This window comes from Sporosarcina sp. ACRSL (genome assembly GCF_022346605.1).
Classification (GTDB): Bacteria; Bacillota; Bacilli; order Bacillales_A; family Planococcaceae; genus Sporosarcina.
Genome location: NZ_JAKRNT010000013.1, coordinates 57,672 through 113,594, shown reverse-complemented (window position 1 = coordinate 113,594; position 55,923 = coordinate 57,672). Strand labels below are relative to the sequence as shown.

Genomic DNA, 55,923 nt, shown 5'->3' with positions numbered 1-55,923 from the left:
TGTAAAAAAAAGGGAACTGAATCGTCTTTACAGCCCTGTTCCTTTTTAAAATTTTCATAAGTAATTAAACTGTAAAAATATATAAGTTAATACTGTTTATGGGATGTATGCAACGCTAGTGACCGGTGCCTGTGCAAGAAACAATTCAGTTTATACACTACAATTGCATAAGTGAAAAAAAGGAAGCCAATCAAATCAAACTTTGATTGGCTTCCTATCGTATTTCTATCCAACATAATGAATTGTCATAAATGCGCCTTGCACAGGCACCGACACAATTAGTCCATTTCTCTTGCTTTTTGGGTGTCACGGACGTTTTTCTGAACGGTGATGGCTGCAAATACACTTAGTACAAACGCCATTGCATAAAACCCTTTTTCACTTAACACGATACTGCCTGCATTGTATAAACCGATGCCCATTAAAAGAATGGCTACAATAAGTGCGAACCAGCTAATTCCGTAATAAATATTTGTCACGGGAACTCCTTCATCCTTATCGCGTACCGCTTTTTGAAGAGAAACAGAGGCATATAGTCCAAATACTAAAATAGCGAAGTAATATCCTTTTTCATTCAATTCCATCGTAGCATTAAACAAACCGATGAGATAAGCCGACACCCCGATTAACAGAGCAGCGATCGAAGCCCCTTTAAAGGCGGCCGTCGGTTCTCCGTTTTTTCGTTCCACTCTTACTCTAGGTTCACTCTGTTTTTCCTTTTCGAACAAATCTTCCTTGTTATCCAGCATACAATAATCCCCCTTTTCGACCATCATATCCAAATGAATCCAAATCGGCAACGTATAATTTATAGATATGCTAAAAAAATTATGGCTAGAATCAAGTGCATAAGCATCAAACCAACTCACGTGAAAGTTTAGGAGAACAATAGCAGGGAAAAGGGGTTATGGAGCCAGAATCCAATAGAAAAGGAGGACGATCCAATGGCACAAGATATGGAGAAGACGGCCGCAGAACAGGCGCCTGGCGAAGCGCGCCTGGAATTGGCGGCAACTGCCATGGTTGCAAATGAAAAATTACATGCCAACGGTCCCGAAGAAATAGAGAGGACTGCTGTGATTGACGAAGATTCGGTGAAAGGCATCATCGAGGATTGGCCCGCTACCGCAAAGATGGCTGCCGAAAATACGATGAAATTCTATGGGCCACCGAATGAAGCTACCCCGAGTTGCCTGATCTGGTATAATAACGGGCCTTGGAAACGGACGGTCGCATTCCGTGATGAAGTGCCGCACGATTTCCCGGAGCCACACTCTGATGTGCTCGAACAATTCATTGATTACCATGTACCTGCAGACAAGGTTGGCCTTGTAGCCCAGTTGGAAGGCAGCTTGGTGATCGATCGGACGAAAGGCGAAGTGTCCGTCCATTGCGATAATGAAGGGGCGAATACGCTCTCTATTAACATGATGCATGAAGTCGTGACGGGCAAACGGACACCGGAGGAAGCGAGGGAATTCATCAAAAAGGAAATCGTTGAGTATATGATGAACCGTCCCGCTCCGTACGCGGAGAGATTCCAGTTTGAGTTGCCGCAGGGTGAACAATGGGATCCGGATGTCCCGGTTGTGAAAGACGAAGAACTATTGCAAGCAGTCGAGGAAAAGAAGAAAGAGCTCGGATTGTAGTAAACATAAGCGCTCGGTGAAAAAATAAAAGAAGAATAGAGGAGAACAAGACCTTTCCAAATCCATCTGGACATGGAAGGGTCTTGTTTTACTTAACATTCAAGGTTACTCGTCTATCAGGATATAAGCAACCATGAGGAAAACTTCTTCGTGTGCTGCTTTTCGTGGTTTATCAAATGCTTATTGTGGGATCTTCACTTTAAAAGACTCAAACTCAACCGGCTGTATAGAATTCCCTTTAAATTCCAACTCTATTTCATTGCCATTTTCGTCAAATTCCACTCCTCCGCCTTCTGATGGAATGACTACATAAGGAGTAATTGTCAATTCAGTAACGGTAGAATCAATGGGATCAAATTGTTTACTGCTCTTGAACAAGATTCTATCTTTAACCAATTCGCCTCTTGCTCCACCCGAGCGGCCTGTTATTTCATTCCCATCTTGATCCACTACTAAAAATTCGATATTTCCTCCGCGACTTAACTGGAAATCTGTTTCCTCTTCAGAACTCTCATACGCTATACTTACACCTGTTTCACTCAATGAAATTTCTGTTACCGTTAGGTTCACACCATCAACCGTCTGTACATGTTGTACAGGGATTTTATGAATATCTGTAATTTTTTCAACTGATGTTGAGAAGTACCATGTCTCGCCATTATTGCCGTGTAACATTAAACCAAGTTCAAACTTGTCCGGCATCTCTTCGGTCACATTAATTTCTTGAATGGCAGTCAGAGTTGTTGCGGAAAGGATATCTTCACCGTAACTCCCACTCGATCTAGAAGGGAATTTCCCATTAATCGTATAATCCATCCCTGCACCAAAATAGAATTCGCCAAGTTCCTTTTCAGATTCAATGAAAAGACCGATTGTAATATTATTTTGATCATATAAAATTTCATTGAGTGTAACGGAAATTCCATTGACCGTCTGTGTCTCTCCGATTTCTTTCGTTAACCCATGTTTTTGAGCTTGCTGCAAACTAATCAGATCAGAATTCCCGAAAATAGAACCGATAATCGGTATTTGAGACAAACTGCTCGCCAACGCAGGAGAATAGTAAGAGGAACCGACCAATATTCCGAAAACAGCTGCGGCAGAGCATAAAGCATAGAGGACTTTTCTTTTCCCATTGTTCTTTCGTACAATAGGCGTATCTAGCTGTTCCTTAGCTTGAACGATTCCCGAACGAATAGCTGAACGAACTTGATCTTGGGGAAACTCCTTGAAAGGATCATGTGACTTTTTCATGTAATTGATAACTCCTTTCCAATTCAGTTTTCAATTTTTTTCTCGCTCTACGCAAATTCGTTTTCACTGTACCGATCGGCTTCTCCATTACCTCGGAAATGTCCTCAATTGACAGGTCATGATAGTAAAATAAAATAATTGATGTTTGGTAAGATGATTTTAGTCTCGTTAATGCCTCACTTAAATGAAAGGAATCAATTTCTTCGTCCTGCTTCTGATCTAATTTCTTCAATAATTCGCTTTCTTCGTAAGGAATCATTTGATCTCGTTCTCTTAACAGCCGATAACATTCACGTATTAAAATTCTAAACAGCCAAGTGGAAAAATACTCCGGATTTCGCAATTGTCCTATCGCAAGGAATGCATTATACGCTGTTTCCTGAATAGCATCCAAAGCATCTTCTTTATTCCCAACGTAAGAAAGCGCTTTGTAATAGAGCATTTTTTCTTCTTTAAAGAGCAACTCTTCGAAAGCTTCAGCGTCTCCATGAATCGCCCTTTTTACAGCTTGTAAATCATGTTTCATCTGTCATTCCTCCCTCCTCTCACTACTTAGAGTGATTTAGGCATACAAGAAGTTTCAAATTGTTTCTTTTTCTTAATTTAATTCTACTAATTATATAACAGAGCTCGAAAGTGCTTGTCCCCATTGTTTTGCGATTGCACCGTATATTTATCTAGGTAGGGAAGAGACTAATCATATCTTTTTACAACCTAGATGAGGTGAAATATGACGATTGTGCGAATGGGGTATGTGGCGATGAGCATGGAACTGAAGAATGCGTCTCCGTCTAAAACGATGACGTTTGCGCAGTTCCAAAAACAAGAGGATCGTGAAGCCGCAATCCGCAAATTGGAACGAATTGCATTGGAGAACTTGGAGAATACACATAGATTACTTAAAAATAACCTCTTTAATGATGTTCACTTTTATCGCTTCAGCTCTAAGCTCATCCCTTTAGCCACGCATGACGAACTTTCCGGTTGGGATTATATGCGGCCGTTGAAAGGGAAGCTGGCTGAAATCGGGAGCTTTGTAAAAGAGCACAAGATGAGAGTCGATTTTCATCCTGACCATTTCGTTGTGTTGAATTCGCCGAATAATGATGTATTGATTAATTCGGTGAAAAACTTGAAGATGCATTATTTATTACTAAAAGGAATGAAGCTCGATCCGAACCACCGATGCGTTCTCCATGTCGGCGGCAACTACAAGGATACGGAGAAATCGCTAGAACGTTTTGTCACGAATTGGAGTGATGTCCCGCGGCCAATCCAACAAATGATTATGCTGGAAAATGATGATACCTCTTTTACATTAGACGATACGCTTTATCTTTGCTTGAAGCTGGGGATCCCGCTTGTGTTTGATTATCATCATCACTTGGCATTCCATCGTGAGGAGCAATGGGAAGATAAATGGGATCAGGTCGTGTCGACATGGAAGACCTCGCCACTGCCGGTTAAAATGCATATATCAAGTCCGAAGAGTGAAGACAAATTCCGTCACCATGCGGACTATGTGGACGTGGATATGTTTTTCAGGTTTCTAAATGAAATCAAAGGTTCCGTCCCACAAATTGACTGCATGATTGAGGCAAAACAGAAGGACAAGTCTCTATTTACATTAATGAATGAAATCAAAGGAAGAGAGAACGTTGAAATGATTGACGGTTCAACGTTTACGTTGTTGTAATTTATAGGGAGGCGAGGATATCGTTCATTTCCCGGAAGTTATCGTTCATTTCCCATGAGTTATCGATCATCTTCCGCAAGTTATCGATCATTTCCTAAGAGATATCGATCATTTCCAGAAAGATATTGTCATTTTGTGACCTTTATCCTAGTCGTAGGCTAAAGCAAAAGGGAAGCCAGCTCCCTCTCTGGCTTCCCTTACACAGGTTATACGCGCTCATCTTACCAATTGAGCGCCATTCGCAGCGTACAGCAACTATGCTCGGCATCTCTGTTTGTGAAATCGATTCGTAGACCGTCGGGCGTATAATTGATTTGATATTTAATGGTAACACCAGTTGAGCGGACGAGCCGTTCGACTTCCCGTTGGTTCGATTGCTGAGCCGCATCCATGAGCCTTCGGGCGAAGTCGTCTGAAGCGATGAGCGCACCGATGAATCGATTGGCTTGATCCATCACTTCCTTGAACCGGTGTGCCGAAACATCAAATTTTCGGATGTTCACAGGGGGAAATTGAGTTCCTCTGTTTTGCGGCGCAGGTGTAGGCATCGCGATATATCCTGGTTGAACCGGTATGAAAGCTTGTTGTGGGTAAGTAAAGCCATACGGAAAAGAAGAGTAATACATAGGCAACCTCCGAATTCCATCGATGTTTCAGTATATGCTTTTTGCAGAGGAGTCGTGTGTAAAGTCTAGCTACGGGAAAGGCTACTATAAAATGATCTTTCATTTCCGGAAGGGAGAATCACATAACTTGCCGAAGTAAGTGAATAAGATAGATTATGAAGGAGTTGAGATGCGTGTTTTTCAATAAAAAGAAGAATCCTTACAACACACAAATGGACAATGTAGAATTCAGTGATGATACATATGCCGTCATTCTCCATTTTACGCCGACTGCGGTCTATGTGTATGAAGACAAATTAGGTTACAGTGTCATTGAGGGGAACAACATTGAAATGTGGGATGACGATGGGACGATTCTTACGGGAACACTGATTGTAACGAATGTCACTTCCACTCAGGAGGCGCTTGAGAAATATAAAGTGAAGGACTTGGGACTCCTTGTGATTCCAGTCGAACTTTCTTATGATAGCTGACGAGGGCTTGTCCATTTCAATTTAATCGTAAAAAGTAAGAAATGTAGTACCATTTTTACGTGGGTTACATATACATAGATAGAACAACTAAAGAAGTTACTTTCGCCTTGCAGTTGTTCGAGTGCTTTTCTAAACATGAGTATGTATTTGTTTGTCTTACATTGTCAGATGGGTCCGTCAATCTTAACTATCGTACACGGGATACAGACTACACTTCGATGATTACTATTCCTTCACTCAGACCTTTAGGATCCATATTATAAATGTCTTTCTACTCCCTTACGTTCTCTTATGGGGAAAAGGATGTTTTTAATAATGGATTCTTTTATTTTGAAGTAGAGAAGACAGGAAATACTATAATAGTAGTTGAAATACTGATTTCTTTTGCGTCTGTTGCGGCGATCGGGATTCCGTCCGCCATAAGCCAAGCAGACATGCATAGTCTTATGGTTTTGTTGTCCCTGTTAAGGCACCTAGATCAGCTACTATGAATAGTCAGTAGTGTAATTGGAATTGTGAAAATATTCCCTGCGAGTTGCTTCCGTTTTAGAAGTCTAAGACATTACTTGAAATGATTAAGCAAACACTAATTGTACCCAGAAAAATAACAGTGTCAACGTTACGATTGTGGTGAGCGGTATGACAATCAATGATACACTCAGGTAATCTTTCCAAGTGACTTTAATTTTATTATTTCGTAGAATACTCATCCAAATAAGAGAAGCCAGCGTCCCGATCGGCAGCAGCAATGATCCCATATCACTTCCGATAATATTTGCGAGGTAGATCGTCTTTAAGGTGATTGGATCTAGCCCCATTTCAGTCAATGTAATCGTTCCAATCATCAAGGCCGGGTGATTATTGAAAAGGTTGGAAAGGATCGACACCAATCCACCCATGATGAAACTCGCTTGAAATAGCCCTTGACTGACTATCGGCTCACACCACTGTACGAGTAACGCTGTAAGTCCGACATTATGCAAACCATAGATGATCACGTACATAGAGAATGCAAAAATAAGAATGTGCCAAGGAGTCTTTTTCAGGATGTCCACCGGATTTGTCCGTAAATGGTACCATCTCCACATAAGCAGGATGACTGATCCGAGTACAGCAACAATTTCAATGGGAACGTTGACATAGGATGCGACAAATAGGAGACAACGCATCGTGAAGACGAATAGCAAAATCTTCATCATAAATCGTGTTCGTTTGCGTTTTGTTTCAACAGATATTTTTGTTTTCAGTGGATGAAAGTTTTTAATGAAAAACGATTCTTCAATATCCATAATGGAATCAGGTAATCTTTCTGGTAATTGCTTTTTTACGACGATATACATCAAGAATGCCATAAACAACAACCCTATCGTTGCCGGGACGAACATCATTGCTGTATGCATCCAGAGAGACATATCGATAATATTCAATGCGATCAGATTCACGATATTACTCACACCTATCGGGGCACTTGAAGCAGTTGCAATGAGTGCGCCACTTAACAGATACGGGATTTGCTGACGAGGTTTTAGTTGAATGTTTTTGAGTAGAAGAATTAAGATTGGTGTCGTGATTAGGATGCTTCCATCATTATTAAATAGGAGTGTCATTAAAAAACAGAGTAACATGATATACCAAAAGAGGCGATGGCCCGATCCCTTTGAAAGTCTGGCCAATCTCGCTGCTGCCCAGTGGAAGAATCCGAAACTCTCCAATATAACAGCCATTACGATCGTTGCAATAATGGTAATGGATGCACCGCCAATTTTACTGATGATATCTAGTATGTCTTCCCATGAGACAATTCCCGCTATGAGGATGATTCCTGCTCCTACCGATGCAGGCCATACCTCGTTCAATCCTCTAGGCCTCCAAAATATGACTAGCATTGTGAGTAGGAAAACCATTCCGGTTATTCCAATTTGTAAACTCATGCATCTATCCAATTCCCTTCTTCTTAATTTTTACCGCAAGTAAATTCTTTATCCGTTTCCTTGTATGTATATTCACATTTCACTATTGGGAACGAGATGTCTGTCCATTCACACTTGAAAAATAGTACAACCTTTTTCATGGTAGCGACTAGGACAAGCAATGGATCTAGTTAAATTGTCCCTAAAAGCAAGACGAAAAAAATGAGCTGTCGATACGTGCTCGACAGCCTAATATAAAGGATTTAGCCTGAACTTGAACCGAAATTACACTTCATGCAGCGTTTTTATATGTCGCAAGTTTAGATAAAACGGAGATGTTCTTGCTGCTTGAAATTCGGTGATATGTTCTTCGACATTAATTATTTTTCCTATAAAACTTTCACGCTCGCTTATATTCATCACAACAAGTTTATTTACTAACTTCTCAACTTGTTTTTCAAATGAACTGGCAAACGTTTCATTGGGTGATTCTGTTGAGGAGAAATCGATTTCCGATCCGTACAATTTATGGTCTTGAGCTAAGGGGATCAGCCATTTAATATGTGCTAACGGAATATACAATGTCTTGTATATGGGGGATTGGAATACAAGGTAGTCTTTCAGTATGGCGGTGATCGTACCATGCAAAGATTGGTTGCCTGACACGAAAATCTCAATTAGTCTTCCTTTCGCTTGCGTAAGAACGTACTCAAACGATAGATCTTCCTGACTTTCTTCAGCAACGATGCTCGGCAGCTCTGTAGGTGCCTGAACATTGTTTTCATTATCAATATCCCTCACGAAATTCCGTATATGATCTAAAGGTATATAAACAAAGTCCATACCGTTGAAAAGCACAATCATATCGCTTCCTACATCAATCAGTGTACCATTCACCATTTTCTTTCCGGTAATCTCTATGCGAACAACTTCCTGAACAAGACTTTGAATAATTTTATTCATGTCTATATCTCCTTCTTTACTTATCTAGTAATTGCTGATACATCTTTGTTGCATGATTCATCAAAGAAATGTATTGTTCATTGAAAGTTTCGTTAGATTTAGGTAAACTGTCCATTGGATGTTTTCTTTTCTTACTTTGTAAATAACTAGATGCATGCTTCGCTAAAGAAAAGAACTGCTTCTCTAACATCGCTTTTTCATCTTTCAAATTCATTTTGATAGACGTTATCGATGCTTGAGTCGTAGTAGAAGGCCGAAATTCTTCATCTAAAAATCCAGCTTGATCATCATTCTTCAACTTATTCGTTGAGTGATGTTTAACCATAGGAGGATTCAATAATTCAACCGGATTAGGGTTGTCATGTAACTGAATTGAATGCTCGTCAAGTGTAAAGAATTCCTCTTCCTTGGCATTGTTGTCAAGATTTATTACTGTTTGTTGAACCTCTATAGATTTCCAAAAGGAGAGAGGAAAATCTTTTTCATAAGCTAGAGGCTCAGTAAAGGAAAAAGGCTCTACTTTACGTGCGTTAAACCTGGATTGCAATTCTCCCCAAACATCTAATTCACCAAAATATTCCTCATCATAATCGACTAACTGCGGTGCAAATCCTTCTAGTAGTTCAGGATCTATTTCGTTCAATGGGTCTTCCATATGAAGTTCCATTACATCCACAGTCTGTTCTACTTCTTGAATCGGCGGCCTTTCTTCCAAAATAATCAGTACCTGGTCTTGAGTTTCCTTACTTTCCTCCGATACTACAATTTGTTCGTCGTGTTGAATCACTTGGCTTTCTTCCAATACAACAATCGGAACCTCTTCTTGGATCTCCTTACTCTCCTCCGATACGACAATTGATTCCTCTTCTTGACTCACCGGACTTTGCTCCAATACGACAATCAGTTCTTCGTCTTGAATCTCTTTACTGTCTTCCAATACAACAATCGGAACCTCTTCTTGGATCTCCTTACTTTCCTCCAATCCTACAATCGATTCCTCTTCTTGAATCTCCTTACTTTGCTCCATTACGACAATCAGTTCCTCGTCTTGGGCATCTTTACTTTCTTCTAATTCTACAATCGGTAGCTCGTCTTGACTCTCCGGATTTTGATCTACTACCACAATTAGTTCCTCTTCTTGACTCTCCGGACTTTGGTCCAGTATTTCAACCAGTTCCTCGACTTGGATTTCCTTACTTTCTTCCAATATAACGTTGGATAATTCCTTTGTTTCCTCTTCTTTTTTGGGATTGTTGACTGCTTGTAATTCATTTTCTTCGTCTTTATTGATTAACCCATAGATTCCTAACACTTCGGGCTGTTGGGTAATTTCCAACAAAAGGAGTTCAAGCGATTTTGGTTTATGATCCAACTGAATATTGGCGTCTTGAATGACTTCTGGTAGATGGATCTCTATTTCTTCAACCTCTTCATGGATAGGGGCAGATAGCCTCTTTTGGTTCGTTAGTTGTTCCTTTTGATTTGCTAAGTGAATTTGATGTTCGGATACTAGGCCATGAATGTTTGATATACAAGATATAGGAATGTAAAATAATTCCGCATGATTAATTAAGATGATGTAATTTTCAGCTATTCTGTTTAATACGCCAAAATGTCCATCGTTCTCCGTACCATTAATGGTGACCCAGGTGTATTTCATAGCATTTAATATGTCTGAAAAATGCTGAATGTCGAGAAAAGGGACAGTAGCAGACGTTAAATTATAGTCTTTTGTGTTCTTCGATAGAGCTTTAATATGGTGAAGGGCAATATAATGAACGTTCTGATTTGCTTCTATCACTAAATGGTCTTGTTTTACGGCTAACAGATCACCTTCCACTAAATGATGATTACTCAGAAACAAACCGATCTTCGTATTTTCAAGGTCGCGTAATGCTTTTACAAATTGTAGCTCTCGCAATTTCTGAGCGCCTCCTTCATAGAATATCGTCGCTCCAAACTACTGGAAGCGACGAATTTTTCGGACCGATATTTGCAACCTTTTGAGTGATTGCTTTACTTCTTCTCTTTATTTTCTTCTTTTTTGTCTTCTTTTTTCTCTTCTTTTCTCTCTTTTTTTCCATCAGCTTTCGACTTTTCAAGTTTGACGCCGTAGCTGATATTGCGGATGTGGAATAGGGCAACCCGGATGATCTCTTCATTTGAAACAACGGTTACAAAATCGTCAGTAACGACATCCAAAACGCCTTCTAGTGTTTCCGGTCCTCCGCGGTTGATCTTCACCCAATGAAGTGTTAACTTCTGAAGAATTCCTTTAAAATCTGGGGCATGAACGTACTTGAAATTCCTTGGAAGATCATAGTCAAATTCCGCTTGACCCTTCGCATTGTACGTTACGCTCTTTATGTGTTGCGTATTATAATAGATGATACCCTCATCATCATGTAACAAAATAAAGTAGTCGTTCTCCGCAGCCAACAATCTACCAATACGGGATTCGGGTCCACCTCTATCGACTTTAATTACTTTATCGACTAAAGATACGATCATTTCCTTGTTCAATTGTCTACCTCCTTTATTAGTATCTCCCTATCTATATGTGTCTTGGGTTACGTGCTAATGGTCATACGCCTAATTCGGTCAAGTCCTTATGTTTTTTCGTTGGTAAACGAAAGGATCCATGACAGCATTCATTGGAGTGGACTTTTCAATTAGCTAAAAGAAACTTTGAAAGAGAATTGTATCTGTTAGATCGATAGGCTACACTTTACAAAATTAATGTGTATGCTCCTGGAATATTGAGCGGAATAAGTTGTTTTCGGAAATGACATACACAGTTTGTAAAGTGTTGAATACAATGATATTAAATTCAATAAAAAGGTGGGATTTAAATGCCGAAAGGAAAAAAACCTAAACATCTAGAGGCTGCTACTGCTGTTGCCGCTGCAGCTGCCGCCGGTGCAGCCGCCGCTGCAGCTGCAATTTCTGAAAGTGATTCCTCTGCTGCTGCATCTGCCGCAGCGACTGCCGCTGCAGCCGCTGTCGCTGCTGTCCTTGCTGCTGAAACCGAAGCTAAGGAAGCTGCTGCTGAGACTACTGAAGGTACTGAAGGTACTGAAACGGCTGACAATATAGTTGATGCTAAGAAAAAAGATGAGAAGAAAAAAGAAAAGAAAGATGACAAGAAAAAAGAGCCTAAGAAAAAAGACAACAAATAAGCGGATCGGATCTATCAATCTTAGTTGAAATGTCGGGGACATCTATTATCATGAAAGTCTTGTCCATTAGGCAATGAAACTTATGAAGATACTCGCTTTAATGGGACACGGAGAAGTTGAATTAATAATTGGCTACTATTTTTGGACCACCTAATGTATTGCATTGGGTGGTTTTTTAGTTTATGGGGGAGAGGGAGGGTTGCAGGCGATCGGTATGTTGCCGCGTGATAAGGAGCATAGTTGTCGCATATAGTAGATTAGGCTAAGTGTTTAAATGGAGGGATCACATGCCAAAAAAGGTAGTTGTACTTTTGTTGCTTGGAATTTGCCTGTTAGCCGCTTGCTCATACGATAGTGAAAAAGCGGTGAAAAATGGGGATGTCATTAATATGCATGGACCCATTTTCAATTTTGACCGATTTGACCGATTTTTAGATAGCGTCGAAGCGGGGAACGCAGCCTCCGTCCGGATAACGAACTACACGCTTGATGGTAATCCGACTTTGTACAATTTAGCCTTCGATGGCTCCGATTTCGATTTGGTCATCGATCGATCCAAACATAAGGAAAGAGGGGACAACCCCAAAAAAGAGAGCAAAACCTGTTCAGATCTCGTGGTAACTGAAGGGGAGCAATTATACATGTATACACTGGAAGGGTGTAAGCAAGGTACCTCAGTCGAAAGCGTCGCCCTTCTCAACATAAACAAAGAGCAATTGATCGACCACGTTCACTAACTTTGAACGGTGCCTGTGCAACACACAATTCTGACTATACACTACAATTGTATAAGTTTTTCCTAGTAAGTTGAATTAGTAAGGCTGCGGTGAAATATAGTGTATGAATATTAGTTTTGTTGAATTGTCATAAATGCACCATGCACAGGCACCCACACAATTTGTGCACAATAGCATCTTGTTATCTTTTCTGAATTTTGGTATTCTGGAGTAAATCCGAGTAGTTCACTAGGGTTAGGGGACTGCCGTGAAAAGGAGCGATTGACATGTCGACGAAAGATAAAAAGATGAATGTCGAAAGTTTTAATTTGGATCATACGAAAGTGAAAGCGCCGTTTGTGCGTCTTGCAGGGGTGAAAGAAGGGATGAACGGTGACGTTATTCGGAAGTATGACATCCGTTTTTGTCAGCCGAATAAGGAGCATCTTGAAATGCCTGCGATTCATTCATTGGAGCATATGATGGCGGAATTCAGTCGGAACCATTCGGACAAGATTGTCGACATTAGCCCAATGGGGTGCCAGACAGGTTATTATATGGCGCTCATCAACCACGACGATTATGACGACGTGCTCGATATTTTGGAAAAGACGTTGAATGATGTGTTAGTAGCGGATGAGGTGCCTGCATGCAATGAAGTCCAATGCGGATGGGCGGCGAGCCATAGTCTTGAAGGTGCGAAACAAGCAGCGAAAGACATGTTGGCGAAGCGGGACGAGTGGACGACTGTATTTTAATAGAGCTTATTTTAGAAACGAGGCATCCGCGTAACGGGTGCCTTTCTTTTTAGGGGGAATATAAATGCGTCTTGAGCGGCCGTCTTTGAATTGGGAAGCTGAGCATCTTGCATATATGAAGGAATGGGATGAAGACCGGATAAAACCGAGCAGTTTTCATTGGCCTGACGGCATTCCTTACGAAGCCTATTTGGAGCATCTGGCGACACGGGAAGTAGGGCAAGGCGGCCGGATGCCTAACACGAATTATTTCCTTGTCGATGACGACGAGCGAATCATAGGGATGGTCAATATACGGCATGGCTTGAATGACTATTTACGAATGGTCGATGGCCATATCGGCTATAGCATTCGACCTTCAGAACAGCGAAAAGGGTATGCGACGTATTTGCTTTCCGAAGCATTGAAAGTGACGGACCAGTTAGGTATACGGTCTGTTTTAGTCACATGCAATGAAGATAATATCGGTTCAGCCGCTGTCATTCTAAAGAATGGCGGTGTGGAGGACGAGAGTTTTACCGAACCACATGGCAACATCGTTCGGAGGTTTTGGATAAAGCGATGAATTTTTACAAAAGGAAAGAGGAAAAGAAAGTTTATGGAGAACCCATTTCACTTTCTTTTCCTCTTTTTTGATTAATTCACTTTTATTCCGAATGCGATCCATCTTCCGTCAATGTCTTCCATCACGAATTCTTTATTGTGATAATCTGTATTCGCTATAGACCGAACTATCTTTACACCCGACTCGATAAGCTCCTTTTGAAGCTCCTCCTGATCCTTCGTAATAAAATAAGCATCGTACCCATATCCATATAACTCTCGATTCGGCACGACTTTTTGTCCTCTAGACTCGGTTAAGATAATCTCCGTTGAATCACGATACAAACAAATATGAGGTTCAGTCGCATTCAAATAATGAACAGCTGTAAACCCCATTTTCTGTTCATAAAAATTAGCCGTTTGTATTATATCTGGCGTCGGAAATACACAATGCGACAGCAATAATAGATTTTTCATTTTTATTTCTCCTTAACAAACTAGATCACTTTTTTATTCAATTAACATTTAGTAACTCAAGTCTTTTTCGGATCTCCTTGACTAACAATTGCTTCTCTTCATCACTAATCGCGTCAGCAGTCAGTTTGCGGGCCGCGATGGGTACAATCCAAGGTTCAATCTCTTCATACGTAGTTCCGGTAAAAAGTGTATATTCCTCCATAAAAACTTCAATAATCTTAGCTCTCATCGAATCAAAGGCCTTTACGATCACTTGTGGTGTTTCCGGAGGAAGAATCGCAAATTTGATTATGACGATATATTCGGCAACATCAGATTCCGGATTGCCACACGTCGCATCGTTCCAGTCAATAACTATTGGGTCACCATTGCTGATCATAATATTATTCGGATTTGGATCGCCATGACAAATTTGATTTTTTTCCGGCAACTGATCTAAAAGACGGATAATATCCTCTTTCTCATCTTCCTGTAAATGAACAACACTCCGTATCTGTCTTTTTAAAAAATCTCGTTGTGGTCGTATATCGTCTGTTGAGAGCTGATGTAATTCACTAAGCAATCGAGCGGTCATTCGAACACCGTTCCAATCAAATTCTGGTTGAGCGCTGCTTGTCGCGGCGTTAAACAATCGTTCTGTAATCGACTCTCCATCCACACGTTCAAATACAATCCCGGGCCGATGTTTGACCTCGAGCATTTCAAATGGCTGGGGAACGGGTACCCCCATCCTCCAGACGGTAAGCGTATTGTGAAATTCCCTTTGCAAATCCGTTAAATCGGTATTGGGCTTTGCTAGCTTAATCACTTTGTCTCCCCACTCGAATACCTCTGAGTTGCCGCCTTCACCTAGTTTTCTACCAAGCTTCATAACGAGCTTCCCCCTCCAAACTAGCTCTCTTTTGCCCCCGAAAAACATCGGTATACAGTTTAAATTAAACTTTAAATGTTTGTATGAGACATAGCTCATCATCAATGAGATCCTGTCTTTCTTGAACTTCAATATGTAATTCACTAAAGACTTTTTTCCAAAATGCAACCGCACGCTTATTTTCAACAACTTGCATGACAAAATATTGACCTGGTTTCTCTCTAAATAATGTCTCTGCAGCCTTCATAGCCAGTCCTTTACCTTTGTACTTATTCAGAATGAAAAGATCGTTTATTCCATAGTCATTGCTCTTTTTCAAAAATGGGCGTTCGAGTAGTAATAGAAAGCCGATAATTGCATCATCCAACTTAATAAAATAGGGCGATAATCCATCTACATCCCAAAATGTTTCTAATTCCTCAAAATGAAAGATACCATCTTCTCCAATATCTAGATTTGGTGTGAAGTTCGAAAGCTCGTGAAGGTACAGGGAATAAAAATTCCGCAAGATCGATTTTTCAGATTCCAAAACTTCTTTAAGTATAATCGTCATCGTTTAAACCTCTTTTTTCCTAATTATAGCATAGGACTGACTTGAATTTTCAATCTACTTGGAACTTTCTAGATGATTGATGCGTCGGTTTATTACAAAGAATAGAAGGGAAGGGGGAAGAAATGATGAGTTGGCTTAACGCTGCCAGCCTTGTACTCGGGCTTATTGCTTGGATACTACCGGTTATTGCGTTCATGCAAATGAACCGTAAGTATAAGAATTGGTTCACGTTATCCATAATAAGTTTGAGTGCTTGTGCGATTTCGATCTGTTTCCAGATGTATTATAACTATCATCTCGTCAAGATTGAGGATTGGGCTGCTCTTCTGGACACAACGTGGGCAGTAGTGTTCTTATCAACCGTTTTACTGATCGTCACGATTCTATTAAATGTAAGTATGCTCATCGTGTATCGAAGCAGAACAGCAACATAGGAGGGACAAGGGATGGATTTTCTGAAACTTAAATTTTATATTGAGCTAATGTCCATTTCCTTTGGGGTAGTCGGTTTACTGTATATCGTACCTATGCAATTTATCGTTGAAGGCCAACCGAGAGTTCTGACGGTAGTTATTCTCATGTTCTTATGGTTTGTGATTATGAGAAGTAACCATACCTTTTATGAGTTGTGGGATAAATGGTTTACGAAAAAATAGGTACGCTAAAAATAACCCATCCTTGAGTAACGACTCAATAGATGGGTTATTCGACTTATGGATTTATACTCTTTTTCGTATCGTGAAATTATCTCCAAGCAATAGCCAATTTTGCGGGAAAGGATAGCCAAGCACCCAATAGCTTATGCCACGAAGATTATATTGTTTTACCATGTCAAACTTCGCTTGTGCACTGCGGGCGTCTTCAAACCACACTTCATGGGTGCGTCCTTCTGCATCGGTGTAACGGAAAAATGGAGATTGCGCAACCTCATCGTATTGAATGGCTACTTGATGTTGAATCGCTCTGCGGACTGCTTCCTGCTGGCTAAATGTTTCAGCTTCCGATCCCCGAACGAAAGGAAGCGTCCAGTCACGTGCATAGATTTGAAAACCGAAGAAAATCTTGTCTCTCGGGATGACTGTGACAGCATAGTCGAGTACCTCTTTTATCTTATTAATGGGTGAAATGGCTTGAGCGGGTCCTTTTCGATAACCCCATTCGTATGTCATCAAAATAACAAAATCAACGATTCTACCGTGTGCTTCATAATCATGCGCTTCAACGAGTAATCCTTTTTGTTCACTACTCGTTTTTGGGGCAAGAGCTGACGATACAGAATACCCCTGTGGATGGAGTCGATCAACTGCAAGCTGCAAAAATTGGTTGTAATGCTCTCGGTCAGCAGGATACACATTTTCAAAATCGATGTTTAACCCCTGATATCCTTTCTCTTTCATAACAGCCAGTACATTCGTAATGACTTTTTCCTGAAGTTCCTTACTTGAAAGAATGGTATGGGCAAGGTCTGATCCGGTTTCAGTAGCACTAAAATTTGTAATCGCCATTATGGGCACGACTCGTTCGGCGAAAGCAGATCTCAGCATTTCCGTATCATCGAGCGTCGTTAAGCTACCATCCTCTTTCATACTATACACAAATGGCATCCAATACGTTAAATAACGGCCAACTTCTTGAATTTCCCGAGCGCCTGTTTCGCCTGTATTGATTGTATAAGCGTTCACATCGATGACCGGCTTCTCACCGGTTCGTTGAGTAGTCGGTATGACAAGAGCTTGACCAACTACCAATGCATTCGGGTTTGCCAATTGGTTCGCTGTGACGATTTGATTGACTGTCACACCATATCGTTGAGCAATTGTCCACAAAGTATCTCCTTGTCGAACGACATGAATCTGCATTCACTTCTCTCCTTACTATTCATCTCCTTTATGTTATTCGACTAGGACTTGGGATATTATCACTTTCATTAAAAAGGTACCGGACACCCGATCAAAATTATCGGGATATCCGGCACCTCTATTAGGTTACTTATCTTTTAACACTCTAAACGCCGCTCTTATTTTTCTAGCAAATTGGAGCGGTGGTTCGATTGATTCGAAATGCATATACATTGCCCGAGGTTGATCAAATAACCAGTGATTATGGACAGCAGTGACAAGAATGTTTCGTTTCCGGAGTTCTGTTAGAAGAGGGTTGATTTCTTCTTGCAATAGAACAGTTTCTCCTAAATTTAACGCGTTTCCTTCTTCGTCTAAATCTTCAAAGCTGAAGAATTGAGGATTCACTAAAGGAGATCTTGTTGGACGTCCAAGAATGGTGAATTCAATGTCGCGGAATTTTTGTACGAGACAAACTCCATTGGTTACACTGCCCATTCCTCCGAGTATTCTAGCGAACTCTTGACAAAGTGTATTTTCGCAACTCATATTTATTCCCTCCCTTCAAAAAAATTAAAGAGCAAGTTTGCCCTTTGAAATACAATATGTATAATTTTTTCATGGTGCTTGGACAATCGTTGAAGGGAATTTGCGTAAGGGATTTTGCACCTGAACAGGATGTCCTGAGAACATAGCATTTCGAGATAGGATTGAATTAAAAAATAAAATGAATATAAAATCTCGAAACCATCGCAGGATTTTTGCCGTGACGGTTTTGTTGTTTGAAGGGCTATTGTAAGAATCACTTCATACCAACCCATGGGGTATAATGAAGAAAGTAAAAGAGAACTCATATGGAGTTGACGAGAATGAAAAAACAATGGAGTCATCAAGGCATTATCGAGAAGTTCGAAATGTGCAGGAATGAAGAGTTAGCAGGTCCCATGAAAGCATATATGAAACATCATTTTCCGTTTCTCGGCATCAAAAGTCCGCTGCGTAAGGAACTCTTGCGCGAGCAATTTCGGGAATATGAGCTACCGGATGTTAGCGAGATATTCGACGAGGCATGGAAATTATATGAATTACGCGAGCGGGAATATCAGTATTCCGCAATTGCTTTGCTCGATAAAATGAAGAAGCATTTCACGACTAATGATTTTCCTAAACTACTGAAATTTATTGAAATGAAATCATGGTGGGATAGTGTTGACGCAATCGCTCCGCATCTTGTCGGGCATGTCGTCAAATTGGACCGAGCGTATGGTAAAACAGTGATGCTTGAATGGTCGCAATCCGACAATATGTGGACAAACCGCTCCGCTATTTTGCATCAATTAAAATTCAAAAAAGAAACAGATACGGAACTGTTATTCGACATCATCCTACAGCATGCAGAGTCCAATGAGTTTTTCATTCAAAAAGCGATTGGTTGGGTATTGAGAGAGTATGCGAAAACGGATCCAATTATCGTGAAGCAATTTGTCCAAGAAAATATGCTGAAACCATTAAGCAGGCGAGAGGCTTTGAAGCATATCGGCGACTTGGAAAAATAGCCTAGTGTTACAGGTGGGGAGGGGGGGTAGCCGATTACTGCTGCTTCCCCCTGCTCCTCTCAACGAACCAAGCAATCCCGTGTCCCACTACAACAAATCCCCAAACGGCTGTGACATAATTCAATTGCTCGCTCGTGTATGGCTGAAATCGCTCGAAAAATGGATGGAGGGAATCTATCAGCTTCATTCCCAAATTGTTTGGGTTGAAGATACGCCATATCGAAGAGCCATCAAAAAGTATGAACATGATTTGGAAGGCGACAAATAGGAGGAGGTGGATCGGCCAACCCCTAAAAATATTCCTCCGAGCGTTTGACCGATTATCCTCCTGCTTCAATTCCCTATACATTAAGTGAGCTCCTTTGTCGATTAAATTTTAATACACAAACCCCTTTAAAATACTTTTCTACTATAAATACGTATCGAAAGCATCCAAGAAAACATGTAGAGAAGTACTGCTGCAAGTATCCCTCCTGCATATAACAGAGAATTATCAAATGATAGGATTGTTTGGACACCGGCACGTAATCTATCGCCCAAATCAGGTATGAACGTATTGACAAGTACTACATAAAGGACAAACAAAACCCCACAAGCCATCATCAAATACTGACTTTTAAATAGATAGGAGAATGGAAAAGCAAAGGAAATAAACACGACAATAACACTTGCTATAAACAGTAATTGATCCCATTGGGTTATTTCTCGATGAATAATTAAATTTCCAATTACAATCGTCAACAAAACAAGGAAAGTAAAAACACATGCACCTATATATTTGGAACTGACAATTTCTTTACGGGTATACGGTAAAGAATTCATTAACAGATTGGCGGAGGGTTTTTCATCCAACGCAAAACTTTGCATAATGATAGCGAAGCAAAATATAACACCTACCCAAATAACAGATCTTTCTAGAAATAAAAAGATAAATAATGCAGGTAATAGAATTAGTAATGAGTTTTTCTGTAACACAATATCTTTACGAATAAGATTTAACATAGTTATCATTTCCTTTCTTTGTATATAGCATAATATCTTCAAGTGTCGGTTTTTCCAAAATGACCATATCACCAAAGAGATTTGCTGTACGTTGTTTGTTTGTCGTTAATGCTTCAAATCCATGATTGGATTTTCGAATACCAATAAATTCTTGCTCTGTATCACGATCTAATAAATTCGTTTCGCCTTTCACAATCGCATAGTCTTCTTCGATTTTATAATGCTCTTTTGTGAAAATATGCTGTCCATTATGGATAAACGTTATATAGTCTGCGATTCGATCCAAGTCTGTTGTAATATGTGTAGAAAAGAAAATTGTTTTTTCGCCATCCTGCATTATGTCATGCAGGATGTCTAACAGTTCCCTGCGAAATATAGGATCTAATCCCGACGTTGGTTCATCCATAATAATTAACTCGGCGCGATGGGATAACGCAAAGGCTAATGAAGCCTTCATCATCATGCCTTTTGAAAACGTCTTAATGCTTTTCTTGAGTGGCAGTTCAAACAAATTTACATACTGATGAAATATCCCATCATCCCAGTTTTTGTAGGCAGGTTTTATTATTTTCTTCATGTCAGATAATGTAATATGCTCATAAAAAACATTGTGATCAAATACAAAGCCAATTCGTTGCTTAATTTCTTTTTCATGCTTTTTATAATTCAGACCAAATACCGAAACGTCTCCGCTATCCGGTTGCAACAAATTCAGAATCAACTTGATCGTTGTGGATTTTCCTACTCCATTCCCGCCAATAAATCCCGTCACAAAGCCTTTCTTGACTGAGATCGATAAGTCTTTCAGCTCAAATCCTTTGAATGCCTTATTTACATTTTGAAGCTCAATTACGTTTTCCATCATGTGTCCTCCTTATAGAGCATTGTTAGTAATTCAAGTAATTCCTCTAGTTCGACGCCTATTTCTTTACTGTTTTGAATTGCAGATAGTAACTGTTCTTCGATTACTTTCCTTTTTCGTTCAAGAATCATTTCATTATTTTGTTCAGACACAAATGATCCTTTTCCGACGATCGAGAAGATAAAACCGTTTTTCTCAAGCTCTTCATACGCCCGTTTTGTTGTGATCACACTAATATCTAGATCCTTGGCTAATTGCCGCATAGAGGGTAATGCCTCTCCTGCTTGTAATTCATTCGTCAAAATGTGTTTTTTAATTTGCACGTAAATTTGCTCATAAATGGGCTCCTTTGATGTGTTTGAAATGATGATTTGCATACTAAAACCTCTTCCTTGAAACATTGTATATATACGTTATATACACTATACACAGCGAGGAAATAATTTGCAATAGATATTTTTGAATATTTTTCCTAAGTATCTCGAACTATCCTTAAAAAACGATAGCTTTCCTCTCCTAAAAGGCGTACTATGTAAGTGATGCCGGGCAGCAATAAAACTGCTTGGAACTTGTTTAAAATATGCCTTTTTTGGGCGATTACATAATGAGAGGAAACGGTCAAATGAGTTTGCTATCAGGAAGAATCGAGAAGGATTTCTTAGGGGAGAAAGAAGTTCCCAATCATGCGTATTATGGGATTCAAACGATACGGGCGACCGAAAACTTCCCGATCACGAAAGAACGTATGCATCCGGAGCTAGTCCGCGCAATTGGTATTGTGAAAAAAGCTGCAGCCATTTCGAATGTGCTTGTGAATGACATGCCGAAAGATGTAGGAGTTGCTATTGTTGAAGCTGCTGAAGAAGTGATCGAAGGAAGATTGACAGATCATTTCATCGTCGATCCGATTCAAGGGGGAGCGGGTACTTCATTCAACATGAATGCGAATGAAGTGATTGCAAACCGCGCACTTGAGATTTTGGGGCGTGAAAAAGGTGACTATGCTTTCGTTAGCCCGAATAACCACGTGAACATGTCCCAGTCGACAAATGATGCATTCCCAACTGCGATTAAAATAGCAACACAACAATTGGTCAACCAGCTGCTCGAAACGATGGGGCAATTTGTAGATGAGTTGAAGGCAAAGGAACAGGAATTCGACGGGGTTATCAAGATGGGAAGAACACATTTGCAAGACGCTGTTCCGATTAGACTTGGACAAGAATTCAGCGCGTACCGCAGTGTCATCGAACGCGATATCGAACGAATCGGTCGGACAAGAGTTCCTCTATCTGAAGTGAATATAGGGGCTACTGCCATTGGAACCGGCCTCAATGCAAATGCTCAATACATTCAAGCAGTCGTAGAGAATCTTCGCGAAATCAGTGGCTTGCCACTTCAATCTGCTGCTAACCTAGTGGATTCAACACAGAACACCGATGTGTACACAGAACTGTCTTCCGCTATGAAGATTTGCGCGATCAATCTCTCAAAGATGTCTAACGATTTACGACTGATGGCGTCGGGCCCGCGAGCCGGTTTGAACGAAATCAACCTTCCTGCAAGGCAGCCAGGTTCATCCATCATGCCTGGGAAAGTGAATCCGGTCATGGCAGAAGTAATGAATCAAATCGCCTTCCAAGTAATCGGCAATGATCATACAATCAGCCTTGCTTCAGAAGCCGGACAATTCGAATTAAATGTCATGGAGCCAGTCCTAGTCTATAATTTATTGCAATCGTTAACCGTCTTGAACAATGGCATCGAAGTGTTCCGCAAATATTGTATTAGCGGCATAACGGCGAACGTTGAGCAAATGCAGGAATATGTGGAACGAAGCATCGGCACAATCACTGCGCTAACGCCATATATCGGCTATGAAATGTCATCGAAAATAGCTGTCGAATCTTTTGAAACAGGCGTACCGATTAAAGAGCTCTGCCTGCAGTACAAAGTATTGACTGATGACGAATTAAACACATTGCTGGACCCTTACCAAATGACTGAGATGAAAAGGGAAGGCGTCGCACATTATTAATTTTATTGCATAGGAAGCAAGAGAAAAGCCAATCTACGTTTGATTGGCTTTTTCATATTTTTAGAATCTTTACGGTGCCTGTGCAACGCTAGTAGTCTTGCGTGGGAACCAATTTCTGGGTATTGTAGAGGTGAATGATCGGGAATACGCAAGTTACCATTAGGGGGAGAGCATTGTGAGTAGGATAGATAAACGAAACCGATTAGGCGAGGAACCATTTACCTATCAAATAACGAAAAAAGGGACAGTTATGATCAGTTACGAAGGCAAACAAATTAAAATTGTAAAGGGGACGGAAGCTGATCGTCTTATAGAAAGGATTAGAGGTGTAGAAGATAATCTAACTGAAGTACAGTTATTGTTAGCGAAAATAACGGGCAATTTTAAACGTGGTAATGAGAAGCTTGGAAAAAATAAATGAATCTTTCATTTGCTAGTAAAAAAGCCCTCGTTAATTCAGTTTCCGAGGGCATTTTACAATCAATGTTGAACTTAATTGCATAGAAAGCATGAGAAGACCCAATCGTAGCCATGTTCGATTAGAAGCCATCATTTTCTTCTGAATAAAGCCGTCCATAATGCGGAAACACCAAATACTTCACTTGTTTGTTCTACTTCTTTCATTTTACGTATTTCTATTTCTTCAAAGTCTTTATAGATGGTTCTTAGTCTTTCTTCAGTAAAGCCTAAGCCTCCTTGAAGACTTCGTAATCTGTAAACTTCCCAATCTGATATGTCTGTTCCGCCTAATTCTCCACCTTGAACAAAGCAAGTGATAGCAAAGAAACCACCTGGCTTTAATGCCTTTTGTAGCAAATTAATGTAACTCATTCTTCGATGAGGAGCAATATGATGAAAACAACCTGAGTCATAGACAATATCGTATGAACCTTCTTCAAATTGGATATCAAAAATATTATTTTGTATAAAGTTTACCTTTACATTCCTTTCTTTCGCTCGTTCAGTAGCCCATTGTATTGACTGTTCAGATAAATCTACTGCATCAACTGTATATCCTTTTTGAGCTAGGTAAATTGCATTCCTACCTGGACCACAACCGAGTTCAAGAGCTTTTCCAATAGTTCCTTTAAGTATAGTATCGAAATATCCAACTAAATTTTCGTCGGGTTTATTGGCGAAAAAAGGAATGCATTTTTCACGGTTAGAATAAAAATCATCCCAAAAATTAGTTGGTTCACGTAATAAAGAATCTAACATCACCAATAAATCTTCATAGCTATTAATTACTTCTTTCAAATCCATTCCCTCTTTCCGGATGTAAGATAGTTATAATTATACTGATAATTCACTGTGTTTCTATTGCTTTGGGATTAAAAACACATTACATACTAGGATGTTTAACTACCTTACACACGGTTATTTATAGCTATTAAACATACGTGAAAGTACCTAGTTACCTTTGTGAAACTTAATAAGTCCCTAAGGTTTACTCTTTCTCAGATTGTGATAAAATCGCTCGTGAATAGTATTAGAATTGATATGTTCTTTTTGTTACCTGCTTCTGTTGTTACAAATGTTACAATGGTGTTACATACGTAGACTTTATTATAGGGGAATTTAGAAAATCAACGAATTCCAGAGATACCATCCTTTGAAACAGGCGTACCGATTAAAGAGCTCTGCCTGCAGTACAAAGTATTGACTGATGACGAATTAAACACATTGCTGGACCCTTACCAAATGACTGAGATGAAAAGGGAAGGCGTCGCACATTATTAATGTAAGAGAGGGAGAAACAATTCACATGTGTCTCCTTTTTTTGTTGCTTAAGCAAATCGGTAATAAATCAATAAAAATGTACTGAGCACAAATAAAAAGTTCAGGAAGACAAATATCATTTGGTCCAATCGAGTCTTATGCATTTTAACTGGAGGATTGTAAAAGGAAATTCCTTCGATAATAAAGATGAGTAACACAATATGAATGATCCCATGTCCGACGACTTCGGTGTAGCCAAAGATGGTCGTCGTAAGAATAAATAACATTGTTACAACAACGGCTAATAAACCGTTAAGAATCCCAACGACTAATAAGTAACCAACGACGAATTCAATAAATGCGGAGAGCACAACAAATAGGTCCGGTGGGAAGCCGAAAGTGGGGACGTTATGGCGCTGAATAATATCGGTCGTCATAAAAGGATACACCCATTTTTCTACCGCAACCCAACATAAACTTAAACCTGTTCCGAGGTAAAGAATTGGAAACCCTGCCGTCTCCCATTTTGTTTTTCCCACCAAAAACTCCAAATGTAAAAAAATAAACCAAGCATGATGATGGCAGCTATTTTTGTTGCATAATGATGCGGTATTAACAGTAAAACAATAATCGCCCACATCACAACCGTTTGCCAGCCATTGTGAATCGTGAACTCAGGTGCAAACATTGTTCCATTCAGTACTTGTAATATCAAAGAGGCAGCTGTACCGTACTTCATTATATAAGTTGAGTACTTCCGGTAACATCCAATTTCTTATCAATCGTTGCGACCCCGGGAATTTTCATCAAATGCGGTATGAATTGAGATAGTACGGCTAAGAAAACAGCAATGAGTAAGGATAGAACGATGAATGGTACGGAGAGAATTTGTTCAATAGGGACTTTCTCAGGCTCCAACTCCGTAAACCATTTAACATGTGCGCTTACAAATATGGGTGACAAACAAAATAACCCTATCAATAGGATGAAATGGTGTTTCTTCAATGTGTATTCCCCTTTTTGTAACAATGCTTCCCTATTGTTATCCCCTGCAAAAAGCCAATTATGCTGACGCATTCGGACATAATTTCTTCACTTTTCACAAAGTTTCCATATGTAAGCGCTTTGACTTTGAATGATTTGTGAAAGGCTGCACAAGCATCTTTTGTTTTTGTGGAATCGGCGTAAAATGAGAATCAAGAAAGGCGTTTTGCTAGACTATACCAAGTAAAAAGGAGAATGCACCATGTGGGTACTAACCGTGTTTGAAAAGAAAAGCTTCCGGATTTTTGAGTACGCAACAAAAGCTGAGGCAGTCAAAGCACTTTGCAACTTCCACAATGCAGTCCTTTCCTACACACGCTGATCATGGACGGATGAACCCTCGGTCGAGAATTCGACTGAGGGTTTTTTGAATCTTTACGGTGCCTGTATAACCAATTTAGATGGGGAGTACTTACTTTCAAAAGAAAATTTTGTGAAGTTCGTTACTTTTCAGTATGATTGTTAAAGGTAATATTTTCTTTATGCCGTATACCTGATGGAAAGGTATGAAGTTTAAAACAAGTGTAGAAAGGAGAATTTGTTATGGCAACTCTCTAATTAGTAAAAATGTCTGTATTACTATATATATTGGAGGGGTTATTATGACAAATCTCAAAGGTAAAATAGCAATTGTGACTGGAGCTAGTCGAGCCAATGGCATTGGAGCGGCGATTTGTTTGTTCTTGGCAGAGGCTGGTGCAGATATATTCTTTACCCATTGGAGTCCATTCGATGAGAATGAAGGCAATGGAATTGAAAAAGAATTCCCAGCTTTTTTAGCAAATAGAATAAGTAAATTAGGTGTTAAATGTTTTCATATTGAGTTGGATTTATCACACCCTGGTTCACCAGTTAACCTACTAAACGAAGTAGAGAAAATGATGGGCACTCCCACAATTCTCGTAAACAATGCAACGTACGAGTCACCATCAAACTTTAGAAGTTTAAATACAGATATTCTTGATCGACATTATCAAGTAAACAATATAGGTACAATTATTTTAAGTACAGAATTCGCAAAGCGATACGAAAAAGCCTTTCCTGGACAAAGAGGAGGAAGGATCATTAATCTTGTTTCTAAAGGTCCAGACCCTAACAATCTAGCCTATATTGCCACTAAGGGTGCGATTATTGCAATCACCGAGCCGTTATCGGTTGGTCTTGCTCCTATAGGGATAACAGTCAACTCTGTTGATCCTGGTCCTACTGATACGGGTTGGATGAATGAAGAGGTTAAAGCCCATTTGGCAACTCTCTTCCCAATGGGTAGGGTAGGAGTCCCATCAGATGCTGCAAAGCTCATTAAATTCTTGGCCAGTGATGATTCGGAGTGGATAACAGGTCAAGTTATTAGATCAGAAGGTGGATTTTTAGGCAAATGAAATGATGAATCAAAGGATAAGGTAGATTGTACGACTTTTTGGCGAAAGTAATTCAATAGGAAAGCCCTCGGAAACGGCGAACCCATTTCCGAGGGCTATTTCTTATTTAATGAAAAATACCGCTCTTTTCTCTTGTTCTTAAAAATTTTCCATATGCATGATGCAAACAGTATTGTGAAAGAATTATTAAGATTTAGAAGGTCTTAACAATTAGGGGTGTGACACATGATAATATTTAATAGATTAGAAGATCTTTCTAAAAATATGTAGATAAAGGAAAATGACATTAGCTAAGAAAACAATTAGTCATCTTTAAAATGTTAGTAGTCTCCATACTAATACTAATGACAAGCGTGAACGGAGTGGTGTTTGCAACAGAAACAGAGTCTATAATAGATATTTCTACAGTTGATGAGTTTATGAGGAATGAATTATTTCCTGCCTCTTGTATTAATAGATAATTTCATTCTTAAGGTGTACCAAATCTCAGACTTGAGCCATATAAAAAATCTTTGTTGTAGTGATAAGTTTAAATTATGAAAGAAGAACTTATTGAACTGAAGGAGCATTTGAGGCTTAACGGGTAAAAAATTGAAAAATGAGGTGGCTTATGTATAGCAGAATAATTCGAAATGACATTTTAAAGAGCAAAGCCATAACATTGACAACAACGATATTTGTCGCTGTTGCAGCAATGCTTGTATCGTTAGCAGCGATACTCATCGTTAATCTTTCGGGTGCAATTGATACGCTTATGACGCAATCGAAAACTCCACATTTTATGCAGATGCATTCGGGTGAGATTGATACTGAGCGACTTGCATCTTTTGCAGAGCAAAATAACAACGTCGAAGAATATCAGGTGGTTGAGTTTCTAGGCATAGATGGCGCCGAGTTTATTTTCGGCGATAATTCACTTGCGAATAGTGTTCAGGATAACGGCCTTAGCGTACAAAACGAGAAATTCGATTATCTTCTTGATCTTAACGGCGACATCATCAATAACGTATCCGATGGCGAACTTTATGTTCCGATTGCATATATGAGGGACAACACGACAAAGGTCGGTGATAAGGCAATAATAAGCGGGAAGGTATTTACTGTTGCGGGATTTCTCCGTGATTCGACTATGAATTCCTCACTCTCGGCGTCAAAGCGATTTCTTGTAAGCGACAATGATTTCGCTGAATTAAAAGACTCTGGAAGTATCGAATATCTAATAGAGTTTAGAGTAAAGGATTTCTCAAAGATTGGCGAATTTGAAACAGCTTATGCTTCCGCGGGACTTGAAGCAAACGGACCAACAGTTACATATACGCTTTTTAAAATGATGAACGCCATTTCAGACGGGATGATGGTTGCAGTGATTCTTCTAATTAGCGCACTTGTCGTTACCATCGCATTTATGAGCATACGTTTTACGCTCCTTGCGAAAATTGAGGACGACTACCGTGAAATTGGTGTTATGAAAGCAATAGGGCTTCGCCTTTCAGACATAAAGAAGATTTATCTTGCAAAATATGCAGCGATTGCGGCGGCAGGTAGTATTCTTGGGTTTATCCTCTCGCTTATGTTCCAAAGCAAGCTTCTTGAAAATATACGGCTTTATATGGGGGAAAGCGAAAACTCTTCTTATGCTGTGCCTTTAGGAATTTTCGGTATACTACTTGTTTTCCTTGCAATTATTGCCTATGTCAATGGTGTGCTGAAACGCTTTCGGAAAATTTCTGCTGCGGAAGCTATACGCTTTGGTACTTCTCAGGAAAAGAAAGTTGGCGCTAAGCGTTTCTCCTTACTTAAAAACAAACTGTTAAGTACGAATGTATTTTTAGGTATCAAAGATGTTCTCGCAAGAAAAAAACTATACGCCACAATGCTTGTGGTCCTGGTAATGTCAGCATTTATCATGATTGTTCCGCAGAACCTGTACAACACCATTTCCTCAAAAAGCTTCATTCAATATATGGGAATCGGAAACTACGATTTACGTATTCAAACGAGTGTTTCTGATAAAACCGATGAAATTGTGAAGACGATAGATAGCGATAGTGCTGTTTCAAAGTATGCTGTTATGACAACTAAGATATTCAAAGTAAAAATGAGTAACGGGTCAGAGGAAAATATCAAAGTTGAACTCGGTGACCATTCAGCATTTCCGATTGAGTATTCTGAGGGAAGTGCTCCTGCTTCAGAAAACGAAATCGCTCTTTCGGTACTAAACGCTAGTGAAATGGACAAAAAGGTCGGCGATGTCATTACGCTGGTGATTGAAGGGAAGGAGAAAGATCTCACGGTAAGCGGACTATATTCCGATGTTACTAACGGCGGAAAAACTGCGAAGGCTGTATTCTCCGACAATTCAGCGGACGTCATGTGGAGCATCGTCAGTGTTGAACTTACAGATGAATCTCTTGTCGAAAGTAAGGTTTTAGAGTACGCGGACAAATTTGATTTTGCGAAGACCTCAAACATTGATGAATTTGTATCTCAGACCCTCGGTTCAACAATAAGTTCAGTTGAAATGGCTTCCTACGCCGCAGTTGCAGTTGCGCTAGTTATTATGGTGCTGGTTACACTGTTGTTCATGAAAATGCTTGTTGCAAAAGACAGAAATTCCATTGCCGTCTTGAAAGCGCTCGGTTTTACAAACTCGGATATTAAAACGCAGTATGTTTCTCGTTCGGTTTTCGTACTACTTATCGGAATTATTCTTGGCACACTTCTCGCGAACACTCTTGGTGAGCTGCTTGCAGGTATGATGATCTCCTCGTTTGGAGCATCTACGTTTAACTTTACGGTCAATCCGTTTACCGCTTATCTGCTCAGTCCATTGCTGATGATCTTCGTGGTACTTATCGCAACAATGATCGGAACATCGGGTGCTGGGAAAATAAAAATTTCCGAAAATATAAAGGAGTAGGGTATATGAATAACATTATTATCGGTGATCATATAGTAAAATCTTTCGGTGAGGGCGATGAACAGCGTAATGTTCTCGACGGAGTTTCAGTTGAAATAAACGAGGGTGAGTTCGTTTCGGTTATGGGACCTTCGGGTTCAGGGAAATCGACGTTGATGTTTGCGCTAAGCGGAACGGATAGCGTTGATAGTGGAAAAGTTCTTTTTGAAGGGAAGGATATTTCCGCGGCTTCGGAGAATGAGCTGTCAGATATACGTAGAAATAAAATAGGATTCGTTTTCCAGCAGCCGACTATGTTGAAAAATCTAAATATCCTTGACAATATCATACTTCCGTCAATGCGTGACAACAGAAAAAGCGTTGCTAGAATTTCGGAAAAGGCAAGAGGCCTTATGAAAAGGGTAGGTATTGCGGAGCTAGAAAATCGTGATATTACACAAGTATCGGGTGGCCAGCTTCAGCGTGCGGGAATATGCCGTGCGATTATGAATAACCCTAAAATCATTTTCGGCGATGAGCCTACTGGTGCGCTTAACTCAAAATCCGCTGAAGAGATTATGGACATTTTTTCTGAAGTCAACGCAGAAGGTACTGCAGTTATGCTTGTAACTCATGACGCAAAAGTTGCTGCGAGAACCGAACGTATTATGTTTATGCGAGACGGCAAAATCGTAAGCGAGCTAAAACTTCCGAAGTTTGACGGGGAGAATATCAATGATCGAGTCGAAGAAGTAACGGTAAAAATGCTGGAAATTGGAATATGATTATTTATTAATCTAAATCTGCTTTTTATAACTTCTAAAAGTATGGTTGAGCATGATGAGTAAGGATACGTTTAATCGCTTCTTGCCATCCTTTTGGTAACAAAATCGTTTCTCCTTTATAAAAAGCTCTTACGGCGTTTCTTTCATTTTATAGTTAGCCAGTTAAAACAGCCCTCGGAAACCGCAAAGCGGTTCCGAGGGCTGTTTCATAGTTCATTCAAACCGTCAATTCGAATCTGGCTTTCAAGCTTCCCGATAGCCGGTTTCCGCTTTGAAACGGACTTCTGCATAGGCGACTTCTGCGGCTTCCGCACGTTTCGCGCCTGTATATGTGCCGATGATGGCAGCAATGAATCCAGCTGGAATAGAGATAATCGCGGGATTGACGAACGGGAAGAGCGGTTCGCCGACGAAGAATGCTGCTCCTTCAACCGGATTGATGACGTTCGGGCTGACCGCAACAAGGACGAGTGCAGTGATGAGTCCTGTCAACATGGAAGCAACCGCACCAGTCGTATTGAATTTACGCCAGTAGATCGTGAACAGGATTGTCGGTACGTTCGCGGACGCTGCGATACAGAATGCGAGCGAGACGAGGAACGCGACATTCAGTTTTTCCGATCCGAGTGCAAGCAAGATGGAAACGACAGAAACGCCAATTGCCGCATAGCGTGCAGCTCTTACTTGCTGCTTTTCCGTTACTTTGCCTTTCTTGATGATTTCTGCATAAATGTCATGTGCTATGGCAGATGCGCCGGATAGAACGAGTCCTGCAACGACTGCGAGAATCGTAGCAAATGCAACCGCTGCGACGAAGGATTCTAGCATATCACCGCCAAGCACTCCCGCTAGCATCGGAGCGGCCATATTGCCCGCCGAGTTTTCTGCGACGATTGCGTCCCTGCCGACGAACTTAGCGGCACCGAACCCAAGAAAAATTGTCATGACATAGAAAATCCCGATGATCCAAACAGCATACACGACAGAGGAACGTGCCGTTTTTGCATCTTTTACCGTGAAGAAACGCATGAGGATATGCGGCAGTCCTGCGGTTCCAAGAACGAGTGCGAGGAGCACCGATATGAGCCCGATCGGATCTTTATAGACGACACCGGAATGAAGGAACGACTCTCCATGCGGCGTTGCATCACGCATCAAATCGAACATGCCGATAAAGTTAAAATTGAATTTCATAAGAACGAGGAATGAAATGACAATTGTACCGACCATAAGTAAAATTGCCTTAATGATCTGTACCCAACTCGTAGCAGTCATTCCGCCGAATAAAACATAGATCATCATCATAATCCCGACGATGAGGACGGAAATCCAATAAGGAATTCCAAAAAGTAGTTTAATCAGCGCGCCAGCTCCTACAAGCTGAGCGAGCATATAGAAAAGAACAATTGTAATTGTATTAAGTGCAGCGGCCCCACGGACTTTCTTCGCTCCGAACCGCGAACCGATCATATCTGCCATCGTGTACTTTCCAAGGTTACGAAGCGGTTCTGCGATTAAAAATAAAACGACGAGATAAGCGGTCAACCAACCGACGCTGTAATAAAAACCGTCAAAGCCGTTCAGTGAAATGGCTCCGGCAATTCCTAAAAACGAGGCGGCCGATAAATAGTCCCCTGCAATAGCCATTCCGTTTTGCCAGCCTGTCAACGAACCGCCGGCCGTGTAAAACTCACTCGCCGTCCGCGTCTGCTTAGCTGCCCAATAGGTGATGTATAACGTCAAAATGATAACTGCAAAAAAGATTGCATACGACATAAACCCCATGCTTCATTCCCCCTTTATTTCTTTATGTGTTTTCCGAGCAGTTGCTCGACATCTGTATCGAATTCTCTAGATTTTTTTACATAGATCTGCGTGAACACCCAAACCATGACGAACATTCCAAAAGCATAAACCCATGTCCACGTCATCCAACCGATTGCCCGATTTTCAAGGATAGACGTATACCCGGTCAATATCGGGAGCAATAGATAGATTCCAAAAAAAGCAATTACGTAAGGGCTCATAAATTTTTTCTTTTTCTTTACCAACTGCTTAAATTCATCCGTTTCGATGAGCCGTTCATAATCTGGCTGACCATCAGTCGTTTGCTGTTTGCCCCGCTTCGAAGACTTGTCCCCCTTCATCTTCACTGTCATTTCTATCATCCCCTTTGTCACAAATTGTATGCCACACTGTAGATTAGTAGAGTTGACCCCCCAACCAACTCTGACATTTACTAGATTCCAGTAGGCCATACACGTAAGGTATCAAAGTATCAGAAAATAATCAATAATATATCTACGGAAATAATAGAAAATTTGAATAATAGGTAGAAGGTAGGGATAAATCGAAGAAACACTTGAAACACAAAAAATCCATCCTTGAGCAGGGCACTCAAATGGATGGATTCTTTTCACTTTGACGAACCTTTTCGTTCAAATCCTAAATATCGCGTTCCTTGAAAGCTTAAGATGCCAAGATCGCCCTCCGCTAACATGCCGTAATCATTGCCGGAGATTTTCAACTCCATCCGGTCTCCGCTTTCTACTTGGAACGTGACGTAGTAATCCGTATGTGCAGAAGAATCCCCGCTGCCACCCCAAGTGTGCGTCCGCTTCGTCTTCACCTGGGCAGGTACCGTGAGGCGCGGCGCGTTATTATTGGCGGACCATTGTCCAATGCCTTTCACACCCGCAACAATGAACACAACAATAACAATCGCGAAAATCACGAATACAATAATGGGTACTGCAGTAAACATGAAATCATCAAACGGGGAGAAGCCCATTTCGCCACCACCTACATATCTTTTATCAGATCTTATATAATTGCTAGTTCATTATACGGAGAGGGGGGCGAATAGTTTCAAGCCACTGTCTAATTTCGGAGTCATTAAGAAGAATGACAATACATACATTTCACCAATCTCATTCCATCTTAACTTAAGTCAATGCGGCATCCGAAATAACAGAATACACTAATTGAAAAAGGAGTGGTAGGAGGATGAAGATGAAAGCAATCATCTCTGAACAATATGGAACACCCGATACGTTTGCACTACGTGAGGTGGTTGCACCCGTACCTAAGGAAGATCAAGTTCTCGTAAGAGTTCATGCTTCGTCGGTTAATTTTGGTAATCTTGTTTTATTAAGAGGAAAACCGTTCCCGGTCCGCTTCGTATTCGGACTGACGAAACCGAAATACAATATTCCAGGTGGCGACATAGCTGGAATCGTGGAAGCAATCGGTGAAAACGTGACCCGATTCCAGGTCGGAGATGAAGTGTATGGTGACTTATCGAGTAGCGGCTGGGGTGCTTTTGCCGAATATGTAGCTACTGATGAAAAGGCATTGGCACCGAAACCCGGAAATCTATCATTCACAGAAGCAGCTGCCGTGCCGATGGCGGGTATTACAGCTTTACAAGCGATAAGGGATAAAGGGATGGTAAAGGACGGGCAGAAGGTACTGATTCATGGTGCATCAGGTGGTGTAGGTACATTTGCTGTTCAAATCGCGAAGGCATTCGGTGCTGAAGTGACGGCTGTCGTCAGTACGAGAAATGTGGACATCGTCAAGTCCCTCGGGGCAGACCATGTAATTGATTATAAAAAAGAAGATTTTGGGAGTCTTGATCGTACTTATGATGTTATTTTCGGAGTGAATGGGTCTCAATCCATTTCCACTTACAAACGGAAGCTAAAAGAGAATGGACGATTCATACACGTTGGTGGATCAGAAAGTCAAATGTATCAAACGATGCTTGGACCTTTGTTATCAGTGTTTGGAAAAAAGAAATTCATCACCTTTTTGCAAAGGGCCAATCAACAAGATTTACTGGTGATGAAAGAGCTCATTGAAGAAGGAAAAGTAAAGCCGGTCATTGATCGAACCTATTCCTTGAGTGAGATTCCACAAGCATTTCACTATTTTCAAGAAGGTCATTCACAGGGGAAAGTGATGATAACCATCCACTAATCAAACAGAGACCTAGGCTGTCGTCCTGGTCTCTGTTTTTATTGGTATCTAATCTTGAAGTAGGTGAGTTGTGTCATTTACATTCTCACCAATATATTGCACCGAATGAATATGCGTCTTCGACAGCTCGATTACTTCCTTGATGAACTCTTCTTGTGTCACTCGAAACCCATTATGGATCCAATTCTGCAGGAGTCCGTAGAAGCCATAGGCCGTATATTGCTTAAAATAGTCCATATTGACAGGGATATTATTAATCGTTTCAAAAATGAATTTTTCCTTATAAATTTTCAAGATTATTTGAGGGAATTTTGTATGTAATCCTGGCAACGTGTCGTTGTAGTTAATCAAGTCAAAGAAATCTCGATTATTATAAATATAGGAAACAAATGCGAAAGAGAAAGGATTTAAATTAGATGTGTAAATCTTGTTGTCGCGTACATAGGGTTTGCCAATTTCAACTTCCAATCCTTCGAGCATGGACGTAAGCAAATCCTCCGCCAAAGCAATCTTATCAGGATAATGAATATAAAAAGTACTGCGATTATAAGTGGAGTAGTCAACAATATCTGTAACCGTGGTGGAATGGTATCCTTTCTCTTTAATGAGTGCAATTAAAGCTTGCTTTAAGTGTTCTCTCGTACGGTTTTGTTGTTTTGTTATCATAATATAACTCCTTCATTCGACAGTTTCGCGAGAAATGTCTATGTTATAAACACTTTCAATTATATTACTGATTGTTTCTTTTGTCACAAATAGTATAATTTATTTGTAAAGAAAAATAAATAAGGAAGCTAAAGGAGGACATCATGATGAGCAATCGTTTTGATGGGAAAGTTGTACTGATAACAGGCGCAGGATCTGGTTTAGGGCAAGCCTCAGCTTTACAAGTAGCGAAGGAAGGAGCAAAACTTTCTCTCGTTGATTTGAATGGAGCTTCATTAGAAGAAACAAAAAGCAAAGTGTTGGAAGTTGCACCGAACGCAGAAGTGCTGCTAATCACTGCAAACGTGGCGGATGAAAAAGCAGTTGAAAACTATGTGAACGAAACGGTCGCAAAGTTCGGTCGTATTGACGGCTTCTTCAACAACGCTGGAATTGAAGGGAAACAAAACTTGACGGAAGACTTCGGCATTGAGGAATTCCAGAAAGTCGTAGATATTAACTTAAATGGCGTGTTTTATGGTTTGAAATACGTCTTGAAAGTGATGAAAGAGCAAGGTTCTGGATCAATTGTCAATACGGCTTCCGTTGGCGGTATCCGTGGAGTCGGAAATCAATCAGGGTATGCGGCAAGTAAGCATGGTGTCGTTGGATTGACTAGAAACTCCGGAATCGAATACGGTCAATACGGAGTGAGCATTAATGCAATCGCTCCAGGTGCTATTATGACGCCGATGGTTGAAGGTTCATTAAAACAAATGGATCCGGAAAACTGGGAAGAAGTCGGTAAGCAATTCGTGCAGCCCAACCCAATGAAGCGTTTTGGGAAAACGGAAGAAGTAGGCCATTTGGTAGCATTCCTACTTTCCAATCAATCCGCTTTCATTAACGCAGCTGTTATTCCAATCGATGGCGGTCAATCATTTAAATATTAATAAATTTGTAGCCCCCTTCCAAGAAGTAAATAATCTTGGGAGGGGGCTTTTTCTTGTTACACTGTGAAAAATAATGCTAGCTTTTTTTAAAGTTCATTCAAGATGGACGAGGTACGTGTTGATCTACGAGAATAACATTGCCATCCGGGTCTTCAAGCATGAAATGCGCAACGCCATCGCTCGATTCATCCGCCTCCGTCAACAATTGAATCCCTTTCTCTTTCAGTTCCTTTTGAATATCTCTGACATCTGTAAATGCGTCTAGGTTTTCGGCGTTTTGATTCCAACCAGGATTAAAAGTAAGAAGGTTTTTTTCGAACATCTCTTGGAAGAGTCCAATGATTGTGTCCCCGTTTTTCATAATGAGCCAGTTTTGGTTGATGTCCCCTCCAAATGATTGGAATCCAAGATTTTCGTAAAATGCTTTAGATGTATGAATGTCTTTGACTGTAAGACTGACAGAGAATGCCCCTAATTTCATTTCTTCCACCCCTTAAAATTATAAAATTCAGATGTCATCAGTATAAATGAGCGTTTTGCTATATACAACATTTCAACATTTGTTTAAGGAACGGTCATCCTTTTGACACATAGGAATTCCGTTTTTGGACAATCTAACAAGAAAACTATCGGATGAGGGGATGTCTATGCAAATTGAATGGTCGTCCGATTGGAAAGAAGGCTTTGTTGAGCGGCTAGAGAATCGCAAAGCATGGGATAATTGGACGTTATATAAAATGAGCTATGACGTAGAAAAAGCGAAATTGATCACAGACTTTCACGGCCTTCAATCGCCCAAGTACTTACCCGAGCTGAAGCCGTTTCCACACCAACTAGAGGCAGCGCAAACTGTCATCGAGCGGATGAACGGGAAAGCGATTCTTGCAGACGAAGTGGGTCTCGGAAAGACAATTCAAGCGGGATTGATTCTGAAAGAGTATTTAATTCGAGGCCTCGTAAAGAAAGCGCTCATTCTCGTCCCAGCTTCGCTTATGAATCAATGGATTGAGGAGCTCAATTTAAAATTCCACATTCCCGTCATTCAATATAAAAAAGCGTATGATCTAAATTATTGCAATATCGTCATTGCGAGCATCGATATGGCGAAGCGAAGCCCACATAAGGAAAATCTCTATAACCACGATTTTGATTTAATTATTATTGATGAGGCGCATAAATTAAAAAACCCGAAAACGAAAAACTACGAGTTTGTCCAAAACTTGAAGAAAAAGTTTTGTTTGCTGTTAACGGCAACACCGATCCAAAACGATGTGTTCGAGCTGTTTAATTTAATTTCTTTACTAAAACCAGGTCATCTCGGCAACTTCGAGACGTTCCAAACGGTATTTTCTGTGAGCAAGCATAATGTTGAAGAAGATGAATTTTTAAAGGAATTGATCAACCAAGTAATGGTGAGAAATTCAAGGCACGATACAGGAATCGAATGGACGAATCGCCGCGTTCAAATCATCCCGCTTGAATTCAGTGAGGCGGAAAAAGAAGTATACGATATGATTTCAGAGCTAAGACATGTGTCCGCGGTCTTTTCGGGAGCGTTTTCGATGATCACGTTGCAAAAGGAAATGTGCAGCAGCAAAGAAGCGGCGTTCTTTACGTTGAATGAAATGCGACAGAAACTCACGAACCCAGACGAAGTTGCTTATGCCGATGAGCTGCTCCGGAAATTAGCCGCGCTAGAAACGAACACGAAAGCGGAAAAAGTGTATGAGATCATTTCTGAAGCGAAAGAAGACAAAGTCATTATTTTTACAGAATATCGAGCGAGCCAAGCCTTTTTGCAGAACTATTTATATGGAAAAGGGATTATTAGCGTCCCTTTCAATGGGAAGTTCAGCAAGAATAAGCGTGAGTGGATGAAGTATTTATTTAAGGAGAAGGCGCAAGTATTGATTGCCACCGAATCGGGTAGTGAAGGGATCAACCTTCAATTTTGCCATCATGTCATCAATTATGATTTGCCGTGGAACCCGATGAAGCTCGAGCAGCGCATTGGTCGTGTTCACCGATTAGGGCAAGAGCATGACGTTAATATATACAATTTGGCCATTAAACATACAATTGAAGACCATATATTGGAGCTGCTGAATGTGAAGATCGGTGTCTTTGAACAAGTCGTTGGTGAATTGGATGATATCCTATCAGCATATAAATTGTCGATGTAGAAGCAGGGAGGATACGCATGTACCCACAACAGATTCATCAATACGTACGGCAATTTTTCAAAGAGAATAATTGCGAAATCTTGCGGGAAAATGAGCACTTCATTCACGTCCAGTTAACGATCGAGATGGATAAAAAAATAATGAATCGTCCGTTTTATTGGAAGTATGTCGAGAGCACGGGCGGAGAGCCGAATCCTGCCCAACTCACATTGATTACCGATAAAAACAGGCTCGTTGAAAGCATTGCAGGGGAAGTCGTGCACTACGGATCCCCTCGGCTCAATCAATTGTTTCAAGTGACGAAAGAGCTCGGATCTTTCGTACAAATGTACGAAAGGGTTGTGAATGAAACCGGGCCGCAAACGATATTGACGCCATGGGTCGGGCTCAATTATAAAATCACCTATTCCAGTGACCGGACAAGAGAAGTGCTTTATTCGTTAGGCATCAACTTGATGACGGGCATGATTATTAACGGATTCCAGGAATCCATCAGCGGATTGAACTTGGCAAGCACAATAGCGGCAAACACGTATCACTTGCCGTATATCATTACACCGGTTCGCGCAGTGGAGCGATTGGACGCGGTAATTGAAAATCTTATCCAGCAGGACGATCATACATGGGCGGAAGAGGCAAAGGAAAGACGTAGAAAAGACTTGCTCGTCCTTGAGTACTTTTACAGAGGGATTGAAGACGAAGACCGCCCCGAATGTTATCGGATTGAGAAAAACGCCATTGAAGAACAATACGAGACGAAAATAAAAGTCGATGTCCTTAACGGTGGATTGTTTTATTTGAAGTCGATTTGAATTGGCAAAGGGGACCATTTACGGTTCCCTTATTTCTTTGATTTAAGCTGCCGAAAGTTGAAGGCAATGCTTTTTGTGTGAAATTTGCTAAACTATATATGAAGGTGGAAAGGAGATAAGAATATGAAAAAATTTATTAACGCAACTATATATGGAAATCCGGATGCTCATGAAATTCTAGTGGAGAACGATCAATTCAAAGCAATCGGGAATGATTTAGGTGAAGCGGATGAAGTGGTTGATTTAGAAGGACGTTTAGTGCTGCCACCATATGTCGATCCACATTTGCATTTAGATTATATTTTCTCCGGGCTTGGCGAAGGGAATGCCAATGTGTCAGGAACGCTTTTTGAAGGGATCCAGCGCTGGAGTGATAATAAGAAATCACTGACGGAAGAGCTCGTACGGGAGCGTGCGATCAAAGGGATTCAAAAAGAGGTAAGCAAAGGGGTTCAATTTATTCGTACCCATGTCGATATTACTGATCCTAATTTGACAGGCATGAAAGCATTGCTGAAACTTCGCGAAGAGTTGAAAGATATCGTGACGATCCAGCTTGTCGCATTTCCTCAAGAAGGATTCTTCCGCTATAAAGGTGCGGAACAGTTGATGGAGAAAGCGCTCGAAATGGGGGCCGACGTTGCAGGAGGAATCCCTCACTTTGAAATTTCATATGAGCATGGCGTGGAATCATTGAAGCGAATTGTCGATATGGCAATCAAATACAATGTGATGATCGATATCCACTGTGATGAAAACGACGATCCGAATAGCCGATTTTTAGAAGTGCTGAACGCGCTCGTGATGGAAAAGGACTATGGTGAATATACAACAGCAAGTCATACAACAAGCTTCGGTTCGGTAGAGAACAGCTATGCGAATAAAATGTTAGGGTTATTTAGAGAGTCGAAAATCAACTTCATTTCTTGTCCAACTGAAAATGCGCACCTACAAGGCCGTGGCGACAGTTATCCGAAACGTCGTGGCTTAACACGAGTGAAAGAGTTATTAGCGAATGGAAATAATGTAGCGTTTGCACAAGATTCCATTGCGGATTATTGGTATCCGTTAGGGAATGGAAATATGATGAACATTTTGGACAACGGCATTCATTTAGCGCATTATACGCATATCGATGAGATCAATAAAGCGCTCGATTTGATCACCTTTAACGGTGCAAACGTTATGAGAGTGAACGACGAGTATGGAATCGAGGCAGGAAAACCAGCTAACTTTATCGTGTTAGATGCGAAAGATGCTTATGAAGCGATCCGTGAACGTGCAGAAGTCCTTGTATCTATTCGTAATGGTGAATATCTATTTAAACGTGAGCCACGTAAAAATGAAGTGGAAATTGATTTTTTGAAACAATAATTATCGCAAATCCCCTCGGCAGAAGTGTCGGGGGGATTTTGTTAAAAAGATGTAACTGTGTGTTTTAAGAGGTGGCAATACAATACTAACCGTATTAATGAAGATGGTGGTTAATTGGAATGAAGTGGTGAAATCTTTCTATATTATAAAAGATGAAGTTTTTACGTGGTTTGATGGTTAAATTAAAAATGTGTATGGGAGGATCCAGATGAAAAATAATATTGTTGAATATAAAAAATTACAAGTCGGCGACGATTTGATTTTTCACGAATTGGTCTTACTGTTTAACAGGGAATTTGAATCAGGGGATTATGTAAATTCAAAAAACATAAAACATCTTTTGAATAACCCTCACTTTGTTTGTTTTGTAGCCTCTGTCGATAACAAGATTGTTGGAGGATTAACTGCATACGAACTGGAAATGTATGATCAGGAAGGATCCTCTATGTATATATACGATTTAGCTGTCAGTAAAGAGTATCAACGTAATGGAATTGGAAGTATGTTAATTCATAAAATCATCGATTTTTGTAAATCGAAATCCATTCGGGATGTGTTTGTTCAAGTTGATGGGGATGATCAACACGCTATTCAATTTTACAAAAAAAATGGTGGTGAACAATCTAAAACATTTCACTTCTCTTTTCATACATTCGATTACTAATCTAGCAGACTACGAATTAATTCATTTATTTCTAAATAAGACCGAAAAAATGTGAAACAATAATGGGAAATGATGTGAAAGGGGAGAGCGCATTCATGAAGAAGAAAATTTTTGGTGTGCATGATGATAATACGTTGCGTCAATTTAAAAATTGTTTGCGGACAGGGCACGTGGCGGGCGGTGTGTTATGTGCCGATGGGCATTACGGATATAGTCAGCCGGTCGGTGGTGTGGTTGTGTATGACGGTCAAATTTCGCCATCGGGTGTCGGGTATGACATCGCTTGTGGAAATAAAGCGGTCCGGACCAATTTGAAGTGGACAGAAATCGAAAAGGACCTTCCGCGTCTCATGGATGAAATCGCGTCCACCATTTCGTTCGGAGTCGGTCGGAAGAATAAGAAGCAGGTGGATCATGAGCTATTCGATGATCCGGATTGGGCTGTGTATCAGGAAATCGGCAAGCAGGAACATGATCGGCTAAAGAAATTGGCGAAGGATCAATTGGGAACCGTTGGAGCTGGGAATCATTTTGTCGATCTGTTAGTAGAGAAAGAGACAGGAGACATATGGGTCGCCAATCACTTTGGAAGCAGGGGATTCGGTCATAAAACGGCGAGCGGATTTTTGAACTTGGCAGTCGGACGGGAGTTTTCTGATCGTGCACCGGGTGAAAGTATGGAGCAAGCCCCGACTTTGATTGATTTGGATAGTGAGTTGGGCGATTTATATTACCGTGCAATGACGTTGAGTGGGAAATATGCGTATGCAGGAAGGGATTACGTAGTGGATGAAGTGCTTTCCATTTTGGGTGCAACTTCTGAATTTGAAGTCCATAACCATCATAATTACGCTTGGAAGGAAACCCACTTCGGCAAGGAGTACATCGTCGTCAGAAAGGGAGCAACCCCTTCAGCGCCAGGACAAATAGGTTTTATTGGCGGGAGCATGGGGGATATTTCGGTCATTGTCCGCGGAAACGATAACGAAGCGAATGCGGATGCCTTCTATAGCACGGTCCACGGGGCAGGCAGAATTATGAGCCGGACGGAAGCCGCGGGTCGGATGAATTGGAAAACCCGAAAGCGGACAGGCGGGAAAATTACACAAGAGCGGATGGATCAAGCCGTTCAAAAATACGGTGTGGAATTACGTGGTGGAGGAACGGATGAAAGTCCATTCGTCTACCGGAAATTGCGTGACGTCTTGGATGCTCACAAGGAGACGATCGATGTTCTCCATGTTTTGAAACCGGTCGGCGTCTGCATGGCAGGCGCGAATGAATATGATCCGTATAAGGACTGAGGGTCGTAGTAGTTTTCCACGTAGCCGCCTGAACTCTAGCATCAACCGCCTGATTTCTGCAATGAACCGCCTAAAGTCAGTCGACAACCGCCTGAAGCTTACCCGTAACCGCCTGAACTTTGCTCATGACCGCCTGAAGATTAACGATAACCGCCTGAACTCAGTCACGAACCGCCTGAAAATCAAGGAAAGTCCATTCGTCTACCGGAAATTGCGTGACGTCTTGGATGCTCACAAGGAGACGATCGATGTTCTCCATGTTTTGAAACCGGTCGGCGTCTGCATGGCAGGCGCGAATGAATATGATCCGTATAAGGATTAAACCCTTGATAAACATTGAACGCCTTAATGCTTTGAGCATTGGGCGTTTTGTTATGACACCTGTCATAACAATCTTCATACTCCTGTGAATATGCGCGGGGCTTCCTGTTAGCTACAATAAAGGCAATTCGAGCTGAAGGAAGGGATTGGAAATGGTATCGCATCACGGGCGTATTAGATTGCTGGATATTTTACGCGGAGTTGCAGTATTGGGAACTTTAGGTACGAATATTTGGATTTTCGCTCACTTAGGAGACTTAGGATATATTACGACGGGCGGCTATTCGGGCTGGTGGGAAACGAATGACTTCATTCGCATGGTCGTTTTATTCATAGTGAATGGTAAACTGCTAGGATTGCTGACAATCATGTTCGGTGTTGGTGTTGAGTTGAAGTATCAACAAGCATTGCGAAAAGGGAAGGCTTGGCCTGGTGTCTATCTTTGGACGTCCGCTTTCCTCATTGCCGAAGGGCTTCTCCACTTTGTCCTCGTTATGGAATACGATATTTTAATGAGCTACGGAGTGACAGCCATTATCGTCGCTTTCATTCTTAAAGGGGGAGACCGATGGCTACGCAGGGCGATGTGGGGGTTAGGAGGCTTTCATGCTACGGTCATCCTGTTGCTCCTTCTACTCGGCTTACTTGGTGCAAATATGTCGCTCGGAAGTTTTCAGGAAGTGACTGTTCTCTATAAAGAAGGTACATGGATCCAACAAATAGACTATCGCCTGTCCAACTTCTTATTATTGCGGACGGAAGCGATCTTTATCATTCCAATGAATATTTTCCTCTTTCTTTTGGGAGTCCGAATGATGCGCGCAGAGTTTTTTTCACCGACTGAAAAGGGTCTGCGAATGCGGAGTAAGTTATTGAAAATAGGGATTTTTATAGGAGGTCCATTGAATCTACTTATTTTCATTCCCGGGGGTGTATTTGATTTGCCAACCCGTTATTTGTTCGCCCCATTGCTGTCACTTGGCTATGTAGCTATCATTGCGAAGATGATAGAATGGAAGGAATGGAGTGCCTTTTGGCAACTTTTCGAAAAAGCGGGTAAGATGTCGTTAAGTTGCTATGTCATGCAAAATATCATCGCTTCTATCCTTTTCTATGGATGGGGATTTGGATTAGGAGGCCACCTGAACTCCTTGCAAATCATTTCCATATGGCTATGTATTTCGTTGATCCAACTATTAATTGCTTCGGTTTGGTTGCGCCATTTCAAGTTAGGGCCGATGGAAACGATTCGCAGGCGGGTGATCGGGACGCTCTCAGAAAGATGAAACGGGGGAAGGAAGTATGGAACTACGGATTTATCCTAAAGAACAAATGAAGCACTATTTGATCATTGACGTAATATCTCTTGTTTTCCTGATTTTTAGCGTCCTCGAATCAGAAAGTGTTTTAGGATTGCCTGCCCGCCTAGTTTTATTAGCCTTCTTCCTCTTCTCATTTTATATTGCCTTATGGCACCGGGACGGACGACTGCTGCTTGCTGTGTTAGGTGGTGTCGCGATTCTTACTGTCTTCGGTGTGCTCTTGACTCCGACTATATTGCTTTTCGGGTTTATTTTTGCAGATCTATTAGGAAGGGCAACGAGTCACTGGCATCGGGGAATCGGAATAGCGGCGATTGGAGCTATGTTCCTAACTGTTTTCTTCATAAACTTGAATGCCGAGTACAGTTGGGAACATTTTACCCTTCTCCCCATTATGATTCTGCAAATGGTTTTTCCGCTACTAATTTACATACGGGAGAAAAACCTTCAGTTGAATGATGAGCTGCAAGTCGTCAATCATCAGTTGGAGCAGCAGAATATCGAAGAACAAGAAAGACATCGTATTGCAAGAGATCTTCACGATACATTAGGTCAAACATTAACGATGATCAAACTAAAAAGTGAGCTCAGTGCCAAATGGATTGACCATGACACGGAACAGGCCAAAAAGGAGTTAATGGATATCCTCTCCTCGTCAAGAATTGCACTGAAGCAAGTGAGAGAACTCGTCTCTGAAATGAAATTCATTTCGTTGGAGAAAGAAGTTGAACAGGTTAGATCGATTCTTTCTCAAGCCGGAGTGGAAGCAACAATAGAAGAAGAGGAAAAGCCGCCACTGCTTTCAAGTGTAGAAGAAACGATGCTAAGTCTTTCATTACGCGAAGCGGTGACGAATGTGATCAAGCATAGCAAGGCGACTCATTGTCTCATTAGACTATCGATGGTAAATAATGCATACGCGATTCAGGTCGCTGACAACGGAATCGGTTTACAAAATGTAAAAAGCGGGATGGGCATGCAATCGATGAAAGAGCGGATGCAGGCACTGCTTGGTACGGCTACTGTTGAAGATGGCGAAACGGGAGGCACTGTCGTCTCGCTCATTCTTCCTATAAGCCATCACGAAAGGAGAGTCAACGAATGATTCGTATACTCATTGCGGAAGATCAGCAAATGGTTCGCGGCGCCTTCACTTCATTATTACAGTTTGAAAAGGATATCGAGGTGATTGCAGCCGTCTCCGATGGAAAAACCGCATACGATACCATCGAGCAAACTCTTCCTGACGTCTGTATTTTGGATATTGAAATGCCGAAATTGAGCGGGTTAGAAGTCGCTCAAAAAGTCCGTGCTGCCCAATTGCCTTGTAAAATCATCATCGTCACCACATTTGCACGTCCAGGCTATTTGCAAAAAGCGATGGATGCTAAAGTGGAAGGTTATTTATTGAAAGATGAACCGATTGATTTCCTCATTGAATCCATCCGTCGGGTCATGAAGGGGGAGCGAGTCATTAGTACGGATCTGTCTGCAGTTCTATTCATGCAAGAGAAAAACCCCCTTAGCGAAAGGGAGACAGAAGTACTTCGCCTCACAAAAGAAGGGTTAACAACGGAAGATATCAGCAAAACATTATTTTTGACCAAAGGGACGGTACGGAATTACGTCTCCTCAGCCATTCAAAAGTTAGAAGTGGAATCACGAACGGAAGCGGTGCAGATTGCGGTGGAAAAAGGATGGATTTAAAGTGAAAGTCAGCCAACATATCTTTCGTTGGCTGACTCCTGTTGATTTTAGTTATTTTGACATATCTAACGCAGATTCCGATACATAGAAATCTTTCCCGTTATAAACGGTAACACCGTCTAGAGTCTTCGTGTATGATTGGTTATTCTTTGTTACATGGGCAACGTTTTTATTCACTGGGAGTTCAATCCTGATATTATTCTTTTCAGCAATAAATACCGGGTTGTTCTCATCTGTCACATCAATGCGCGTTTGATAGCTCTTATTCTCAAATGCCTCTTTTGCGTTAACAAAAAGCTTGTCCGTTGTTTTATTCAGATCAAATCCTAAGAAGTTGGCCATCGATTTCGCTAGGTCCGTGTTTTCCACTAAACCAGTCGGTTTGGATGGTCCATAGGCGTAAAGGAAGACATCCTCACCAGTATGACCGCCAGTCGAGAAGCCAATGTTTGCACGGTTCGAAAGCATTTTCGTCATATCCGATTGTAGAGATTTTGAAGCTTTTAATGCTTCGACTTCTTCTTCAGACAGGTTGTCCAAACCATATAGTTCAGCAACTTCCTTCATATTGGAACGATCATCGTTCAATTGCTTTAAAGCACCTTCAACTGTCATTGTTGCTTTCTTCAAAGGATCGACATAAGCCGAAACCGGAAGTGTAGAGTAGTTGCCATTTGTGTTGATATTCCCCATCGTAATTCCGCTGTTTCCATGGTCACTCACTGCGATCACCATTGTGTTTCCATCTTTTTTCGCAAATTCCAATGCCTCATTTACTGCATCGTCAAATGCTAGTACATCACTGATGATGCCGATCGGATCATTTGCGTGTGCCGCCCAGTCCACTTTACTTCCTTCAACAAATAGGAAGAAACCATCTTCATCTTTAGAAAGAGTATCGATTGCTTTTTTCGTCATTTCAGCAAGAGTTGGTTCATGATTGCTCGTTGTTTCACGGTCAAAGTCATAAGCGAGAGCTGAAGGAGCAAAGGATCCCCAAATTTTATCTGAATTTGTTTGTAATAGCTCATCACGTGTTTCAATAAAGTCATATCCCTTTTCATCAAGGACTTTAGTTAAATCTTCACCGTCAACTCGGGAATTTCTTGCTTCGCCAGGTAATAGGGACTCTTTTCCTCCCCCAAGAACAACATCGATTTCCTGATACACTTGTTGCTCAGCGATATCCTGGTAGTTGCTGCGGTGTGTTACGTGAGAAGAGAAGCCCGCAGGAGTAGCATGTTGAATTTCGGATGTAGAGATGATGCCTGTTGCCTTACCTTGCAATTTTGCGCCCTCTAATACATTCGCAACTGGTTTGAAGGCATCCTCCGGTTCAACCGCTTCGACACCTGGTGTATTCACTAACTCAGGAAGAAGTCCAACAATCTTATCATTACTCTTATGGCCCGTCGCCAAAGCAGTTGCAGCCGGAGCGGAATCGGTGATTGCTGACTCGGCAGAATGCGTACGAACGCCTCCGATAACGATTTCATCCATTGCAAGGTTCTCACCTTTGTACCATCTTGCGAGTGATGTAGCACCTGCACTCGTTCCATCCATTACCATCATAATGACATTCGTAGGTTCATTCTTGTTGTTCTTCGCCTCAGTAATATTGCTGTAGCTAAAACCTAATGCGGAAAAAGCTACAACGGCAGCCATTGAGACGCCTACTGCTTTTCTTCTAAATCCTTGTTTCATGTTGAAATCCCCCTAACTGGAAGTAGTAAACTCATCACCCATCGTAGAGGATGTTTATTAATTTGATATGGATATTATGTAAATGATTCGTTAAAAAAATTAATAATATGAATTTTTTCTCATTTACTTTTGTTCTTCTGAGGAAGAGGACTTATCGGTTTTGCGGAGAATATTACTAATGAGCTACTAGTTTATACAAAAAAGAGAGGGCTTATCCCAAAAATCAGGAAAGACTCTTGGAATGGCCCTCTCAAGCACCTACTTACGTGATTGACTCATGAAACGATTATCGAATCTGCGTCAATTCAGAGTGTAGAACGCGTTGTGCCGCAATGATCTGATTAGCGGCTGTTAGTCCCCAAACAGAGAACAAACCACCGTTTTGGTTCGGAAGAATTTCCACTTCATACTCTGGTGACCCTCCTAAATTCCGAGTGATAAGAGTAGAAGCATTCGCATTTACGCTAAAGTTAGTAGATGAAATTAGTTGTCTTGTCCCGTTTAATCTGAAGACTCGTACAGTACCAGTGAGTGTTCCACCTGTCAGATTGAGGATTTTGACTCGAACTCTAGCTGCATTTGCTGGTTGGTTCCCAGTATTTTCAATCGGTCCAGTAGTGAATGGCATTTATAACACCTCCTCTGAGATTATTTAATCTGCAGATTATAGTGTCATTCTATTCGGCTCTCGGAAGTGTGAATAAACAAATGTAACGTAATAGTTGAAAATACTAGACGAGCTATTAAAATGATTGGGCAGTTGTAATGATGGTAAAATATAATTATTGCGCTATTACGAAAGGATGTTAATCGGAGATGAATAAAAATAAAGCAGTGGATTTTCTTCAACTCATCGTTGCTGGGAAGATTGACGAAGCTTATGAGAAGTACGTCAGTACGGATTTACGGCACCATAATCCGTATTTTCCAGGGGATGCGGAATCATTGAAGCAAGCGATGAAAGAGAATGATGGAAGGAGTCCGAGTAAAACGCTAACAGTGAAGCTGTCGATTGAAGAGGGAGACAACGTGATGGTTTATTCCCATATAAAACAAAAACCGGAGGACCTTGGGGCAGCGGTTGTCCATATTTTCCGTTTTTCTAATGGCAAGATTGTGGAAATGTGGGATGTCGGCCAACCGGTGCCGGAAGAATCCCCGAACGAAAATGGCATGTTTTGAAGACGTAATGGGGAATGAAGAAATGACATTCATAAAGGGACAGTTCATAGTGGAAAAGCTGGCGGCACTGTTAGAGTCGGAAGTGATCGACATTGTACCGGCGTCTGATGGATACCATAACCAAGTTTTCTCCATTACGTGTAAGGATGATAAAATCGTCGCACGGCTCAGTCCTTGCATCAGACGAACGAGAGAAGAAATTGAGGAAGAGCTTGATTGGATTTCTGTGCTCAATAAGGCGGGGCTTCGCGTTGCGAAGCCGATCCAGATTCCGGGGCATGAGCAGATCATTGAATTCGAGGCTTTAGACAGCGACTATTGGCTTGTCTTGTTCGAACATACAGAAGGCCGACCGGTTGATTTGACGGACCCGAATGAATGGAATCAAGATTTCTTCCATGAATGGGGAAGACAAATTGGCGTCATGCATACTGTTCAAATGAGCCATGTGAACCGGAAAGCTTTTTGGGACAGTGGGTGGAAGGGAAACGTTAGCGATGCAGAGTGGCTGAAAGATAGACGGGAAAGCCTTTTGGATGACATGCTTTCGTGGGGAAGGGAGCAGCTGACGTTTGGGCTGGTCCACAATGACCTTCATCAAGGTAATTTTCATGTAAATGAAAATGGAATGATCTTCTTTGATTTTGACGATTGCACTTTTCATTTTTTTGCTCAAGATCTGGCCGTATCCATTTATCATGCATTATGGACAGGAACTTCTTTCAACCCGGAGCAAGTCAACTTTCCGGTCGAGTTTCTGACAGCTTTTCTAGAAGGCTACAGAACAAGCAGGCCGCTCACATTTGAAATGTATGACCAGCTGCTTGTCTGTCTGCAAATGCGCGAAATCTATTTGTATTCACTATTTGTTTCGAAATGGAATACAGCTGAAATGCTTGAGTGGCAAGCTAAAAAACTGGAACAATTGAAAGGCAATATTCAAGGCTGTATTGTTCCATATATAGATGAGCTTGAAAAGGTGAAACATCTTTTTGAAGTATAATAAAGTGAAAGGCCAACGATTCTTTCCAATCGCTGGCCTTATTTTTATAGAATAGTTATCGTTTTTTCCGTTTCAAATCATTCGGCGCAGTTTTGTTTTTCACGACGATTTTTTCAAACTCGACAAACACGAAATACGTATTGTCCCCCATCTCCTGCACATTGACCACTTTTCCGTTCCGTCCTTTAATTCTCACATTCTCATCGACTGTAGGTATGATTCGTAACGCTTGATTGAGTACGTACGTGTTGTTTTCATAGAAATGAATGGAATACATATTCTTGTCCCCTTTATCCGTATTTTGAACGTCGAATCCATTCATTTTATGACACCCGCACGGATTTAGAACTGGGGTCGAACTCTTTCTTTATGCACTTCTTCTCTCATGGTGCTTCTTTCTTAGTGCCTGTGCAGTACACAATTCAGACTATACACTACAATTGCATAAACGAAATTAAAAAGCCAATGAAGTCAAGCAATCATTGGCTTTTATGTGTATTTATATACTTCAAGTTGAATAGTCATAAATGAATCTTACACAGGCACCGACACAATTCAGACTATACACTACAATTGTATAAAAAGAAATTAAAAAGCCAATGAAATCAAGTGTCATTGGCTATTTGGTGCATTTTTATACTTTTTGTTGAATTGTCATAAATGTACGATGCACAGGCACCTCTGAAAGGGCACCGCTGAATACTACTTAATACGGATCGGCTTTATGTCCTTTTTTCTCGGCGGACTTTGGTGCTTTTTCTCCGTCTTTGTTGCCGAGGGGGGCGCCTTCTCCTAGGTTGGAGCTTTCTTGTTTCGCATTCTCCAATCCCTCTCTTAGACGTCGGCCGTATTCGTCGTCTGCTTCCTCAGCGAGGGAAATCATTTTTTCTTGGATGCGCGGGTCGCATTTGGAGAGGTCGTTCACTAGGTTCGAAATCAGTTCATCTTTTTCCCAGTCTTCAAACGCACGGTATGTTTCCCCGGCCTGCTTCGTGTTATCGTTGCGGCCGATTGATTCCCGGACGAGTTTTCCTTCCACATATGGCTGATGCTCTTTACCGGATTGCTTGGATTCCTGTAGTCCTCCTAAAATGGAAGGCTCGTAGTTAATATGCGGATTTTGACCGGGTGCTCGGTCGACTTTGTATTGCATTTGCCCACCGCTTTGATTAGTAGCGACACGTTTTTTCGGTGCATTGATCGGCAATTGGAGGTAGTTTGCTCCAACTCGGTGACGCTGTGTGTCCGAATAGGAGAAGGTCCTCCCTTGCAGCATTTTATCATCCGAGAAATCGAGTCCGTCCACGAGCACGCCTGTCCCGAATGCAGCTTGTTCAACTTCCGTGAAGTAGTCTTCCGGGTTTTTATTCAACACCATTTTGCCGATAGGGAGCCATGGGAATTGGTCGTTCGGCCACAGTTTTGTATCGTCAAGCGGATCGAAATCGAGCTCGGGATGCTCGTCGTCGCTCATAATTTGCACAAAGAGCTCCCATTCCGGATAGTCGCCGCGCTCGATGGCGTCATACAAATCCTGCGTCGCATGGTTAAAGTTCTTTGCCTGAATTTCCTCCGCCTCTTTTTGCGTTAAGTTTTTAATCCCTTGCTTCGGCTCCCAATGGTACTTGACCAAAACTGCTTCGCCATCGCTATTGACCCATTTATACGTATTCACTCCGGACCCTTGCATTTGGCGGTAGTTTGCCGGTATGCCCCAAGGAGAATATAAGAACGTCACCATATGGAACGATTCAGGCGAGCTTGCACAAAAGTCGAAGAAACGTTCACTGTCTTGAATATTTGTAATCGGATCGGGTTTGAACGCATGAATCATGTCCGGGAATTTAACCGCATCGCGGATGAAGAAGATCTTCAAATTGTTGCCGACTAAATCCCAGTTGCCGTCCTCTGTATAAAATTTGACTGCAAATCCACGCGGGTCACGGAGCGTCTCAGGCGAATGGCCGCCGTGAATAACGGTCGAAAAACGGACGAAGACAGGCGTCTGCTTTCCTTTTTCCTGAAACAGCTTAGCCCTCGTGTATTTCGAAACCGGTTCGTCACCCGCTGTCCCGTATGCCTCAAAATAGCCATGGGCTCCAGCACCTCTCGCGTGCACAACCCGTTCGGGGACACGTTCTCTGTCAAAATGACTTATTTTCTCAATAAAATCGTAGTTTTCTAAAGTGGCAGGTCCTCTGTTGCCGACCGTCCGTAAATTCTGGTTATTCGTCACAGGATGCCCTTGCCGGTTCGTCAATGTCATGTCATCTTCCATATCCGCTGAATTTTGAACATTGCCTTTGCGATCGTCCTTCATTATCGAATCCTCCTGAAAGGTGTATTTCCCTTTGCATCCACGTAAGGGATCATACTAGTAACCTTCCCATTCACTTGGTGAAACTAACCCCTTTACAGACGAAAAAACCCTCCGAAGGAATCCTTCAAAGGGCTTACCGTTTCATTATCCGATTTTATCGTAAGTGAAACATTATGATTGCATTTCTTTCGTTGGTCCCATAACAGGAGGCACGTTAAGTCCAGCTTGACGAAGAAGGACGGTCATTTGGCCACGGTGGTGGGTTTGGTGGTCGATAAGTGTGCGTAACAGATTTCCTCTAGGAATTTCCGTTCCGAACGCGGGCACGGCTTCAAGCAACGATTCATCCGTTAATTTTGTCGCATCCGATTTGATGGAATTCATCGCCTTTTCATAAGTTGCCACAATTTCCTCAACGTCCGTCGGGATTGGCTGTGAATGGTCAGGTGCTTCTGTTGTAAGACCAGCCATCCCTCCAAAGAATCCGATAGACCCTGTCAAATGCCATGCAAGCCAGCCGAGGGAGCTATGCCCTTCGACGATCGATTGTTCCAATCTGTCGTTCGTGATTGCCTTAATGACATTCAATGTCCCTTCTGCAGAGGCAGTCCAATCTTGAATAAAATCTTCAACTGTCCGATACATATGGATCACTCCTTTTACTTTATCCCATCAAGTATAGTCAAAGGAAAATACGGTGTCATGTAAGTTGAATCGGTTTTACAAGCTAGAAGAAGGTTTGGAAGTTTAGTATACTCATGGAAATTGCAATGGAAGGGGATAGAGGAAAATGACAAAGGTTGGATACAGGGAAGGAATCATTTACGATTTCAATAAAACACACGAACCGATCCGAAAGATTCCAGCAGGCTCGACGGTGACGATTCAAACGTACGACTGTTTTCAAAACCAACTTCAATCGGAGCAAACAGAAGTGACAGCGATCGATTGGAATAAAATAAATCCAGCTACAGGACCGCTTTATATCGAAGGTGCTGAACCGGGGGATATATTGAAAGTAAAAATCGAGAAGATCGACATCGGCGACCAAGGTGTCATGGTCGTTGGTCCGGAACTAGGCGTCATGGGGCATGCACTTTCGAAAATGGAATCCAAAATTTTGCCGATCCGAGATGGCCATGTCCATTTCAATGACTTGCAAATCCCTGTGAATAAAATGATTGGCGTCATCGGCGTTGCTCCGGAAGGGGAAGGAGTGAACTGTGGAACTCCAGGCGCTCATGGCGGCAACATGGATAATAAAATGGTGACAGAAGGGGCGACATTGTACTTCCCGGTTTTCGCGGAAGGTGCTTTGTTTGCGCTCGGCGATTTGCATGCTGCGATGGGCGACGGTGAAGTAAGCGTCTCTGGCGTTGAGGTTGAAGGGGAAGTGACTGTGACGCTTGACGTCATTAAAGGAACTTCGTTGCGCCATCCGATGCTTGAAAACGATGAGGCATTCACACAAATCGTCTCGGCACCGACTTTGGATGAAGCCGCAAAAACAGCGGCTGTCGAAATGATCGAACGCATTGCCGAGAAGTCTGGGATGCCCGTTAGCGAAGTGACGATGCTCATGAGCGCGGTCGGCCAATCGGAAATTTGTCAAATCGTCGATCCGCTCATGACGGCAAGATTTGTCGTACCGAAATGGTTGTTGGAAAAGCTGGACGTTTCTTTTTTTGAATAAAGAGGATGACCATATTAACTAAATCAACAGGCGAGGGATTCCTCCTCGCCTTTTTTGGTGCCTGTGCAACACACTATTCAGTCAATACAATACAATTGTATAATTTGAATAGAAAGTTGTTGTAGAATTAGTGTTTATGGTAATCTATATTGAATAATTATTCTTTTTATTAAATAGTCATAAATGTATGTTGCACGGCACCCAAACAATTCTTGAACAATTCGAATAAATAAGTATTTGACTTTTGATAAAAAAAGACTTGAATTCCTAGCTGAGCATGATAAGATTCAATACAATTACTTTTACGTAGAAGTATTTCAATTACATAGATATTGAGAGATGGTGCAGTAATTCGATTGTGTGCAGCAACAAGAGACTGGATGGGTGGTGAAAATTCAGGCAGCAATCAGGGTGAAGTACGCCTTCGGTTTTTCTCAATTTGACATGAAGTGGATGGCCGTTTTAGTATAGGTCCATCAAGTAGGGTGGTAACGCGGAGAACTCCTTCGTCCCTTTCCAAGGGATGGATGGGGTTTTTTTTATTTTTATTTTTAAGAAGGAGATGTCATACATGAAAAAAGAAATGACTTTTGGACTTTCAATTATCCCAATATTGGCATTAGTAATCGCGGCAGCTTCATCGATTTTCGTTTGGAAAGCTGGAATGCATATCCCGTTACTCATTGGGGTGATTGCTGCTGCAGTTGTTGCGAAAATTTGTGGTTGGAGTTGGGAGACAATCGAAAAAATGATGGTCAATGGGGTATCCCGGGCACTGCCCGCTGTTTTTATCTTACTGATTATCGGTATTATTGTTGGAACTTGGATTGCTAGCGGTGTGATTCCAACGATGATTTACTATGGCTTATCGATCATTGAACCTTCATTGTTTATTCCGCTTGTGGCCCTCATTACTGGAATTGTATCGATGACATTAGGAAGCTCATTTACGTCCATTGCGACAATCGGGATTGCTTTCATGGCGATTGGAGAGGGGTTGGGATTTACTCCGGGGCTTGTAGCGGGGGCAGTCATTTCGGGGGCTTATTTGGGTGATAAATTATCGCCGTTGTCCGATACGACAAACATCGCTCCTGCTATGGCTGAAACAGATTTGTTCAGCCATATAAAGCACATGCTGTGGGACACGATTCCTGCATTTGTCCTTTCACTTATTTTGTATTGGATTGTAGGTCGTTCAGGTTCAGCAACTCATGCTGTGGACACGAATGGTATTGGACTACTCAAAACAGGACTAGAAGGTGTCTTTACCATTCACCCACTGTTGTTGCTAGTGCCTGTATTTACAATTATTTTGATGATGATGCGTATACCGGCCATTCCAGCGTTAACGATTGTAGGACTTTTAGGGGCTGTACTTGCAGTAATCGTTCAGGGCTTTTCCGTTTCCTCAATAGCGCAGGTAATGACGAGCGGATTTTCAGTGGATTCTGGGGTAGCTGCGGTGGACTCTTTGTTAAATAATGGTGGTCTTTTATCTATGTTGGGGACAATTGGAATCTTAATCATTGCCACTGCTTTAGGAGGGATTCTAGAAGAAACGGGATCTTTTGAAGTAGTCACAAGAACAATGATAGCCCGCGTTCGTTCAACGGGAGCGTTAATTAGCACGACCATTCTTTCGACTTTTGTCGTGGCATTTGCAAGTGGAGCACAATTTTTAGCGATTATTTTACCAGCAAGAACATTTGTCCAAACATATAAAGAGAGAGGAATCGATACGAAAAACCTTTCAAGATGTGTCGAAGCGGCAGGTACGGTCGGCATTAACCTTGTCCCATGGAGTGTTCCTGCAATTTTTGCAGCAGGCATTCTAGGTGTCAGTCCAGGAGAATTTATTCCTTTTACATTCTTTGCGTTTTTAGTCCCACTTATCAATATCATTTTCGGTTTCACAGGCTGGACGATTACGAAGAAGAGCTACGATAAGAAAAATGAAAT

The 55,923-nt window shown here is 41.3% G+C and carries 60 protein-coding genes and 1 pseudogene (1 of these 61 cut by a window edge); 30 read left to right on the top strand and 31 right to left on the bottom strand.

What is annotated here, in order from left to right; genetic code table 11:
* Positions 1–278: 278 nt before the first annotated feature.
* Complete coding sequence (gene yiaA / locus MHZ92_RS18195) at positions 279–749, bottom strand: inner membrane protein YiaA (RefSeq protein ID WP_239433137.1); 471 nt, start codon at positions 747–749, stop codon at positions 279–281.
* 195 nt (positions 750–944) lie between these two features.
* On the opposite strand from yiaA, the gene MHZ92_RS18190 reads away from it, so the two are divergent.
* A complete protein-coding gene (locus MHZ92_RS18190; RefSeq protein WP_239433136.1) occupies positions 945–1,649 on the top strand; it encodes a hypothetical protein in 705 nt (234 codons plus the stop codon).
* A gap of 180 nt (positions 1,650–1,829) precedes the next feature.
* Here the strand turns inward: MHZ92_RS18190 and MHZ92_RS18185 are convergent, their stop codons facing one another.
* Both MHZ92_RS18185 and MHZ92_RS18180 read right to left on the bottom strand, forming a co-directional pair.
* Positions 1,830–2,903, bottom strand: coding sequence for a DUF4179 domain-containing protein (locus MHZ92_RS18185; protein WP_239433135.1), 1,074 nt, complete (start codon positions 2,901–2,903; stop codon positions 1,830–1,832).
* Positions 2,887–3,429, bottom strand: a complete 543-nt coding sequence (locus MHZ92_RS18180) for a sigma-70 family RNA polymerase sigma factor (RefSeq protein ID WP_239433134.1) — start codon at positions 3,427–3,429, stop codon at positions 2,887–2,889. Before MHZ92_RS18180 ends, MHZ92_RS18185 begins: the two co-directional genes overlap by 17 nt.
* Positions 3,430–3,633: 204 nt before the next feature.
* Here MHZ92_RS18180 and uvsE point away from each other — a divergent pair, with 204 nt between their 5' ends.
* Positions 3,634–4,599, top strand: a complete 966-nt coding sequence (uvsE, locus tag MHZ92_RS18175; RefSeq protein ID WP_239433133.1) for a UV DNA damage repair endonuclease UvsE — start codon at positions 3,634–3,636, stop codon at positions 4,597–4,599.
* Positions 4,600–4,820: 221 nt separating this feature from the next.
* Here uvsE and MHZ92_RS18170 read toward each other — a convergent pair whose 3' ends face one another.
* Positions 4,821–5,225, bottom strand: a complete 405-nt coding sequence (locus tag MHZ92_RS18170; RefSeq protein WP_239433132.1) for a hypothetical protein — start codon at positions 5,223–5,225, stop codon at positions 4,821–4,823.
* A gap of 173 nt (positions 5,226–5,398) precedes the next feature.
* Between MHZ92_RS18170 and MHZ92_RS18165 the strand changes: the two genes are divergently transcribed.
* Entirely contained in the window at positions 5,399–5,698 is a 300-nt protein-coding gene (locus MHZ92_RS18165; protein WP_239433131.1) for a hypothetical protein, read from the top strand.
* A 575-nt stretch (positions 5,699–6,273) separates the two neighbouring features.
* Here the strand turns inward: MHZ92_RS18165 and MHZ92_RS18160 are convergent.
* The 4 genes from MHZ92_RS18160 to MHZ92_RS18145 all read right to left on the bottom strand — a co-directional run bounded on the left by MHZ92_RS18160 (position 6,274) and on the right by MHZ92_RS18145 (position 11,094).
* A complete protein-coding gene (locus MHZ92_RS18160; RefSeq protein WP_239433130.1) occupies positions 6,274–7,629 on the bottom strand; it encodes an arsenic transporter in 1,356 nt (451 codons plus the stop codon).
* A 264-nt stretch (positions 7,630–7,893) separates the two neighbouring features.
* Positions 7,894–8,571, bottom strand: a complete 678-nt coding sequence (locus tag MHZ92_RS18155) for a DUF2642 domain-containing protein (protein WP_239433129.1) — start codon at positions 8,569–8,571, stop codon at positions 7,894–7,896.
* Positions 8,572–8,587: 16 nt separating this feature from the next.
* Entirely contained in the window at positions 8,588–10,492 is a 1,905-nt protein-coding gene (locus tag MHZ92_RS18150; protein ID WP_239433128.1) for a hypothetical protein, read from the bottom strand.
* A gap of 95 nt (positions 10,493–10,587) precedes the next feature.
* The gene (locus tag MHZ92_RS18145) at positions 10,588–11,094 is read right to left on the bottom strand and encodes a hypothetical protein (protein WP_239433127.1); all 507 of its coding nucleotides are present in this window, start codon (positions 11,092–11,094) and stop codon (positions 10,588–10,590) included.
* A 329-nt stretch (positions 11,095–11,423) separates the two neighbouring features.
* Here MHZ92_RS18145 and MHZ92_RS18140 point away from each other — a divergent pair, with 329 nt between their 5' ends.
* The 4 genes from MHZ92_RS18140 (at position 11,424) to MHZ92_RS18125 (ending at position 13,789) form a co-directional block, all read left to right on the top strand.
* Complete coding sequence (locus tag MHZ92_RS18140; protein WP_239433126.1) at positions 11,424–11,750, top strand: hypothetical protein; 327 nt, start codon at positions 11,424–11,426, stop codon at positions 11,748–11,750.
* A gap of 287 nt (positions 11,751–12,037) precedes the next feature.
* Complete coding sequence (locus MHZ92_RS18135) at positions 12,038–12,487, top strand: DUF4362 domain-containing protein (RefSeq protein ID WP_239433125.1); 450 nt, start codon at positions 12,038–12,040, stop codon at positions 12,485–12,487.
* Between the two features lie 266 nt (positions 12,488–12,753).
* Complete coding sequence (locus MHZ92_RS18130) at positions 12,754–13,224, top strand: S-ribosylhomocysteine lyase (RefSeq protein ID WP_239433124.1); 471 nt, start codon at positions 12,754–12,756, stop codon at positions 13,222–13,224.
* Positions 13,225–13,288: 64 nt separating this feature from the next.
* The gene (locus tag MHZ92_RS18125; RefSeq protein ID WP_239433123.1) at positions 13,289–13,789 is read left to right on the top strand and encodes a GNAT family N-acetyltransferase; all 501 of its coding nucleotides are present in this window, start codon (positions 13,289–13,291) and stop codon (positions 13,787–13,789) included.
* Between the two features lie 71 nt (positions 13,790–13,860).
* Here MHZ92_RS18125 and MHZ92_RS18120 read toward each other — a convergent pair whose 3' ends face one another.
* The 3 genes from MHZ92_RS18120 to MHZ92_RS18110 form a co-directional block, all read right to left on the bottom strand.
* Positions 13,861–14,244, bottom strand: coding sequence for a VOC family protein (locus tag MHZ92_RS18120; protein WP_239433122.1), 384 nt, complete (start codon positions 14,242–14,244; stop codon positions 13,861–13,863).
* 37 nt (positions 14,245–14,281) lie between these two features.
* Positions 14,282–15,115, bottom strand: a complete 834-nt coding sequence (locus MHZ92_RS18115) for an aminoglycoside phosphotransferase family protein (protein WP_239433121.1) — start codon at positions 15,113–15,115, stop codon at positions 14,282–14,284.
* Positions 15,116–15,179: 64 nt separating this feature from the next.
* Entirely contained in the window at positions 15,180–15,668 is a 489-nt protein-coding gene (locus tag MHZ92_RS18110) for a GNAT family N-acetyltransferase (protein WP_239433120.1), read from the bottom strand.
* Positions 15,669–15,790: 122 nt separating this feature from the next.
* Between MHZ92_RS18110 and MHZ92_RS18105 the strand changes: the two genes are divergently transcribed.
* Positions 15,791–16,102: a hypothetical protein gene (locus MHZ92_RS18105; protein WP_239433119.1), complete on the top strand. Its 312-nt coding sequence runs from the start codon at positions 15,791–15,793 to the stop codon at positions 16,100–16,102.
* A 12-nt stretch (positions 16,103–16,114) separates the two neighbouring features.
* Positions 16,115–16,324: a hypothetical protein gene (locus MHZ92_RS18100; RefSeq protein WP_239433118.1), complete on the top strand. Its 210-nt coding sequence runs from the start codon at positions 16,115–16,117 to the stop codon at positions 16,322–16,324.
* A 63-nt stretch (positions 16,325–16,387) separates the two neighbouring features.
* Here MHZ92_RS18100 and MHZ92_RS18095 read toward each other — a convergent pair whose 3' ends face one another.
* The gene (locus tag MHZ92_RS18095; RefSeq protein ID WP_239433117.1) at positions 16,388–17,527 is read right to left on the bottom strand and encodes a glycosyl hydrolase family 18 protein; all 1,140 of its coding nucleotides are present in this window, start codon (positions 17,525–17,527) and stop codon (positions 16,388–16,390) included.
* 126 nt (positions 17,528–17,653) lie between these two features.
* Positions 17,654–18,055: a DUF1259 domain-containing protein gene (locus MHZ92_RS18090; RefSeq protein ID WP_239433116.1), complete on the bottom strand. Its 402-nt coding sequence runs from the start codon at positions 18,053–18,055 to the stop codon at positions 17,654–17,656.
* 320 nt (positions 18,056–18,375) lie between these two features.
* Here MHZ92_RS18090 and MHZ92_RS18085 point away from each other — a divergent pair, with 320 nt between their 5' ends.
* A complete protein-coding gene (locus tag MHZ92_RS18085) occupies positions 18,376–19,062 on the top strand; it encodes a DNA alkylation repair protein (protein WP_239433115.1) in 687 nt (228 codons plus the stop codon).
* A 34-nt stretch (positions 19,063–19,096) separates the two neighbouring features.
* On the opposite strand, the gene MHZ92_RS18080 is transcribed toward MHZ92_RS18085, so the two are convergent.
* Genes MHZ92_RS18080 through MHZ92_RS18065 form a run of 4 tightly spaced genes read right to left on the bottom strand, consistent with a single transcriptional unit; the run spans position 19,097 to position 21,303 of the window.
* Complete coding sequence (locus MHZ92_RS18080; RefSeq protein ID WP_239433114.1) at positions 19,097–19,411, bottom strand: YfzA family protein; 315 nt, start codon at positions 19,409–19,411, stop codon at positions 19,097–19,099.
* Between the two features lie 44 nt (positions 19,412–19,455).
* Positions 19,456–20,064, bottom strand: a complete 609-nt coding sequence (locus MHZ92_RS18075) for an ABC-2 transporter permease (protein WP_239433113.1) — start codon at positions 20,062–20,064, stop codon at positions 19,456–19,458.
* Positions 20,045–20,926 carry an ABC transporter ATP-binding protein gene (locus tag MHZ92_RS18070; RefSeq protein ID WP_239433112.1) on the bottom strand — a complete coding sequence of 294 codons (882 nt, stop codon included), beginning with the start codon at positions 20,924–20,926 and terminating at the stop codon, positions 20,045–20,047. Before MHZ92_RS18070 ends, MHZ92_RS18075 begins: the two co-directional genes overlap by 20 nt.
* Complete coding sequence (locus MHZ92_RS18065) at positions 20,926–21,303, bottom strand: GntR family transcriptional regulator (protein ID WP_239433111.1); 378 nt, start codon at positions 21,301–21,303, stop codon at positions 20,926–20,928. The genes MHZ92_RS18070 and MHZ92_RS18065 overlap by 1 nt, the downstream gene beginning before the upstream one ends.
* Before the next feature lie 245 nt (positions 21,304–21,548).
* Here MHZ92_RS18065 and aspA point away from each other — a divergent pair, with 245 nt between their 5' ends.
* Positions 21,549–22,964 (top strand): aspartate ammonia-lyase, encoded by a 1,416-nt coding sequence (gene aspA / locus MHZ92_RS18060; protein WP_239433110.1) that lies wholly within the window; start codon positions 21,549–21,551, stop codon positions 22,962–22,964.
* 175 nt (positions 22,965–23,139) lie between these two features.
* Positions 23,140–23,385: a hypothetical protein gene (locus MHZ92_RS18055; protein ID WP_239433109.1), complete on the top strand. Its 246-nt coding sequence runs from the start codon at positions 23,140–23,142 to the stop codon at positions 23,383–23,385.
* 128 nt (positions 23,386–23,513) lie between these two features.
* On the opposite strand, the gene MHZ92_RS18050 is transcribed toward MHZ92_RS18055, so the two are convergent.
* The 4 genes from MHZ92_RS18050 to MHZ92_RS18035 form a co-directional block, all read right to left on the bottom strand.
* Positions 23,514–24,221 carry a class I SAM-dependent methyltransferase gene (locus MHZ92_RS18050; protein ID WP_239433108.1) on the bottom strand — a complete coding sequence of 236 codons (708 nt, stop codon included), beginning with the start codon at positions 24,219–24,221 and terminating at the stop codon, positions 23,514–23,516.
* Between the two features lie 530 nt (positions 24,222–24,751).
* Entirely contained in the window at positions 24,752–25,120 is a 369-nt protein-coding gene (locus tag MHZ92_RS18045) for a DoxX family membrane protein (protein ID WP_239433107.1), read from the bottom strand.
* A gap of 41 nt (positions 25,121–25,161) precedes the next feature.
* Positions 25,162–25,422: a hypothetical protein gene (locus MHZ92_RS18040; protein ID WP_239433106.1), complete on the bottom strand. Its 261-nt coding sequence runs from the start codon at positions 25,420–25,422 to the stop codon at positions 25,162–25,164.
* The gene (locus tag MHZ92_RS18035; RefSeq protein WP_239433105.1) at positions 25,422–25,688 is read right to left on the bottom strand and encodes a hypothetical protein; all 267 of its coding nucleotides are present in this window, start codon (positions 25,686–25,688) and stop codon (positions 25,422–25,424) included. Before MHZ92_RS18035 ends, MHZ92_RS18040 begins: the two co-directional genes overlap by 1 nt.
* Positions 25,689–26,329: 641 nt before the next feature.
* Here MHZ92_RS18035 and MHZ92_RS18030 point away from each other — a divergent pair.
* The 3 genes from MHZ92_RS18030 to MHZ92_RS18020 all read left to right on the top strand — a co-directional run bounded on the left by MHZ92_RS18030 (position 26,330) and on the right by MHZ92_RS18020 (position 30,793).
* Positions 26,330–27,109 carry an SDR family oxidoreductase gene (locus MHZ92_RS18030; protein ID WP_239433104.1) on the top strand — a complete coding sequence of 260 codons (780 nt, stop codon included), beginning with the start codon at positions 26,330–26,332 and terminating at the stop codon, positions 27,107–27,109.
* A 610-nt stretch (positions 27,110–27,719) separates the two neighbouring features.
* The gene (locus MHZ92_RS18025) at positions 27,720–30,029 is read left to right on the top strand and encodes an ABC transporter permease (RefSeq protein WP_239433103.1); all 2,310 of its coding nucleotides are present in this window, start codon (positions 27,720–27,722) and stop codon (positions 30,027–30,029) included.
* Positions 30,030–30,034: 5 nt separating this feature from the next.
* Positions 30,035–30,793: an ABC transporter ATP-binding protein gene (locus tag MHZ92_RS18020; RefSeq protein ID WP_239433102.1), complete on the top strand. Its 759-nt coding sequence runs from the start codon at positions 30,035–30,037 to the stop codon at positions 30,791–30,793.
* A gap of 243 nt (positions 30,794–31,036) precedes the next feature.
* Here the strand turns inward: MHZ92_RS18020 and MHZ92_RS18015 are convergent, their stop codons facing one another.
* The 3 genes from MHZ92_RS18015 to MHZ92_RS18005 all read right to left on the bottom strand — a co-directional run bounded on the left by MHZ92_RS18015 (position 31,037) and on the right by MHZ92_RS18005 (position 33,584).
* A complete protein-coding gene (locus MHZ92_RS18015) occupies positions 31,037–32,578 on the bottom strand; it encodes a solute symporter family protein (protein ID WP_239433101.1) in 1,542 nt (513 codons plus the stop codon).
* 14 nt (positions 32,579–32,592) lie between these two features.
* Positions 32,593–32,952: a DUF485 domain-containing protein gene (locus MHZ92_RS18010; RefSeq protein WP_239433100.1), complete on the bottom strand. Its 360-nt coding sequence runs from the start codon at positions 32,950–32,952 to the stop codon at positions 32,593–32,595.
* 257 nt (positions 32,953–33,209) lie between these two features.
* On the bottom strand, positions 33,210–33,584 hold the full coding sequence (locus tag MHZ92_RS18005; protein ID WP_239433099.1) for a DUF2500 domain-containing protein: 375 nt from the start codon (positions 33,582–33,584) through the stop codon (positions 33,210–33,212).
* A 221-nt stretch (positions 33,585–33,805) separates the two neighbouring features.
* Here MHZ92_RS18005 and MHZ92_RS18000 point away from each other — a divergent pair, with 221 nt between their 5' ends.
* The gene (locus tag MHZ92_RS18000) at positions 33,806–34,774 is read left to right on the top strand and encodes an NAD(P)-dependent alcohol dehydrogenase (protein WP_239433098.1); all 969 of its coding nucleotides are present in this window, start codon (positions 33,806–33,808) and stop codon (positions 34,772–34,774) included.
* A 48-nt stretch (positions 34,775–34,822) separates the two neighbouring features.
* Here MHZ92_RS18000 and MHZ92_RS17995 read toward each other — a convergent pair whose 3' ends face one another.
* Complete coding sequence (locus MHZ92_RS17995; protein ID WP_239433097.1) at positions 34,823–35,440, bottom strand: TetR/AcrR family transcriptional regulator; 618 nt, start codon at positions 35,438–35,440, stop codon at positions 34,823–34,825.
* A 146-nt stretch (positions 35,441–35,586) separates the two neighbouring features.
* Here MHZ92_RS17995 and MHZ92_RS17990 point away from each other — a divergent pair, with 146 nt between their 5' ends.
* Positions 35,587–36,372, top strand: a complete 786-nt coding sequence (locus MHZ92_RS17990) for an SDR family oxidoreductase (protein ID WP_239433096.1) — start codon at positions 35,587–35,589, stop codon at positions 36,370–36,372.
* A 97-nt stretch (positions 36,373–36,469) separates the two neighbouring features.
* On the opposite strand, the gene MHZ92_RS17985 is transcribed toward MHZ92_RS17990, so the two are convergent.
* A complete protein-coding gene (locus tag MHZ92_RS17985; RefSeq protein ID WP_239433095.1) occupies positions 36,470–36,853 on the bottom strand; it encodes a VOC family protein in 384 nt (127 codons plus the stop codon).
* 160 nt (positions 36,854–37,013) lie between these two features.
* Here MHZ92_RS17985 and MHZ92_RS17980 point away from each other — a divergent pair, with 160 nt between their 5' ends.
* From MHZ92_RS17980 to MHZ92_RS17940, 9 genes and pseudogenes are all read left to right on the top strand, one after another.
* Positions 37,014–38,555, top strand: coding sequence for a DEAD/DEAH box helicase (locus tag MHZ92_RS17980; protein WP_370644779.1), 1,542 nt, complete (start codon positions 37,014–37,016; stop codon positions 38,553–38,555).
* Positions 38,556–38,572: 17 nt separating this feature from the next.
* The gene (locus MHZ92_RS17975; protein WP_239433093.1) at positions 38,573–39,367 is read left to right on the top strand and encodes a YqhG family protein; all 795 of its coding nucleotides are present in this window, start codon (positions 38,573–38,575) and stop codon (positions 39,365–39,367) included.
* A gap of 123 nt (positions 39,368–39,490) precedes the next feature.
* On the top strand, positions 39,491–40,741 hold the full coding sequence (locus tag MHZ92_RS17970) for an amidohydrolase family protein (RefSeq protein ID WP_239433092.1): 1,251 nt from the start codon (positions 39,491–39,493) through the stop codon (positions 40,739–40,741).
* 208 nt (positions 40,742–40,949) lie between these two features.
* A complete protein-coding gene (locus MHZ92_RS17965; protein WP_239433091.1) occupies positions 40,950–41,405 on the top strand; it encodes a GNAT family N-acetyltransferase in 456 nt (151 codons plus the stop codon).
* A gap of 95 nt (positions 41,406–41,500) precedes the next feature.
* Positions 41,501–42,709 carry an RtcB family protein gene (locus MHZ92_RS17960; protein WP_239433090.1) on the top strand — a complete coding sequence of 403 codons (1,209 nt, stop codon included), beginning with the start codon at positions 41,501–41,503 and terminating at the stop codon, positions 42,707–42,709.
* 187 nt (positions 42,710–42,896) lie between these two features.
* Positions 42,897–43,031, top strand: a pseudogene (locus MHZ92_RS17955) (RtcB family protein); the annotation flags it as partial.
* 151 nt (positions 43,032–43,182) lie between these two features.
* Positions 43,183–44,316: a DUF418 domain-containing protein gene (locus MHZ92_RS17950; RefSeq protein WP_239433089.1), complete on the top strand. Its 1,134-nt coding sequence runs from the start codon at positions 43,183–43,185 to the stop codon at positions 44,314–44,316.
* Positions 44,317–44,332: 16 nt separating this feature from the next.
* Positions 44,333–45,457, top strand: a complete 1,125-nt coding sequence (locus MHZ92_RS17945) for a sensor histidine kinase (protein WP_239433088.1) — start codon at positions 44,333–44,335, stop codon at positions 45,455–45,457.
* Positions 45,454–46,059, top strand: a complete 606-nt coding sequence (locus tag MHZ92_RS17940) for a response regulator transcription factor (RefSeq protein WP_239433087.1) — start codon at positions 45,454–45,456, stop codon at positions 46,057–46,059. The genes MHZ92_RS17945 and MHZ92_RS17940 overlap by 4 nt, the downstream gene beginning before the upstream one ends.
* 51 nt (positions 46,060–46,110) lie before the next feature.
* Here the strand turns inward: MHZ92_RS17940 and MHZ92_RS17935 are convergent, their stop codons facing one another.
* Positions 46,111–47,763, bottom strand: a complete 1,653-nt coding sequence (locus MHZ92_RS17935; protein WP_239433086.1) for an alkaline phosphatase — start codon at positions 47,761–47,763, stop codon at positions 46,111–46,113.
* Positions 47,764–48,049: 286 nt separating this feature from the next.
* A complete protein-coding gene (locus tag MHZ92_RS17930) occupies positions 48,050–48,391 on the bottom strand; it encodes an ATPase (RefSeq protein WP_239433085.1) in 342 nt (113 codons plus the stop codon).
* Positions 48,392–48,579: 188 nt separating this feature from the next.
* Here MHZ92_RS17930 and MHZ92_RS17925 point away from each other — a divergent pair, with 188 nt between their 5' ends.
* Positions 48,580–48,945 (top strand): nuclear transport factor 2 family protein, encoded by a 366-nt coding sequence (locus tag MHZ92_RS17925; RefSeq protein WP_239433084.1) that lies wholly within the window; start codon positions 48,580–48,582, stop codon positions 48,943–48,945.
* The gene (locus MHZ92_RS17920) at positions 48,932–49,948 is read left to right on the top strand and encodes a phosphotransferase enzyme family protein (protein ID WP_239433083.1); all 1,017 of its coding nucleotides are present in this window, start codon (positions 48,932–48,934) and stop codon (positions 49,946–49,948) included. Before MHZ92_RS17925 ends, MHZ92_RS17920 begins: the two co-directional genes overlap by 14 nt.
* Positions 49,949–50,003: 55 nt before the next feature.
* Here MHZ92_RS17920 and MHZ92_RS17915 read toward each other — a convergent pair whose 3' ends face one another.
* The 3 genes from MHZ92_RS17915 to MHZ92_RS17905 all read right to left on the bottom strand — a co-directional run bounded on the left by MHZ92_RS17915 (position 50,004) and on the right by MHZ92_RS17905 (position 52,913).
* Positions 50,004–50,270 carry a hypothetical protein gene (locus MHZ92_RS17915; protein ID WP_239433082.1) on the bottom strand — a complete coding sequence of 89 codons (267 nt, stop codon included), beginning with the start codon at positions 50,268–50,270 and terminating at the stop codon, positions 50,004–50,006.
* A 384-nt stretch (positions 50,271–50,654) separates the two neighbouring features.
* Complete coding sequence (locus MHZ92_RS17910) at positions 50,655–52,268, bottom strand: catalase (RefSeq protein WP_239433081.1); 1,614 nt, start codon at positions 52,266–52,268, stop codon at positions 50,655–50,657.
* 171 nt (positions 52,269–52,439) lie between these two features.
* Positions 52,440–52,913: a DinB family protein gene (locus tag MHZ92_RS17905; RefSeq protein WP_239433080.1), complete on the bottom strand. Its 474-nt coding sequence runs from the start codon at positions 52,911–52,913 to the stop codon at positions 52,440–52,442.
* 145 nt (positions 52,914–53,058) lie between these two features.
* Here MHZ92_RS17905 and MHZ92_RS17900 point away from each other — a divergent pair, with 145 nt between their 5' ends.
* Both MHZ92_RS17900 and nhaC read left to right on the top strand, forming a co-directional pair.
* Positions 53,059–53,961: an acetamidase/formamidase family protein gene (locus MHZ92_RS17900; protein ID WP_239433079.1), complete on the top strand. Its 903-nt coding sequence runs from the start codon at positions 53,059–53,061 to the stop codon at positions 53,959–53,961.
* 571 nt (positions 53,962–54,532) lie between these two features.
* Positions 54,533–55,923 carry the 5' portion of a Na+/H+ antiporter NhaC gene (gene nhaC / locus MHZ92_RS17895; RefSeq protein WP_239433078.1) on the top strand. It continues 28 nt past the right edge of the window, so the window shows 1,391 of its 1,419 coding nt (coding positions 1–1,391); the start codon lies at positions 54,533–54,535; its stop codon lies off the right edge, out of view.

Excerpts from the sequence above, each read along its gene's own strand:
- yiaA (WP_239433137.1), bottom strand. The coding sequence starts at position 749 with ATGCTGGATAACAAGGAAGATTTGTTCGAAAAGGAAAAACAGAGTGAA.
- MHZ92_RS18190 (WP_239433136.1), top strand. The coding sequence starts at position 945 with ATGGCACAAGATATGGAGAAGACGGCCGCAGAACAGGCGCCTGGCGAA.
- MHZ92_RS18185 (WP_239433135.1), bottom strand. The coding sequence starts at position 2,903 with ATGAAAAAGTCACATGATCCTTTCAAGGAGTTTCCCCAAGATCAAGTT.
- MHZ92_RS18180 (WP_239433134.1), bottom strand. The coding sequence starts at position 3,429 with ATGAAACATGATTTACAAGCTGTAAAAAGGGCGATTCATGGAGACGCT.
- uvsE (WP_239433133.1), top strand. The coding sequence starts at position 3,634 with ATGACGATTGTGCGAATGGGGTATGTGGCGATGAGCATGGAACTGAAG.
- MHZ92_RS18170 (WP_239433132.1), bottom strand. The coding sequence starts at position 5,225 with ATGTATTACTCTTCTTTTCCGTATGGCTTTACTTACCCACAACAAGCT.
- MHZ92_RS18160 (WP_239433130.1), bottom strand. The coding sequence starts at position 7,629 with ATGAGTTTACAAATTGGAATAACCGGAATGGTTTTCCTACTCACAATG.
- MHZ92_RS18155 (WP_239433129.1), bottom strand. The coding sequence starts at position 8,571 with ATGAATAAAATTATTCAAAGTCTTGTTCAGGAAGTTGTTCGCATAGAG.
- MHZ92_RS18140 (WP_239433126.1), top strand. The coding sequence starts at position 11,424 with ATGCCGAAAGGAAAAAAACCTAAACATCTAGAGGCTGCTACTGCTGTT.
- MHZ92_RS18135 (WP_239433125.1), top strand. The coding sequence starts at position 12,038 with ATGCCAAAAAAGGTAGTTGTACTTTTGTTGCTTGGAATTTGCCTGTTA.
- MHZ92_RS18130 (WP_239433124.1), top strand. The coding sequence starts at position 12,754 with ATGTCGACGAAAGATAAAAAGATGAATGTCGAAAGTTTTAATTTGGAT.
- MHZ92_RS18125 (WP_239433123.1), top strand. The coding sequence starts at position 13,289 with ATGCGTCTTGAGCGGCCGTCTTTGAATTGGGAAGCTGAGCATCTTGCA.
- MHZ92_RS18120 (WP_239433122.1), bottom strand. The coding sequence starts at position 14,244 with ATGAAAAATCTATTATTGCTGTCGCATTGTGTATTTCCGACGCCAGAT.
- MHZ92_RS18115 (WP_239433121.1), bottom strand. The coding sequence starts at position 15,115 with ATGAAGCTTGGTAGAAAACTAGGTGAAGGCGGCAACTCAGAGGTATTC.
- MHZ92_RS18110 (WP_239433120.1), bottom strand. The coding sequence starts at position 15,668 with ATGACGATTATACTTAAAGAAGTTTTGGAATCTGAAAAATCGATCTTG.
- MHZ92_RS18105 (WP_239433119.1), top strand. The coding sequence starts at position 15,791 with ATGATGAGTTGGCTTAACGCTGCCAGCCTTGTACTCGGGCTTATTGCT.
- MHZ92_RS18100 (WP_239433118.1), top strand. The coding sequence starts at position 16,115 with ATGGATTTTCTGAAACTTAAATTTTATATTGAGCTAATGTCCATTTCC.
- MHZ92_RS18095 (WP_239433117.1), bottom strand. The coding sequence starts at position 17,527 with ATGCAGATTCATGTCGTTCGACAAGGAGATACTTTGTGGACAATTGCT.
- MHZ92_RS18090 (WP_239433116.1), bottom strand. The coding sequence starts at position 18,055 with ATGAGTTGCGAAAATACACTTTGTCAAGAGTTCGCTAGAATACTCGGA.
- MHZ92_RS18085 (WP_239433115.1), top strand. The coding sequence starts at position 18,376 with ATGAAAAAACAATGGAGTCATCAAGGCATTATCGAGAAGTTCGAAATG.
- MHZ92_RS18080 (WP_239433114.1), bottom strand. The coding sequence starts at position 19,411 with ATGTATAGGGAATTGAAGCAGGAGGATAATCGGTCAAACGCTCGGAGG.
- MHZ92_RS18075 (WP_239433113.1), bottom strand. The coding sequence starts at position 20,064 with ATGTTAAATCTTATTCGTAAAGATATTGTGTTACAGAAAAACTCATTA.
- MHZ92_RS18070 (WP_239433112.1), bottom strand. The coding sequence starts at position 20,926 with ATGGAAAACGTAATTGAGCTTCAAAATGTAAATAAGGCATTCAAAGGA.
- MHZ92_RS18065 (WP_239433111.1), bottom strand. The coding sequence starts at position 21,303 with ATGCAAATCATCATTTCAAACACATCAAAGGAGCCCATTTATGAGCAA.
- aspA (WP_239433110.1), top strand. The coding sequence starts at position 21,549 with ATGAGTTTGCTATCAGGAAGAATCGAGAAGGATTTCTTAGGGGAGAAA.
- MHZ92_RS18045 (WP_239433107.1), bottom strand. The coding sequence starts at position 25,120 with ATGACGACCGATATTATTCAGCGCCATAACGTCCCCACTTTCGGCTTC.
- MHZ92_RS18040 (WP_239433106.1), bottom strand. The coding sequence starts at position 25,422 with ATGAAGTACGGTACAGCTGCCTCTTTGATATTACAAGTACTGAATGGA.
- MHZ92_RS18030 (WP_239433104.1), top strand. The coding sequence starts at position 26,330 with ATGACAAATCTCAAAGGTAAAATAGCAATTGTGACTGGAGCTAGTCGA.
- MHZ92_RS18025 (WP_239433103.1), top strand. The coding sequence starts at position 27,720 with ATGTATAGCAGAATAATTCGAAATGACATTTTAAAGAGCAAAGCCATA.
- MHZ92_RS18020 (WP_239433102.1), top strand. The coding sequence starts at position 30,035 with ATGAATAACATTATTATCGGTGATCATATAGTAAAATCTTTCGGTGAG.
- MHZ92_RS18015 (WP_239433101.1), bottom strand. The coding sequence starts at position 32,578 with ATGGGGTTTATGTCGTATGCAATCTTTTTTGCAGTTATCATTTTGACG.
- MHZ92_RS18010 (WP_239433100.1), bottom strand. The coding sequence starts at position 32,952 with ATGACAGTGAAGATGAAGGGGGACAAGTCTTCGAAGCGGGGCAAACAG.
- MHZ92_RS18005 (WP_239433099.1), bottom strand. The coding sequence starts at position 33,584 with ATGGGCTTCTCCCCGTTTGATGATTTCATGTTTACTGCAGTACCCATT.
- MHZ92_RS18000 (WP_239433098.1), top strand. The coding sequence starts at position 33,806 with ATGAAAGCAATCATCTCTGAACAATATGGAACACCCGATACGTTTGCA.
- MHZ92_RS17995 (WP_239433097.1), bottom strand. The coding sequence starts at position 35,440 with ATGATAACAAAACAACAAAACCGTACGAGAGAACACTTAAAGCAAGCT.
- MHZ92_RS17990 (WP_239433096.1), top strand. The coding sequence starts at position 35,587 with ATGAGCAATCGTTTTGATGGGAAAGTTGTACTGATAACAGGCGCAGGA.
- MHZ92_RS17985 (WP_239433095.1), bottom strand. The coding sequence starts at position 36,853 with ATGAAATTAGGGGCATTCTCTGTCAGTCTTACAGTCAAAGACATTCAT.
- MHZ92_RS17980 (WP_370644779.1), top strand. The coding sequence starts at position 37,014 with ATGTCTATGCAAATTGAATGGTCGTCCGATTGGAAAGAAGGCTTTGTT.
- MHZ92_RS17975 (WP_239433093.1), top strand. The coding sequence starts at position 38,573 with ATGTACCCACAACAGATTCATCAATACGTACGGCAATTTTTCAAAGAG.
- MHZ92_RS17970 (WP_239433092.1), top strand. The coding sequence starts at position 39,491 with ATGAAAAAATTTATTAACGCAACTATATATGGAAATCCGGATGCTCAT.
- MHZ92_RS17965 (WP_239433091.1), top strand. The coding sequence starts at position 40,950 with ATGAAAAATAATATTGTTGAATATAAAAAATTACAAGTCGGCGACGAT.
- MHZ92_RS17960 (WP_239433090.1), top strand. The coding sequence starts at position 41,501 with ATGAAGAAGAAAATTTTTGGTGTGCATGATGATAATACGTTGCGTCAA.
- MHZ92_RS17950 (WP_239433089.1), top strand. The coding sequence starts at position 43,183 with ATGGTATCGCATCACGGGCGTATTAGATTGCTGGATATTTTACGCGGA.
- MHZ92_RS17945 (WP_239433088.1), top strand. The coding sequence starts at position 44,333 with ATGGAACTACGGATTTATCCTAAAGAACAAATGAAGCACTATTTGATC.
- MHZ92_RS17940 (WP_239433087.1), top strand. The coding sequence starts at position 45,454 with ATGATTCGTATACTCATTGCGGAAGATCAGCAAATGGTTCGCGGCGCC.
- MHZ92_RS17935 (WP_239433086.1), bottom strand. The coding sequence starts at position 47,763 with ATGAAACAAGGATTTAGAAGAAAAGCAGTAGGCGTCTCAATGGCTGCC.
- MHZ92_RS17930 (WP_239433085.1), bottom strand. The coding sequence starts at position 48,391 with ATGCCATTCACTACTGGACCGATTGAAAATACTGGGAACCAACCAGCA.
- MHZ92_RS17925 (WP_239433084.1), top strand. The coding sequence starts at position 48,580 with ATGAATAAAAATAAAGCAGTGGATTTTCTTCAACTCATCGTTGCTGGG.
- MHZ92_RS17920 (WP_239433083.1), top strand. The coding sequence starts at position 48,932 with ATGGCATGTTTTGAAGACGTAATGGGGAATGAAGAAATGACATTCATA.
- MHZ92_RS17915 (WP_239433082.1), bottom strand. The coding sequence starts at position 50,270 with ATGAATGGATTCGACGTTCAAAATACGGATAAAGGGGACAAGAATATG.
- MHZ92_RS17910 (WP_239433081.1), bottom strand. The coding sequence starts at position 52,268 with ATGAAGGACGATCGCAAAGGCAATGTTCAAAATTCAGCGGATATGGAA.
- MHZ92_RS17905 (WP_239433080.1), bottom strand. The coding sequence starts at position 52,913 with ATGTATCGGACAGTTGAAGATTTTATTCAAGATTGGACTGCCTCTGCA.
- MHZ92_RS17900 (WP_239433079.1), top strand. The coding sequence starts at position 53,059 with ATGACAAAGGTTGGATACAGGGAAGGAATCATTTACGATTTCAATAAA.